The organism is Streptomyces sparsogenes (assembly GCF_001704635.1).
GTDB lineage: Bacteria > Actinomycetota > Actinomycetes > Streptomycetales > Streptomycetaceae > Streptomyces > Streptomyces sparsogenes.
The window spans coordinates 1-56,980 of the sequence record NZ_MAXF01000191.1 but is presented as its reverse complement, the minus strand read 5'-3'; the positions used below and the strand labels follow the sequence as shown (position 1 = coordinate 56,980).

Genomic DNA, 56,980 nt, shown 5'->3' with positions numbered 1-56,980 from the left:
TGGCGCGACCTGCTTCCCCACCGCCGGGCCCGCGTCCTCTACCGGATCGGCGACCTGATCGAGGAGCGCGCCGACGAGCTGGCCGCCCTCCAGACCGCCGACACCGGCAAGACGCTCACCGAGACCCGGGCGCTCGCGGCGAGCGCCGCCGGCACCTTCCGGTACACCGCCGCCGCGCTCGAGACCGCCGAGGACTCCCTCACCCCCGCCCGGGGGCCGTACGTCACGATGAGCGTGTACGAGCCGATCGGCGTGGTCGGCGCGATCAACCCGTGGAACTCACCGATCGCCTCCGACGCGCAGAAGGCCGCCCCGGCACTGGCCGGCGGAAACGCGGTGCTGCTCAAGCCCGCCGAATGGACACCCCTCGTCTCGCTCGCCTTCGGCCGCCTGGTCCACCGGGTGCTCGCCGAGGAGGGGCTGCCGACCGCCCTGCTGTCCGTGCTGCCCGGCCGGGGCGGCGTCGTCGGCGACGCGATCGTCACCCACCCGCTCGTCCGGCGCATCGGCTTCACCGGCGGCACGGCCACCGGCCGCGCCATCGCCAGGGCCGCCGCCGGCAGGCTCGTCCCCGTCTCGCTGGAACTCGGCGGCAAGTCGCCGACGATCGTGCGGGAGGACGCGGACCTCGAGCAGGCCCTGGCAGGCGTCATGTTCGGGATCTTCTCCTCCAGCGGCCAGTCCTGCGTCGCCGGGTCCCGGCTCTTCGTCCACCGCTCCCGGTACGACTCCTTCCTCGGCGAGCTCGTCGCGCGGGTGCGGGGCCTGCGCGTCGGGTCGGGCACCGACCCGGACACCCAGGTCGCCCCGCTCGTCCACCACCGCCACCGCGACGCGGTCGCCGGGTACGTGGACCTCGCCAGGGCCGAGGGCGGACGGGTCCTGTGCGGCGGCGCGGCCCCGCACGGTGAGGCGTACGCCGCCGGCGCGTACTACCTGCCGACCGTCATCGACGGGCTGCCGAACTCCGCCCGGGCCTGCCAGGAGGAGATCTTCGGCCCGGTCCTCGTCGCGCTGCCCTACGACGACGAGGACGACCTGGTGCGGCAGGCCGAGGACAGCGTCTACGGGCTCGCCTGCGGCATCTGGACCCGCGACGCCCGCGCCGCCTGGCGGCTCGCCCGGCGCATCGACGCGGGAACCGTATGGATCAACACCTACAAGCAGTTCTCCATCTCCACGCCCTTCGGCGGGATGAAGGACAGCGGCCTCGGCACCGAGAAGGGCCGCGACCTCATCCGCTCCTACCAGCGGCAGAAGTCCCTGTACTGGGGCACCGACACCACGCCCCTGCCCTGGGCCCACTGACGCACCACCGGGAGACCCACCATGACCCACCCCCCGATCGCCCGGCTGCGCGCACTGCGCTCGGTCGAGCTGCTCACCCCGGACTTCACCCAGGCCACCGACTTCTACGCGGAGGTGTGGGGGCTGGAGGTCGTCGAGACCGAACCCGGCGCGAGCTGGCTGCGCGGCACCGGCGAGGAACACCACGCCCTCCAGCTCACCCGCGCCGACCGCATCGGCCTGGGACGGCTCGCCTTCGCCGTGGCCACCCCCGCCGAGATCGACGAGGCCGCGCGGCGGCTCCAGGCCCGCGGCATCCCCCCGGCCACCGGGCCGGGACCGCTCGACCAGGTGGGCGGCGGCTACGGCCTGCGCTTCCACGACCTCGACGGGCGGCTGATCGAACTGTCCGCCGAGACCTGGGCCGTCGCGCCCCGCGGCCGCGACGCCGCCGTGCCGGTCGGCGTCACCCACGCCGTGCTCAACACCCCGGACCTCGACGCGTCCGTCGCCTTCTACCGGGACGTCCTGGGGATGCGCGTGTCGGACTGGTCCGAGCACCAGATGGCCTTCCTGCGCTGCAACGCCGACCACCACTGCGTCGCGTTCAACCAGGCGCCCTGGGTGTCGCTCAACCACGTGGCGTACGAGATGAGCTCGCTCGACCACTTCATGCGCGGCCTCGGCCGGCTCAGGCACCACGGCATCACCCCCGCCTGGGGCCCCGGGCGACACGGGCCGGGCGACAACACCTTCTCCTACTTCACCGACCCCACCGGCCTCGTGTGCGAGTACACCTCCGAGGTCGCCCAGGTCGTCGAGGACGCCTGGATCTGCAAGGTGTGGCAGCGCACCCCCGAACTGTCCGACCTGTGGGGCACGGCCGGCCCGCCGTCGAAGCTGATCCGCGCCCACATGGCGGGCACGCCCGACGGCAGCCCCGTCGTCCCGCCCCTCGACGCCGAAGGAGTCCCCGCATGAGCCGCGCCACCCCCCGCAAGGTCGGCCTGATCGGCTGGGGCGCCATCGGCCGCGTCGTCGGCGGCGCCCTCGCCGCCGGCCAGGTGCCGGGCGCCGAGCTGGTGTGCGTGGTCGACAACCGCCCCCTCGCCGGCACGGCCCCGGCCCCGCAGCGCACCGTCGAACAGGCCATGGAGACCTGTGACCTGATCGTCGAGGCCGCCGGCCAGGGCGTCGTACGGGAATGGGGCGCGGCGATCCTCGCCTCCGGCACCGACCTGCTCATCGCCTCCACCGGGGCGCTCACGGACGACACGCTGACCGACAAGCTCCTCCACACCACCCCGGGCCGGGTCTACTTCACCGGCGGCGCGGTCGGCGGGCTCGACCTGCTCCAGGCCGTACGCGCCATGGGCCCCCTCGACGAGGTGCGGCTGACCACCACCAAGCTGCCCGCCACCCTCGAACAGCCTTGGATGGACGCGGAGTTGCTCCGCCGGATGCGCTCCGCCACCGGGCCGGTGGAGGTGATGGCCGGCACCGCGCGCGACGTCCCCGTCAAGTTCCCCAAGTCGACCAACGTCGCCGCGTCCGTCGCCCTCGCCGTCGGAGACCCGGACGCGGTGCGGGTCAGCGTCGTCGCCGACCCCGCCGCCGCGCACACCTCCCACGTCATCGAGGCGAGCGGCGCGCACGGCGCCTACCGCTTCGAGGTGCGCCATCTGCCCGCCGCCGCCAACCCGGCGACCAGCCAGGTCGTTCCGTACGCGGTGCTGCGCTCCCTCGCGGCGCTCGCCGGGCGGACGGGACAGATCCTGTGACGGCGTACGACCCCGCGGGGCTCCACCTGGAGGAGGCGGGGGACGGCGGACCGCTGCTGCTGTGCCTGCACGGCATCGGATCGTCCTCGGCCGCCTTCGCCCCGCAGTTCGCGGCGCTCGGCGGGACGTACCGGATGGTCGCCTGGGACGCGCCCGGCTACGGCCGGTCGGCCGACCCCGAAGCGCCGCTGACCATGGACGACTTCGCCGACCTGGCCGCGGAGGTGATCCGCGCCCGCGGCGGCCGCGCCCATGTCCTCGGCGTCTCATGGGGCGGTGTGATCGCGCTGCGGCTCGGGGTGCGCCACCCCGGCCTCGTCGCGTCGCTGATGGTCGTCGGCTCGACGCCGGGCTCCGGCACCGACCCCGACAAGGCCGCCGCGATGCGGGCCCGGGCCGGCGAGCTGGCCCGGCTCGGCCCGGAGGCCTTCGCCGCCGCCCGGGGCCCCCGGCTGCTGACCGAGGGCGCGCCCGCCGAGCTCGTCGAGCGCGTCACCGCCACCATGGCCGCCTCCGTCCGCCTGCCCGGCTACGGCCACGCGGCGGAGGCCATGGCCACCACCGACCTGCGCGGCGAACTCCACCGCGTCACCGCGCCCACCCTCGTCCTGTGCGGCGACCAGGACCGGATCACCGGCCCCGACGCCTCCCAGGCCCTGGCCGGCGGCCTGCACAAGACCGCCTACGTGATCGTCAAGGACGCCGGTCACCTGGCCAACCAGGAACAGCCGGAGCACGTCAACGCCTGGCTCGCCTCCCATCTGCACATCGCCACCGACCCGATGCCCACCGACCCCGATCCCATGAACCACCTCCCCGCCGACCCCGTCCCCACCCGCCATCCGGAACCAAGCCGCAGGAAGGGCTGATCCTCATGCCTCTGACCACCACCGAGTACGACAACGGCGGCGACCTCGCCACGTACACCGACTCCCTCATCGCCACCAAGGACTCCCGCGAGCCCGACTGGGGCACCCTGTCCTTCCAGGAGAAGGCGGGCCCTCAGTACCGGCGCGCGCAGATCCGCTACGTCGGCTCCGGCGCCACCGGCGACCACGAGAACGACAACCGGATCCTCCCCTCCGGCGGCTTCACCTTCTCCAACATGCTGCTGCCGCCCGGCGCCGAGGGCCCGGCCCACACCCACCACGACGTCGAGGAGGCCTTCTTCGTCCTCGAGGGCCGGGTCCGCGTCGGCATCCACCGCGGCCCCGACGAGGTCGAGTACCGCACCCTCGGCTACCGCGACATGATCGTGGTGCCGGCCGGCGTCACCCGCTCGCTGAAGAACGAGGGCGACACCGACGCGCTGTTCTGCGTGATCATCGGCACCCGGAAGCCGCAGGTGCCCACCTACCCCGAGTACTCGCCGCTGTACGGCGTCTCCCGTGACTGAGCCGGCCACCCGGCGCACGGTCGTGGTGACCGGGGCGGGCCGTGGCCTGGGGGAGGCCATGGCCCGCCGGGCGGCGGCCGACGGGTACCGCGTGGTGGTCGCCGAGATCAACGCCGCCTGGGGCGAGCGCACCGCGGCGGCGATCCGCCGAGCGGGCGGCGCCGCCGAGTTCGCCCCGCTCGACGTCGCCGACCCGGCCTCCGCCGCCGCGCTCGCGGACCGGCTGGCCGCCTCGGGCCCCGTCTACGGCCTGGTGAACAACGCGGCGCTCGCCAACGGCGTGGGCGGCAGGGAGTTCCAGGACCTCGACATCGCGTCCTGGGACCTGATCATGACCGTCAACGCGCGGGGCCCCTGGCTCGTCGCCAAACACCTGCTGCCCCTGATGGCCCGGCCCGGCCGGATCGTCAACATCGCCTCGGACGCCGCCCTGTACGGCTCGGAGCGCCTCGCCCACTACATCGCCTCCAAGGGCGCCGTCATCTCCCTCACCCGCGCGATGGCCCGCGAACTGGGCGAGCGGGGCATCACCGTCAACGCCGTCGCCCCCGGCCTCACCGAGGTCGAGGCCACCGAGACCGTCCCGCCCGAGCGCCACGCGCTCTACGCCGACCGCCGCGCCATCTCCCGGCCGCAGCGGCCCGAGGACCTCACCGGCCTCGTCTCCTTCCTGCTCGGTGAGGAGTCCCGCTACCTCACCGGCCAGGTGATCGCCGTCAACGGCGGCTTCACCATGCACTGAACCTCCCCCGGCCGACCCCGGGGGAGGCCCCCGCAACAGCAACGATCCGCAACGATCCGCAAGGAGTACGCCATGGATCTCGGCCTCGCCGACCGCACCGTACTGGTCACCGGCGGCAGTTCGGGCGTCGGCCTGGCCACGGTCCGCGCCCTGCTCGACGAGGGCGCTCGCGTCGCCACCTGCGGCCGCGACCCCCAGCGGCTCGCCCGGGCCGCCGCCCGTCTCGGCGCGGAGCCCGACCGGCTGTTCACCGGCGCCTGCGACGTCCGCGACGCCGACGCCGTACGACGGTTCACCGAGGAAGCCGCGCGACGGCTCGGCGGCCGGCTCGACGGGCTGGTCAACAACGCGGGCCAGTCCCGCATGAAGCGACTCGACGAGACGACCGCCGAGGACTGGCGCGACGAACTGGAGCTGAAGTTCGCCGGCGTCCTCAACCCGCTGACCGCCGCGCGCCACCACCTCCGGGCCTCGGACACCGCCGCCGTCGTCAACGTCAACGCCGTCCTCGCCAAACAGCCCGAGACCCGCCTGATCACCACCAGCGCCGCCCGCGCCGGCATCCTCAACCTCTCCAAGTCCCTCGCCACCGAACTCGCCGCCGAGGGCATCCGGGTCAACTCCGTGTGCCTCGGCCTGGTCGACACCGGCCAGTGGACCCGCCGGCACGCCGCCGCCGACAGCGGCCTCACCTACGAGGAATGGCAGGCCGAACTCGCCGCCGACCGCGGCATCGCGCTCGGCCGCCTCGGCCGCCCCGAGGAGGTCGCCTACGCGATCCTGGCGCTGCTCTCCCCGCGCGCCTCCTACATCACCGGAACCAGCATCGACGTCTGCGGCGGAGTCGGCCGCGGCATCCTGTGAGGAGCCTGCCCATGCGGTACACCAACGGCGGCGAACTCCTCGTCGCCCACCTGAAGTCCCTCGGCATCGACACCGTCTTCGGCATCGTGTCCGTGCACAACCTGCCCCTCGTCGAGGCCGTCGACCGCCACCTGCGCTTCGTACCGGTCCGGCACGAGGCCACCGCCGTCAACGCGGCCGACGGCTACGGACGGGCCCGCGGTTCGATCGGCTGCGCCCTCACCTCCACCGGCACCGGAGCGGGAAACGCGGCCGGCTCCCTCATCGAGGCGCTGTCCTCCGGGACGGCCGTCCTGCACATCACCGGGCAGATCGAATCGGCCTACCTGGGCGGCGGCCGTGGCTTCATCCACGAGACCAGGGACCAGCTCGGCATGCTCCGCGCGGTGTCCGCCTACGCCGCCACCGTCCCCTCGCCCCGGGACGCCGGGCGGATCCTGCGCGAGGCGACCGCGGCGGCGCTCGCCGCCCCCGGCGGGCCCGCCAGCGTGGAGTGGCCGATCGACCTCCAGTACGCGGCACAACAGGACACCGGCGAGGCCGCCCCCGCCCCGGACACCCCCCGTCCGGACGCCGCCGGACTCGCCGCCGCCCGCGAGCTGCTGGCCTCGGCCCGGCGCCCGCTGATCTGGGCCGGCGGCGGCGCCCGCCACGCCCGCCCGGAACTCCTCGCGCTGCTCGAGACCACCGGCGCCGGGCTGCTCAGCTCCAACTCCGGGCGCGGCGCCGTCCCCGAGGACCACCCCCTCGTCCTCGGCAACTTCGCCACCACCCCCGCCTGCCGCGCCCTGCTCGCCGACGCCGACGCGCTCGTCACCATCGGCACCCACTTCCGCTCCAACGAGACCGCCGACTACGGCCTGGAACTCCCCGGCGCGCACATCCAGATCGACGTGGACGAGGCCGCCCTCGGCCGCGTCTACCCCGCCCGCCACGCCCTGCACGGCGACGCCGCCACCGTCCTGCCCGCCCTCACCGAGGCCGCGGCCCGCGCCGACACCGCCTGGACGGCCCGGGTCACCGCCGTACGCGAGGACGTACGCGCCGCCCTCCACGAGGACATCGGCCCCCAGGCCGCCCTCTGCGACGCCCTCGCCGCCGCCCTGCCGCGCGGCGCGGTGGTCGCCCGCGACGTCACCATCCCGTCGTCTTCCTGGGGCAACCGGCTGCTGCCGGTCCACGACCCGCGCGCCAACATCTTCCCCCGCGGCGGCGGCATCGGGCAGGGCCTCGGCATGGGCATCGGCGCCGCGCTCGCCCGGCCCGACCAGCCCACCGTCGTGATCGCCGGAGACGGCGGACTCGCCGTGCACCTCGGCGAACTCCTCACCACCGCGCAGGAGCGCCCCCGCCTCACGCTGCTCGTCTTCAACGACGGCGGATACGGGGTGCTGCGCAACATGCAGGACCGGTACGGCGAACGCCGCGCGGGCGTGGACCTGTGCACCCCCGACTTCGCCCGGCTCGCCACCGCCTGCTCCCTGCCGTACGCCCGCGTCGCCGCGCCGGCCGACGCCGCGCCCGTCCTGGAAGCGGCCCTCGCCGCCGACGGCCCCACCCTCGTCGAGGTCGACCTCGCCGCCCTCGGCCCGATGAAGCGCCCGTTCACCCCGCCCGTCAAGGTCCCCACCGCGTAAGGAGGCCACCGTCGTGACCACCCCCGAAGAACCCCGACTCGACCTCCTCGTCCGCCGGATGACCTGGGAGGCGGAGGGCGTCCTCTCCGTCGAACTGGTCCGGCCCGACGGCAAGCCCCTCCCCGCCTGGACCCCCGGCGCCCACCTGGACCTGCACGTCGGCGGGCACGTCCGCCAGTACAGCCTGTGCGGCGACCCCGACGACCCCACCACCTACCGCCTCGGCGTCCTCCACGAGCCGGCCTCGCGCGGCGGCTCCCGCCATGTGCACACCACCCTGCGCCCCGGCCACACCGTCCGGGCCACCGGCCCGCGCAACCACTTCGCCCTGGAGCCCGCCGCCTCGTACGTCTTCCTCGCCGGCGGCATCGGCATCACCCCCGTCCTGGCGATGGCCCGGCAGGCGGACCGCGACGGCATCCCCTACCGCCTGGTCCACGGCGGCCGGTCGCGCGCCACCATGGCCTTCGGCGCCGAACTGGCCCAGCTCACCGGTGAGGTGTCCCGCGTCCCGCAGGACGAGCACGGCCACCCCGACCTGGCGGCCGCCCTGCGCGACCTGCCGGCCGACGCCCTGGTCTATGCCTGCGGACCCGAACCGCTGCTCAAGGCGGTCGAAGAGGCCTGCCCCGCGGGCCGGCTGAGGATCGAGCGGTTCGCCGCCCCCGCCGCCCCGCGCACCGGCGACGACACCGCCTTCGAGGTCGAATGCCGCGCCTCGGGCGTGACCCTCACCGTGGACGCCGACACCTCCGTCCTGGAGGCGGCCGAGCGCGCCGGACTGCCCGTCACCTCCTCCTGCCGCGACGGCATCTGCGGCTCCTGTGAGACCCGCGTGCTCGCCGGCACCCCCGACCACCGCGACTTCCTGCTCAGCGAGGCCGAGCGCGCCAGCGGCGAGACGATGATGCTCTGCGTCTCCCGCTGCGCCTCGGGCCGCCTCGTCCTGGATCTGTGACCCGTACGGAGGGCCCCATGACCACCGACCCCACCACCTGGCCGTATCTCGCCCCGCACCAGACCCGCGACCACGAACCCACCCCCTACGAGCTGAAGCTCGCCCGCACCCTCGAAGAGATCTTCACCCACGACGGCCACGGCCTGGCCGATGCCGTCGCCGGGCTCAACGCCCGCCAGGTCCGCACACCGTCCGGCGAGCCCTGGACCGAGGACACCTTCCGCGCCGAGATGCACCGCCTGGGAGCCTGACATGACCCTCTCCACCCACGACACCGCCGGCCACATCTACGCCAACGGCCTGCGCAACCAGTGGCACCCCGTCGTCCCCTCCCGCTTCGTGCACCCCGGCGGCCTGCGCAAGGTCACCGCCCTCGGCGAGGACTGGCTCCTGATGCGCAAGGCCGACGGCACGCTGTCCATGCTCGCCGACCGCTGCCCCCACCGCGGCGCCCCCCTCTCACTGGGCAAACACCTGGGCGACCGGGTGGCCTGCTGGTACCACGGCGTCGAGGTCGACGGCTCCGGCACGGTCACCTCCGTGCCCGGCCTGCCCGGCTGCAACCTGGAGGGCAAGACCCTCGTCCGGTCCCTGCCGGTCCGCGAGGTGGGCGGCGCGATCCTCGCGTACTTCGGCGACGAGGAGCACCCGGAGCCGGTGGAGCTGACCCTCCCCGAACCGCTCACCGACCCCGGCGTGTCCTCCTTCCTGTGCTACGCCGAGTGGAACGTGCCGTGGCGCTACGCCATGGAGAACCTCCTCGACCCGATGCACGGGGCCTTCCTGCACCACGAGTCGCACACCATGTTCGACGGCGACACCACGGCGAAGTTCCGCATCCGCGAGACGGCGCGCGGCTACTTCTTCGAGAAGACCGACCAGCGCGGGGTCAACTTCGACTGGGTGGAGCTGTGCCGGACCGGTGTCGACTGGGTGGACCTGTCCATCCCGTACCCGCCGTCGGCCGGGCCGGGCGGCGTGTTCGGCATCGTCGGCATGGTCTGCCCGGTGGACGCCGGGCGCACCGGTGTCTTCTTCTGGCGCTACCGCGAGGTCGCCGGATGGCAGCGCGACACCTGGCGCTTCCTCTACAAGACGCTCATCGAGGAACGCCACTGGCAGGTCCTCGAACAGGACCGCGTCATCCTGGAGGCCATGCCCGCCGACGCCGACCAGCGGGAGAACCTCTACCAGCACGACCTGGGCGTGGTCCGCCTGCGGCGGCTGTACCAGGCCGAGGCGGCGCGGCAGTCCACGGCGGCCGCCCCGGACCCGGCCGCCTGACGGGCGAGCCGCCCGAAGGCAGGACGGCGGGGCGGGCGGCGACACGCGGCGGTCGCCGGTGGCGCCTTCGGGAAGGTCCGCCCCCGTCCAGTGGATCTCCCCGTCGGGGGCGCGGCCCGCCCGTCAGCCCGCCGCGCCCTCCCGCCGGTCCTCGTCCGCCGCGTCGGAGTCGACGATCGAGCGCTCCAGCCCGGACAGCAGCCGGGCGAGCTGTCGGCGCTCGGCGAGCGAGAGCCCGCCGAGCATCCGCCGCTCGTTCTCGAGGTGCTCGGTGAACACCTCGTCCACCTTCCGCAACCCGGCGTCGGTGAGCCGCGAGTAGACGACACGGCGGTCGCCGGCGTCACGCTCACGGACGAGCAGCCCGTCCTTCTCCAGCCGGTCGAGGCGGAGTGTGACCCCGGCCGACGAGATCAGCCCCGAGGCCGCGAGCTGCCCGGCGGTGAGCCGGTACGGGGCGCCCGACCGGCGCAGCGCCGTCAGCACGTCGAAGCCGGCGACGGACAGACCGTGCCTCTCGATCTGCGCGGTCAGCCGCGACTGGTACTGGAGATAGGCGCGGTGCAGCCGGGCGAGGACCTCCAGCGGCGACGTGTCGAGACCGGGCCGTTCGCGCGCCCAGTCCTCCACGATCCGTGCCACGGCGTCCGCTCGATGCGCCCTGCGCTGAGCCATGTCATCCCTTCGCGGCTCGTCATGTCGCGGGACGCGGGGTGGGTGTCCCCGTGGTCCCCGCGCGTCCCGGAGAAATTTTAGCCCTGAGAGGCGTGGCCGCCGTCGCGCGGTCTCAGGTGTAGCCGAAGCCGGGCGGCAGCGGCCGGTCCAGGAAGAGGGAGCGCGGGAAGGCGTCGGCGAGCACCCGGTAGCCCTCGGGGTTGAAGTGCAGGTGGTCGCCCACGTCGAGGTCGGGGCGGAGCCGGCCGGGGCGGTCCGTGTCCCGCGCCGCCCGGTCCAGGTCCACGACCGCGTCGAACCGCCCGCTGGTGCGTATCCAGTCGTTGACCCGCTGCCGGGCCGCTTCCCGGTGGCCGGCCGGGTCGTCGTAGTCGAGGTTGCCGCCGAACGGCGTGAGGGTGGCCCCGTAGACGCGGATCCCCTGGGCGTGGGCGCGCATGATGATCTGGTCGTAGGCGGCGATGAGCCGCTCCGCGACCTCCTGTTGTGCCTCGGGGGTGGCGGGGGCGGTCCCGATGTCGTTGACGCCTTCGAAGACGATCAGGGAGCGCACGCCGGGCTGCGCCAGCACGTCGCGGTCCACCCGGGAGAGGCCGCTGGGGCCCAGCCCGTCGTGGAGAAGCCGGTTGCCGCCGGCCGCCTGATTCAGCACCGCGGTGCCGGCCGTCCTGCGGTCGGCGCGCAGACGTGTCGCCAGCCGGTCGGTCCAGCGGTCGTTGTGGTTGGTGGTGGAGCCCCTGCCGTCGGTGAGCGAGTCGCCCAGCACGGCGGTGGCCCGGGTGCGCGCCGGCGACCACACCTCGACGCCGCTCAGGAAGTACCAGTGGTCGACCGGCGTCGCCCCCGCCAGGTCCGTGGCCTCGAGATGGTTGCCGCGCAGCAGGTAGGAGGTGGTGCGCGAACCGGGGTGGGAGGTGATGGCGGTGGACCGCTGGCCCGTGGCCAGGTACGTGGTCACGGTCAGATTCGAGCCCGCCGGCACGGGGAAGTCCAGGGGGTCGGAGACCACCTGAGCGCCCGTCGGCACCATCGCCCCGGCCCGGCCGTGGAAGGTGACCGGCCGGGACGTGCCCGGCCTGATCCCGCTCACACCGGCCCGGCCGTCCGCCGGAGCGGCCACGGAGACGCCGGTGATGGGCAGCGGCGCCCCGCCGAAGGCGTTGGAGAAGCGGAGCCGCAGGTGGCCGCCGCCCACCGTCACGTGCACGGTCTGCCGGAGGGTGCTGTCGGCGAGGACCGTGCCGTCCTGGGTGAAGGGCGCGGGCGGCATGTTGCCCGGTTCGGTCAGCTGGGGCATGGCGGTCCAGGTGCCCACCCAGTGGGTGCCCGTGGGCGGCGCGGACGTGGCCTCGTCGGCCGGGCCCTCGGCGCCCCGGGCGCCGGACACCAGCATCACCGCGGGCACGACGGTGGCGAGCACCGCCGCCGCCAGCGGCCGGAGTCCTCGGGTGTCCTCGCGTACGGACCATCCACGCACGGCAGTTTCCCTCCTGGCGTCATGGGAGCGCTCCCAAAGGCTGGACGCATGAACACCCTTCGGTCCGTCGGATGTCATGGATGATAAGCGTCTCCCGGGGCGCGTCAATGCCTCTGGTGCTTATGGGACTTCCCCGCCTGCTCTTGGGGTTTCCCCGTCGCGGCCGGCCACCGGCCGGGAACGCGCTCCGGCCCGGTGCGCGGTCGGGGTGCGCACCGGGCCGGTCGGCCACGGCTCATCGCGTGTCGACGATGCCGCCGGTGACGGCGATCACCTCACCGACCGTGTAGCTGGAGTCGGCGTCGGAAGCCAGGTAGACGTACGTCGGCGCGATCTCCTCCGGCTGGGCCGCGCGGGACAGCGGCGCCTCGCTGCCGATGTGGGCCAGGCCGTCCGGCGGCATGTGCTGGTCCGCCTCGTTGAGCGGTGTCCACGTCGGACCGGGCGCCACCACGTTGGCGCGCACGCCCCGTTGGGCCAGATGGATGGCCACGGACTTGGTCAACGTGATCAACGCCGCCTTGGACGCCGCGTAGTCGATCATCGTCGTGCTGCCCTTGAGGGCTTCCTCGGCGGCCGTGGCGATGACCGCGTCGCCGGGCCCCAGATGGGGCAGCGCCGCCATCAGCAGATGGAAGTACGCGTAGACGTTCGTCTTGAACGTGCGGTCGAAGTCCTCGGCGGTGAGCTGCTCCAGCTCCAGCTTGCTGTTGAGGTAGGCGGCGTTGTTCACCAGGATGTTCAGTCCGCCGAGTTCGGCCACGGTCCTCTCGACCGCGTCGCGGCAGAACTCCGGGTCCTTGAGGTCGCCGGCCACCAGCAGACAGCGCCGGCCGTGCTCCTCCACCTCGCGCCGTACCTGCTCCGCGTCCACCCGCTCGTCGGGCAGATGGACGACGGCCACGTCGGCGCCCTCCCGCGCGTACAGCAGGGCCACCGCCCGTCCGATACCGGAATCGCCACCAGTGATCAGCGCGACCTTGTCCCGCAGCTTGCCACTGGCGCGATACCGACTCGCCCGGTAGCGCGGCGCGGTGCGCATATCGGCCTCCAGGCCGGGCCGCTGCTGCTTGTCGGAGTCGTAGGGCGGGGCCGGCTCGGAGACGACCTGCGGTGCGGACTGTCCGTGCTCGGGCTGCAAGGCTCCTCCTTCCGCCAGGGTTTCCGTTCACGGCGGGGCCGGGGCGGCCGCCGCCGTGCTTGCGCGGGCCGAGTGCCCGGTTCGGTGTCCCGCAACCGGTTTTCGGCCGATCTTTCTTGTCGCCCCTTCTCGTCGCCCCTCCACGATCACGCGCCGTGTGTGCCGCGCCGACAGGGGGTACGCGGACCCCGTCCCCACGGAACGAGGGAGGTCGGGGTGCGTCTCTACCACAGCCGTCCTACCGAGCCCGGGTACCGCCGACTGCGCCATGGGCGCGGCTTCCGCTATCTCGACGCACAGGGCGAGCCCCTGCGCGATCGCGCGGAACTGGACCGGATCCGGGGCCTGGTGATACCGCCGGCCTGGCGGGACGTGTGGATCTGCGCCCGGCCCAACGGACATCTGCAGGCCGTGGGCACCGACGCCGCCGGGCGCCGCCAGTATCTGTACCACCCGCGGTTCCGCGCCGAGCAGGAACAGGCCAAGCACGAGCACGTCCTGGACGTCGCGGAGGCCCTGCCCGCGATGCGGGAGGCCGTCGAGGGGCATCTGCGCGACCGCGGGCTGACCCGGCGAAGGGTCCTCGCCACCGCCGTACGCCTGCTGGACCTCGGCTTCTTCCGCATCGGCAGCGACCGCTACGCCGAACTCAACAACAGCTACGGCCTCACCACGCTGCTGCGCGAACACTCCCGCTGCCGGAGGGGCGCGGTGCTGTTCAGCTACACCGGCAAGCACGGCAAGGAGATCGTGCGGACCGTCGTGGACCCCGCCGCCTGCCGCAGTCTCACCGCCCTGCGGCGCCGCCGGGGCGGCGGTAGCCGGTTGCTGGCCTACTGGGAGCGACGCGCCTGGCACGACGTGAGCGGCGCGGACGTCAACGCGTACCTCAAGGAACTGGTCGGCCTGGACATCACCGCCAAGGACTTCCGCACCTGGCACGCCACCGTCATGGCCGCCGTGGCGCTGGCCGTCTCCGAGCCCGTCGCCCGCAGCGAGACCGCCCGGCGCCGCGCCATCGCCCGGGCGGCGCGCGAGGTGTCCGGATACCTCGGCAACACCCCCGCCGTCTGCCGGGCCTCCTACATCAACCCGCGGGTGATCGAGCTGTACGAGGAGGGCGTCACCGTCGCCGCCGCGCTGCCGCACCTGGGCGACGAAGGCACATACGGCGTCCCCGCCACCCAGGGCCCGGCCGAACGGGCCGTACTGCGCATGCTCCGGGACGGGCGCCCACCCCGGGAGCCGTGAGGAGGGCGGGCACGGGCGGCCGGTCGGCGCTAGGGGGTGTCTCCTCGATCTCTGTGACGGTGACATCAGCGGCTGCCGCCGCGGGGCCCGCGGCGTCAGGGGGCACCGCCCAGCGGTAGCTGGGGGCGCGTGCGATCGCAAGGCGGAGGGTCGCCCTCGCGGGGGCGCCCCCAGCCTTCGGCCGGGAGGTACCCCCGCCCAGCGGTAGCTGGGGGCGGGCCTACTCGGGCGGGCCCGACAACGCAGCGAGAGGGGGCTCCTCCCAGCGGTAGCTGGGGGAGCGTGCCAGGCGTCGCGGGCCCACAGAGATCGGGGAGACACCCCCTACGGCCTCGCCGATGGCGCCGTGGCGTGTTGTGTGACGAGTTCGTACGACCGCAGGCGGGCGGCCAACGCGTAGACCGGTGTGGACAGCATGAGTTCGTCCGCGCCGGTCGCCTCCGCCACCTCCGCCAGGCGCCGTACGACGGTGTCGGGGGTGCCGTGCGCCTGTTGGGCCCGGAACGCCGTCAGCGCCCGCCGCTCGTCCGCGGTGAACGGGTGCGCGGCCGCCTCCTCGGGCGAGGGGAAGGGTATGTCGCTCCGCCCCTTGAGAAGCCCGGCCTTGACGACGTCCATCGGGCCGGCCAGCCGTACCGCTTCCTCCTCGGTCTCGGCGCACACCGTCTCCACGCACACCAGCACGCGCGGGCGCGCGCACCACGGGGAGGGGGAGAAGCGCGCGCGGTAGTGGTCCAGCGCCGCGAGGGTGTAGTCGGGACGGATGTGATGGGCGAAGGCGATGGGCAGGCCGAGTTCGGCGGCGAGCGCCGCGCCGGCGGTGCTGGAGGCCAGCAGCCATGGCTCCGGGAGCGGGCCGAGCGCCACCTCGTCGACCAGGAAGCGCAGCGTGGCCGCCACGTCCTCCCGGTACTCGTCGTCCGTCGTCGGTCCGGCCCCGCGCCGCAGGGCCCGGGCGGTGGACTCGTCGAAGGTGCCGGGCCCGCGGCCGATGCCCAGGTCGATGCGGTCGGGGTGCAGCGCGGCGAGGGTGCCGAACTGCTCCGCCAGCATGATGGGGGCGTGGTTGGGGGCGAGCACGCCCCCCGAGCCCAGGCGGATGGCCGAGGTGGACGCCGCGGCGTGGGCGGTCAGGACGACGGGTGGGAAGGCGCCGATGGCGGGGGAGTGGTGGTGCTCGGCGTACCAGAGCCGGAGGTAGCCGAGGGCGTCGAGACGCCGGGCGAACGCGGTGGTGTCCCGCAGGGTGTCCACGGCGCGGGTGCCGGTCTGGACCATGGCGACTTCCAGCGCGGAGAGCGGTGTCTCGATCATGCGCCGAGCATAGGAGGGCCGGACTGCGCCACGCGCCTGTTCGCTCAAGTCCGGCCCGCGTGCCCCGCCCTCACGCCCCGTCATCGGCCGCGCTCCGAGTCCGGCCCGCACGCCCGGCCGCACGCCCCGTCATCGGCGACCGGACACCCGCCGCGACACGGCGGGCAGGCGGGCCAGCAGCGGGTCGAGGACCAGGAAGGCCGCCAGCGGGATGCCGAGGAGCGGCAGATAGTAGCCGGCCACGGCGACGGTGGCGGCCAGGGGGACCAGGGCGTACGGCGGCACCCGCCGCCACGCGCCGGGCGGGACGGGGCGGCCGAAGGCGGAGGCGCGGCCGCGCTGCCACCACATGCGGTAGCCCCACACGATCAGGAGGATCAGCCCGAGCGCGAGGGCGGCCAGGGCGATCTGGTTGACCGGGCCGAAGAGGACTCCGGTGTGGAGGTCGATGCCCCAGCGGCTCAGCTTGGCGAGCACGGGGTAGTCGGCGAACCGCTGGACGTCGGTGACCTCGCCGGTCGCCGGGTCGATGGCCACCGAGTCCTGCTTCTCGGGCCAGCTGCGCTGGATCTGGCTGACCACGTATCCGCTGCCCGGCTCGGCGGGCGGGACGATCTCCACGGGGTTGTCCAGGCCCTCGGCGCGGGCGGCCTTCAGGACGGCGTCCAGGCCGACGTCCGCGCTGTGCCGGGCCCCGCCCTCCGTACCGCCCATGTCCATGCCCGGCATGGACCCGGAGCCCATGTGGTGTCCCGCGTGTTCGCCACCGGCACCGACGGTGGCCGAGACGGCCGGGGTGGTCTGGCCCAGCGCGGCGCGCAGGTCCGTGATGTTGGCCCCGGCGTACGTGGACCAGGTCAGCCCGGTGGCGGACAGGAACAGCAGCCCCAGCGCGGCCCACAGCCCGACCGCCCCGTGCAGGGACATGGTCCGCCTGCGGCCGGTGGCGGTGCGGTCGGGCCGGGCGACGGATCGGAGGGTGCGCCGCCCGCGGCGGTGGCCGAGCCACAGCAGCACACCGCCGAGGGTGATCAACCACAGCCAGCTGGCGGCGAGTTCGCTGTAGAGGCGGCCGACCTCCCCCAGGTGCAGATCGCGGTGGAGTTCGTCGATCCAGGTCCGCAGCGGCAGGGCGCCCGTCGAGCCGTACTGCTCCAGCGCCCCGCGCACCTCGCCGGTGTACGGGTCGACGAACACCGCCAGGGTGTGGTCGGGGTCGACTCCCTTGACACCGGAGAGCAGCACCCGGGTGGTCGCGCCGTCCTCGGGCGACGGCCGCACGGCGCTGATCTCGCCCTCGGGGTGTGCCTTCCGGGCGGCGGCCACCTGCTGGGAGATCGGCAGCTCGCGGTCCCCGGCGGGCACGCTCAGCTCATGGCGGTAGACGATCTTCTCGGCCTGGAGGGATCCGGCGTACAGCAGCCCGGTGACGGCGGCGACCAGCAGGAACGGCGCGACGAGCACGCCCGCGTAGAAGTGCAGCCGCAGGACCAGCGGCCGCAGGCCCGACCACAGGGACCCGCCGGTCCCGGCCGGAGACCCTTCGTCCGACGAGCGGCCCGTGGCGGGGGCGAGGGGCGTGGGGGACATGGACGACTCCTGGCTCGGGGCGAGGTGGGCGGGCGGGCTCTGAGCCGCGCCATGTGAGTCGTCGGCCGCGCCGGCGGGTGAGTTCCGGGCGGCCTGTGTGAACTGTGCCACAGCGCACCGCGAGTCAACGCCGCCCTCGCCGGCGCGGGGTTCCCCCCGGTGGCCCGGGCCCTGCGGACGAGACCCGACGACGTGTCCAAGGGCGCCACCGGAAAGGTCCTCAAACGAGTGATGCGCGACAGGTTCGCAGGAGCTGCGCAACGCCTCCACCGAGGTGGCGGGCGAGGATCTGATCGTGCTCACGCTGCGGCGGAACTTCGCCATCACCATGGTGCGGATGGCCGGTTCGCTGGAGGGCTACCGGTGCCCGCGCACCGACGTCCACGCGGGCTGGTCCGAAGGGCTCGGCGTGACCCTGGCGGAGAACCGGGCCACGAGCTGTCTGCGCGAGGGCGACAAGGAGTGCCGCCTGCTGATGCGGGTGCGCACCCCCGCCTCTGCCGGTGGGGAGGGCTGAGCCGTGCGGGTACTCGTCGCCGGGGCCACCGGAGTGGTCGGACACCCGCTGGTGGGCGCGCTGCGGGCGCGGGGCCACCAGGTGAGCGCGCTGGTGCGGGAGGAGTCCCGGGCGAAGGCCCCGGACGCCGACGCGGTCGTGGTCGCCGACGCCCTGGACCGCCAGGGCCTGCTGTCCGCGGTGGCGGCCGTCCGGCCCGAGGCGGTCGTCCACCAGATGACGGCGCTGCGGCTGCTGCGCGACGACCCCGCGGCGGCCTTCGCGCGGACCGCCCGGCTGCGCACCGAGGGCACCGCCAACCTGGTCGAGGCGGCCCGGGAGGCCGGGGCGCGGCGGCTGGTCGCGCAGAGCATCGCCTTCGCGGCGGCCCCGGTCGGTGGGCCGGTCCTCGACGAGGACGCGCCGCTGTACGTGGACGCCCCGGACCCCGGCTGGGCCGCCACCGTACGGGCCGTCGCCGAGCTGGAGCGGCTGGTGCTGGACGGCCCGGGACCGGCGGGCGCGGGACCGGCGGGGGTGGTGCCGGCGGGGGTGGTGCCGGCGGGGGTGGTGCCGGCGGGGCCAGGGTCCGCGGGCCCGGGGCCGGCGGGGGTGGTGCTGCGGTACGGCACGCTGTACGGCCCCGGCACCGCGTACGCCCGTACCGGCGCGACCGGGCAGGCGGTGCTGGCCGGGCGGCTCCCGCTGCCCGAGGGCGCGGCCGGAATCACCTCGTTCCTGCACGTGGAGGACGCCGTGGGCGCGGCGGTGGCGGCCGTCGAGTCGGAGGCCACCGGCGTCTTCCAGGTGACGGACGACGAGCCCGCCCCGGCCGCCCAGTGGCTTCCGCACTACGCCCGGACGCTGGGCGGCCCGGCTCCGCGCACGGTCCCCGCCGCGCTCGCGCCCCGGCTGCTCGGCTGGTTCGTCGCCCATCAGCTCACCGCGGCGCGCGGGGCGGCGAACGGCCGGGCCCGTACGGCGCTGGGCTGGAGGCCGGGGCGGCCGAGCTGGCGCGACGGGCTGGGCGCGGAATGACCGGCTCCGGCACCGTGAGGAGCGCCCCGCCCCCGGGCGTGACCCGCCGCTATTTCGACGAGGGTCGTACGATGGCGCTGTCCGCCGGAAAGCCGCCCCGGAAAGCCGCCCCGGAAAGCCGCCCCGGAAGCCGGTCCGGAAAGCCGCCCCAAGGAGTCTGTCGTGGCCCGCCCCCGAACCTCTCCCAGGACCGTGGAGCACCCCTCCGTGGAGGAGGTCTCGCTGCAGCAGCTCCTGGAGGCCCTGGTCGACCCCGTGCGGCGGGCGGTGGTGTCCCAGCTCGCCAGGGCCCGGGGCGAGATGAGCTGCGGCACGTTCGACGTGCAGGTCTCCCGGTCGACCCTGACCCACCACTTCAACGTGCTGCGGGAAGCGGGCGTGATCCGGCAGTACTACGTGGGGACGACCAAGATGAACGCGCTGCGCGTCGACGAGATGGAAGAACGCTTCCCCGGTCTGCTGTCGGCGCTGGTCGCCGCCGGCCGCCTGGAGGCGGACGCGTGAACCGCCGGCCGCGGAAGCATGAACAAGTCGCCCACACAGACCTACTTCATGTCGTATGTTGAACGGGTGAGTTCACACGACCATGAGCACCGCCCTCCGATCACGCCGACCGGCAAGATAGACAGCGCGCTGGCGGTGCTGATCATCATCGGCATCGGCTACGGGGCGTTCTGGCTGGTCTCAAGCCTCGCCTCGTCCTACATAGGGCTTTTCAGGGGGCGATGACGGGGTTCCGCCGCCGGCCCGGGCCGGCGATCCCGATGACGTCGACGTGGGACGAGCCTCGCCGCACGCCGTGGTGAGCTGCTCGAACAGGGCGGCCGTGGCCGGGTGCGGGTCCTGCCGCGGGGTGAGGGTGTAGAGGCCGCGGGTCGGGGGATCGACGAGGGGCACGGTGGCCACATCGGCCCGCAGCGCGCGCCTCAGCACCCCGGGGACCAGCGCGATGGCGTGGCCCGCCGCCACCAGGGCCAGTTTGCCGTGCAGATCGGCGGCGGCGAGATCGATGCGGGCGGTGACCTCGGCGCGGGCCGCCTGCCGGCGCAGCAGCGCCGCCGAGCCGTCGTTGTCCTCGACCCAGGTCTCGTCGGCCAGCGCCCGCATGGCCACCGGGCCCTGCCCTGCCCGCGGGTGGCCGAGGGGCAACACGACGACCATCTCGTCCGTCCCCAGGAACCGCCGTTCGAGACGCGGATCATGGGGGAGCCCCGGTGGCGCGTCGGTGACCACGGCGACATCGAGATCACCGGCGATCACCCGGTCGTGGAGGTGCGCGCTCAGGCCCGGCAGCAGGCTCCACCGGACGGGGCCGGACCGCTCCAGCAGACCCCGGATCGCCTGCGGAACGATCCCCGCGGCCAGCGACGGCGTCGCGCCCACGGCCAGCGGTCGTACGGGCGCCCCGTCGCGGAAGTCCCGTACCGCGCGAACGGCGCGATCGGCCTCCCTCAGCGTCGCCAGGGCGTGGCGCTGGAAGATCTCGCCGGCCGGTGTCGGCCGTACGCCGCGCGCGTGGCGCCGCACCAGCGCCACGCCGAGCTGCCGCTCCAGCCCGGAGATCTGCCGGGAGACGGCCGACTGGGTGTGGTTGAGCTCGGCGGCCGCCGCCGACAGCGACCCGAGGCGGCAGACGGTCACAAAGGTCCGCCACACAGTCAGTTCCATGGGCCCGGCAGTCTAGTCCCGGTATGCGCACGGCGCAGAGCCGGCCTGCGAAATCCGCGCTTGTCGCAGCGCTCGCCGTGCGCCACTGTGCATGCATGACCACACCGCACACCAACCCCGCCGACACCCCCGCCCACACCTCCGCCGACACCGCCGCCGGCTCGGGGGTGGCGGACGCCGTGCTGGAGCCGCTGCGCGCGTACATCCGCGGACACGCCACGGGCGACCCCGGACACTTCCGCGACGCGTTCCTGCCCACCGCCCACATCGAGGGGATCCGGGACGGCGCCTCCGTCTCCTGGCCCCTGGACGAGTACTGCGCCCTCTTCCACGGCCGGCCGGCCCCCGACGAGCCGACCCGCTCCCGCCGCATCGACTCCGTCGAGGTCCATCACACCGTGGCCACCGCGACCATGACGCTCCGGCACGGCGCGGACACCTTCACCGACGTCTTCCTCCTGGCGCGGGTCGACGGCGCCTGGCGCATAGCCAACAAGGCCTACCACAAGCACGGCTAGAGGCCGCTCACCGCCAGGCTCGTCCGGACACTCCGTGGACGTTCCAGAAGCCCGGGGAGCGCATGAGCTCCGGCGCGGGTGCGCAGGGGGTGGCTCCCGTCGTGCGGATCATCAGGTTCGGCAGGTAGAGGTCCTCGGTGAAGCGGTGGGTGGGTTCCTGGAGGCGGGCGCCGAGGGAGCGCAGGATGCCGACCCGTTCGGGGCCGAGGTCGCGGGTCCACATGAGCAGTTCCCTGCCGGGCAGGTGTTCCAGGGCGAAGGCGACGAGGTCGGCGAAGACGTCGTCGGTGGCGGCCTCGCAGTCGACGACGGTGGTCGGGGTGTGGGCGTCGTCCGGGTCGACGGCGGACCGGTGGCCGATGAGAAAGCCCCGCATGGTGTCGTCGCCCGCCTCCAGGTGGAAGTAGCGGGCCAGCGGGTTGGCCGCCCTCCACCGGAAGTACTCCGCGTCCCGCACCGCGCGGATCCCGGAGCCGTGCGGCAGCCGGCGGACGAGGTCCGCCATCGCCTCCGCGTCCGGCGTGGACACCGCCCGCACCACCGCCCCCGAGCGGGCGCCGCGCACGGCGGGCAGCTCGGGCCAGGGACGCCGTTCGAACAGGGCCTCCTCGCGCTCGACGACCGCCTGGCCCCAGGGGCCGATCTGCGTCCACCCGGCCATGAGCATCGCCGGCGCGGCGCCCTGGTCGCCGAAGTCCAGCAGCCAGGGCACCCCGTCGGCCGCCAGCCGCTTCACCACCTCGTCGATCATCGCCAGGAAGAGCGGCCCCCCGCGGTGTTCCGGCGCGACGATGGTGTCGGTGAGGCACGGCAGCGCGTAGGTGCGGCCCTCGTGTTCCCAGAGGGACCCGAACACACCGACCATGCCGACGACGCGGCCACCTTCGCGGGCGACCACGACATAACGGTGGTCCAGATGCGGATTGTCGCGGTACTTCCAGTGGAAGTACCGGGTGCCCCCCTCCGTGCCGCCACGCCACAGCGAGTCCTGGAACGCCACCGCGTCCGCCAGGTCCTCGGCCCGGTAGGAGTCGATGGTGATGCCGGGCACCCCGGCGACCTGCTCAACCGTCATGGCTGACCGCCCCTTCCCGCGCGGCGAAACGCCCCTGAAGGGCTCGTATGTCGATCTTTCCGTTCGGGCTGACGGGCATCGGATCCACCTCCGCCCAGGCGGCCGGGAGCATGTAGGACGGCAGCGCGCGGGACAGCGCCTCCTGGAGCTCGACCGGGGTCAGGGCGGTGCCGGGGGTGAGGGAGTACGCGGCGCAGATGCGCGGCCGGCCGGTCTCGTCCGGCACGGCGACGGTCACCCCCGCGGCCACCCCCGGGAGCGCGTTGAGCGCGGTCATGATCTCGTCGAGTTCGATCCGGTAGCCGTTGACCTTGACCTGCCGGTCGGCGCGGCCGTGGAAGTGGAAGACGCCGTGCTCGTCCTGGGAGCCGAGGTCGCCGGTCCGGTAGGCCCGGTGTCCCGACCCGGGCGGGAATTCCACGAAGGCGGACGCGGTCCGCTCGGGGTCGTTCCAGTACCCGGGGCCCACCCCGGCCCCGCCGATGACGATCTCACCGACGGCCCCCTGGGGCAGCGGGGTGAGGTCCTTGTCGACGATGGTGACCGACTCCCCGGGGATGACCACCCCGATGGGCAGGGGCTCGTCCTCGGACGGCGCGGCGTCGAGCGTGTGGTAGGTGCTCGCGATCGCCGTCTCCGTGGTGCCGTACACCCCGGTGAGCCGCGCCTGCGGCAGCCGCCGCCTCCAGTGCAGGGCGTCGTGGGGCGGGAACACCTCCCCGCCCCACACCACGCGCCGCAGGTCGGGCAGGGGCCGCGCCGCCAGTACGTCGTACCGCGCCATGGCCGACAGCACCGACGGCACGGTGTTCCAGTGCGTGATCCGGGAGTCCCGCAGGAAGTCGGCCAGGGTCGAGGGGAGGAGCCCGGCCGCCGGGGGCACCAGGTGGAGCCCGGCCCCGCAGCTCAGCGCGCCGTAGACGTCCCACAGGGTGAAGTCGAAGTGCAGTTGCAGATGGCAGGCCACCCTGTCGTCGGAGGACATGCCGAAGTGTCCGTTCGCCCACCGCACGAAGTGGGCGATCGACCGGTGGGTGAGCGACACCCCTTTCGGCTCTCCCGAGGACCCCGAGGTGAACAGGATGTAGGCGAGCGCGGAGTCGTCCGCCCCGGGGTCCAGGGGAGCGGGGGAGGCGGAGGCCACCGCCGCCGCGTCCACCACCGGGCGGTGCGCCGGGCCCGCGGACTCGCCCCCGGGGAGACACAGCCCCGTCACGACCTCGGAGGCCACCTTGTCCAGCAGGCCCGGGAGCAGGTCCGTCCCCACGTCGTCGGCCAGCAGCCAGCAGGGGCCGATGCGCCGGACGATCATGAGCAGCCGTTCGACCGGCGACGCCGTGTCCATGGGGACACACACGCCACCGGCCTTGAGCACACCGAGCACATAGGTGATGGTGCGGGCGCTCTTCGGCGACAGCAGCGCGACCCGCTCTCCCGGGCGGAAGCCGTGGGCGCGCAGCGCCTGGGCCAGCCGGTTGGACCGCTCCTCGAGCTCGAGATAGGTGAGGCGCTCGTCCGAGGAGACGACGGCCACCGACCCCGGGGTCTCGGCGGCCTGGGAACTGACCATGCGCTCCAGGCGACTCATGGGGCTTCCTTCCTGCTCACGAGGTGTGGGGACGCGCCGGCAGGAGCCACAACCTAACGACGTTCCGGGAATTCCCGGGTAACTGACCGGGCATCGCCGCCGATTCGGCCGGGACCACCGCGATTCCCCGGCGATTCCGCGGGTGTCGCTAGCGTCGTTCCCCGTGCTGAGCCGAATTCCTCCCTGACCCACCGACCCAAGGAGTGAGGCATGGAACAGCCGGCCCACGCCCGCCCGGAAACCCGGAGCGCGCCACCGCCACCCGGAGCCGGCCCCACGGCGCGCGAGACCGTGGTCCACGGGAGCTTCCGCGCGACACCGTCCGACCCCCACGTCGCCGCCCGGGAGGTGCTGCTGGGCAACGGACTGCGGCTGCCCGGCACGGACACCACCCCGGCCCCGGACACCACCCCGGCCCCGGGAAACGGCCCCGCCGGGAGCGACGGCCTGCACCGGGAGGTCACCGAGCAGCTGTGGCACCGGGGCCTGGCCGCCATCCAGCTGGACGAGCCACTGCCGCAGGACCGGTTCCTCGCCCTCGGCGCCTTCCTGGGCACGGCCACCCCGGAGACCGACCCGGCGGTGCGGCCGTACGTGGAGGACGGCGTCGTGCTCAACCTCCGCAGCGAACACGCGCCCACCCGGGACGTGTCGCTACAGCCCTTCGCCAGGAACTCCCTCTCCCTCCACTCGGAGAGCAGCGGCGCCGCCCCCGCCAGACAACCCCGCTACATCGTGCTGATGTGCGTCGACCCCGGGGACGACGCACACCACGCGAACACGGTGCTCGTCCCCATGCGGGACGTGGCGCGCCGGCTGTCCCCGGACACCCTCGACCTGCTCTCGCGCACCCGCTACCGCGACAGCTCCGAGGCCCCGCCGGTCGCGCGCCGCGTCGACGGCCACTGGGTGTTCTCCTTCCGGGACTTCCTCGACCAGGAGCTCCGGTGGACGCACACCGGGCCCGCCCGCGACGCCGAGACGGTCAACGGGGCGCTGCGCGAGCTGCTGACCGCCATGTACGAGCCCGGGCCCGCCACGGGCGTGCGGTGGCGCCGGGGACTGCTCGTCGTCATCGACAACACGTACTACTTCCACGGCAGGACCGCGGGCTCCGCGACACCCCCGCGCCGGCAGCGGCACCTCAAGCGGCTCCGCATCCGCTAGCCACGCCCCGTACAGCGCCGCCCGTCCACCGCCCCCCTCCACACGGGAAGCCGATGACCCTCTTCGACCCCGCCCCGGCCCCCCGGCCCCGGCACATGTCACGGGACGCCCTCGAGACAGCCGGGCGCGCCCCGCGTCCCGGTGGCGTCAGCGACAGCTTCGTGCCCCGCGTCGACGAACGCGTCCTCGACGTCTTCGCCCGGGCCCGCGAACCCGACAACCCGCTGGAACTGCGCGACCTGTGGCTGGGCCGCGTCGAGGACGAACTGCGCGGCCACGCCCGGCACCCGCACCTCGCCGAGCGATGGCGGGCCAGCCGCCCGCTGCGCCCGGTCCAGCCGGACGACGTGCTGCGCTCCCGGGCCACCGTCCGCTTCGTCAAGGAGCTGTTCAACTGGTACTTCCGCGACGACCTCTACGGCGAACTCAGGGACAGCGCCCGCTACATCCTCTCCAGCGGAGCGGTGGACGAGGAACGGTGGGGGCTGCCGCAGAGCCTCAAGGAATGCATCCGCTACGCCCTGGACCGCGACTGGTACGGCTACTCCGACTCGCGAGGGCGCCACCCCGCGCGGGAGGCGATCGCCGCGTACGAGAGCGCCCGCCTCGACGGCCTGCGGTACGGCCCGGAACACGTGGCCATGACCATGGGCGGGACCTTCGCGGTCAGCACCCTGGCGGACTTCGTGCTGCACGGCCGCCCGCCCTCGGGGTCCCCCGCGCTGTGCGCGACCCCCAACTACCCGCCGCTGGTCGAGACGGTGGCCCGGCGGCACGGCGTCAGGCTGGTCCCGCTGGCGAGCGAGCACGGCCGGACCTCCGTCGAGCCGCTCATCGACGCCCTCACCCCCGACACCCCGCTGGTGCTGCTGCAGACCGTGGGCAACCCCACCGGCGCGGCCGTCACGGAGGAGGGGCTCGCCCGGCTGATCCGGGCGGCCTCGCCGTCCACGGTCATCGTGCTCGACGAGTGCCACGAGTGGCTGGGCACCTACGAGGAGCGGTCCGCCGCCCGCGGCGCGCCCCATGTGGTGCGCGTCTCCAGCCTCTCCAAGACCTGGTCGGCCCCGGGGCTGAAGGCCGGCTGGTTCCTCGCCGACCCGGCCTTCATCGCCGAGTACTACGAGTACGCGTCCTCGTCCTTCGGCGGGCCACCCTCGTTCTTCTACACCGTCGTGGAAGTGCTGGCCCGCATGGAGCGGTGGCTCATCACCGGCGTGGAGGACCCCGGGCCGGCCGAGCTCAAGGAGTTCGAGGCGTCCTACGGACTCGGCCTCGACCGCCTGCGACAGGCCTACCGGGCCTACCGCACGGACCGGCTGCGCCGGATCGAGGACCTCACGGCGCTGCGCGACGCGGCCACCGTCCGCCTCGCGGACATCTCCGCGCGCGTGCTGCCGCCGCGGTTCTCCATCAACACGGCCGTGGAGTTCCCCGACTGGGACGACTCCTACCGCTGCTTCCGCGACATCCTGCGGGAGACCGGGGTCTCCCTCTTCCCCGGCATCCTCACCTTCTGTTTCTCCGGCGCGGTGATGCGGGTGACCACCGCACGCCCGTGGGAGGAGCTGTCGCCCGCCATCGACAGGCTGGGCGCCCACCTCACCGCCACCGCGAGCCGCTGACGACGTCCCCGACGGAGGCCGAGACGCATGAGTACGTGGACGACACCGGGCGACGGACACAAACTGGTCCTCGGCATGGTGCACCTGGCACCCCTGCCCGGCACCCCCTTCCACGAGACCGGCACGTTCCCCCGCACCCTCGACACCGCGGTGGCCTCCGCGCGCGCCCTGTACGAGGGCGGCGCGGACGGATGCCTCATCCAGACCGTGGACCGGGTCTACAGCGTCGCCGACGAGTCCGACCCGGCCCGCACCGTGGCCATGGGCCTGATCGCGCGGGCCGTGGCGGAGGCCACGGGGGAGGGGTTCCGCGTCGGAGTGCAGCTGATGCGCAACGCCAACAAGGCCTCCCTCGCGGTGGCGCGGGTGGCCGGCGGCGACTTCATCCGGGCGGGCGCCCTGGTGGGACAGACCCTCACCGCCCACGGCATGGTGCGGGCCGACCCGCTGGAGGTGATGGCCTACCGCCGCTCCATCGGCGCCGAGGGCATCGGCATCGTCGCGGAGGTCGACTCCATGCACTTCACGTGGTTCGGCGGGGGGAAGACCACCGCGGAGGTGGCGCGCGCCGCCCGGGGCGTCGGGGCCGACGCGGTGTCGCTGTGCCACCCGGACGAGCGCACGGCCCTGGAGATGATCGCGTCCGTCCGCGACGCGGCCCCCGGACTGCCGGTCATCCTGGCCGGCCACACCCATCACGACAACGCCGCGCGGCTGCTCGCCGCCGCGGACGGGGCGTTCGTGGGCACGTGTCTGGAGCGCGGCGGCTGGGGCGGCGCGATCGACGTCGACCGCGTCCGCGCCTACGTCGACATCGTCCGGGGAGTCGAGCGATGACCGTCCCCGCACCGGGCCCCGAGGTGATGCTGCGCCAGGCGGAGGCCCTCGCCGACGACCTCCGTACGCACGCCGGCGCGTTCGACGAGCAGGCGCGGGCGCTGCTGTCCGGGGCGCGCCCGGCGGAGATCGAGTCGGTGGTCATCGTGGGCGACGGGGACTCCTACCACGCTGCCCGCGCCGTCGAGATGGCCTTCGAGTCCCTGGCCGGGGTGGACTGCCGGCCGGTGAGCGCGCTGCCCTTCACCCACTACGCGCGCCCCGACGCGCCCCGCCCGCCCCGCACCGTCCTCACCATCGCCGTCTCCGCCTCCGGCCGCACCCCGCTCGTCGTACGGTCGGCCGAGCGGGCCCGCCGCGCGGGGGCGACCGTCGTCGCCCTCACCGGCACCCCCGCGAGCCCGCTCACCGAGTCCGCCGACGCCGCCCTCCTGGTCGGCCTGCCCGGGCAGGAGCCGTCGCCGGGCGTGCGCACCTACCAGGCCAGCGTGCTCGGCGCCCTGCTGATCGCGATCCGGCTGGGACAGGCGCGGGGACGGCTCGACCGGGACCGGGCCGACGCCCTGCGGGACGAACTCGTCGCACTCGCCGGGGCGGTGGAGGAGACCGTCCGCACCGTCGGCGGGCCGTGCCGTGAGGTCGCCGAGCGCGTCGCCGACGCCCCGGTGCTGACCGTGCTCGGCAGCGGGCCCTCCCACGGAACGGCCCTCTACAGCGCCGCCAAGGTGATCGAGACCTCGGGGGTGTTCGCCGCCGGCCAGGATCTGGAGGAGTGGTGTCACGTCGAGCGGTTCGCCCGCCCGACGGACATGCCGACCTTCGTGGTGGCGCCCCCCGGACACGCCCGCGACCACGCCCACCAGGTCATCCGACGGGCCGCCGGCCTGGGGCGGCGGGTCGTGGCCATCACCCCAGCGGACGACGACCGCGGCGCCGCCGAGGCCTGGGCCCGGCTCCCCGTACGGGGGAGTGTGCGCGAGGAGTTCTCCCCGCTGCTCTACCACCTGTACGCCGCCCCCCTCGCCTGCCATCTCGCCCACCGCCTCGGGCGGACGCCGTTCGCGGCGGGCAGGCCCGCGCCCGGTAACCCCCACTGACCTCGCACCACCGCCAACACCCCGCACCGCCAACACCCCGTACCGCCAACACCCCACACCGCCAATACCCCGCACCGACACCGATCGTGACCCGGAGGACGCCTTGAGCGACACGATGCACGGCCTGCCCACCCAGCAGGTCATCGAGGTTCTGACCGAGGAGCTGCACAGCCTCGCCCCCGCCGAACGCGAGGCCAAGGCGGTGGAACTGCTGGCGGTCCTCGGTCTCGCGAAGGCCGCCGGCGCCCCGCGCCCCGAGGAACCCGCCACCCGCCCCGCGCCCCTGCTGATCTGCGACTGGGCCGCCGACCTCGGCCTGGACGGCACCACCCAGCAACTCGGCATCGACGTCGCACCCGGGCCCACCCGGGTGTCCAAGACCGCCGCCGCCACCGGACGCTCCCTGCTGTCGAGCGGTCAGATGGGCGCCGACATCCTGCACGTGCCCGCCGGGAGCGGCTTCGCCCCGCACACCCACCCCGGCGACCACCTGCTGTTCGTCCTGGCCGGCACCGGCACCATCGCCGTCGCCGGGGAGATCGTGGAGACCCGCCCCGGCCAGGTCTACATGGTCGAGGGCGCCATCACCCACGCGGTCGGCGCGGTCACCGACCACATGATCCTCGCCGTGGGCGCCCCTCACCGGCACCTGGACAGCCCCGAACGGCAGAACCTCACCGCGTACACCGCGCTCCTGAGCGAACTGGGCCACATCACCTGTCGGCTCTGCGACATCCGGGCCTCCAGCGGCGAGGAGCTGGCGGCGAAGGGCTGCCCGCACTCTCCGCACCGGTTCGGGTGAGCCATGGCGCCGGACACCCCCACCGACTTCGACCGGGCCCACACCTACCAGGGCAGGCCCCTCACCGAGAGGCTGACGCCCTGGACGACGGTGCTCTCCCGTCTCGACCACCACGCCCGGGAGCGGCCGGACGCCCCGTTCCTCACCACCCCGACGCCCGCGGGCGACACCGTCACCCTCTCCTACGGTCAGGCGGACGCGCTCAGCCGACGGCTGGCCGGATGGCTGCGCCGCGACCCGGCCGCCCCGCCCGGCCGCGCGGTGGCCCTGGCACCGGTCAACGACGCGGCATCCGTCCTGGCCGTCCTCGCGGTGCTGCGGGCCGGCCGCCCGCTGCTCATGCTCAACCCGCTCGACCCGGCCGGCCGCCGCCGGGAGCAGGCCGCGGCGGCCGGGGCCGGCCTGGTCCTGCGGCCCGGCGCCGTCGAGGCGGACGCCCTCCCGGAGGCCGTCGCCCTGCCCGACCCGCACACCCTCCCCGACCCCACCGCGCCCGGCGCGCACACCCTGCCCGGCCCGGGCGACGACGCCTTCTTCTTCGCCACCTCCGGATCGACCGCGGCCGGCAAACTGGTCGCCCAGTCCCACTACGCCGCCGCGGTCAACGCGGAGGCGCTGCGCCGCCACCACGGGCTGCGCCCCGGGGACCGGGTGCTCGGCTGCCTGCCCATCCAGCACGTCAACGGCCTGCACTTCACCGTGCTCGGCGTCCTCGCCGCCGGCGCGCACGTCCTCCTCGCCCCCGGTTTCGACCCGCTGCGGTACCCGCGGCTGGTCGAGCGCTTCCGGCCGCGGATCGCGAGCGTCGTCCCCAGCATCCTGGAAGCCCTCGCCGAGACCTGGCGGCGGCCCGAACCGCCCGCCGGCCTCGACTACTTCGTCTCCGCGGCGGCCCCCCTGACCGCGCGCACCGCCCGAGCCGTACGGGAGCGCACGGGCGTCCGGGTGCTCCAGGGCTACGGGCTCACCGAGACGGTGAACTTCTCCACGACCCTCCCCGCCGACCTGTCCGAGGACTCCTACCGCCGGCTGATGACGGACGCCGACATCCCGTCCATCGGCACCGCCCTGTACGGCAACGAGGTCGCGGTGCTGACCGCGGGCGGTGAGCGGGCGCGGCCGGGGGAGGAGGGCGAGATCTGTATGCGCGGGCACAATGTGATGACCCGCTACCAGGGCAACGAGCGGGCCACGGCCGAGGCCTTCGCCGGCGGCTGGTTCCACTCGCAGGACCTGGGCACGGAGGTCCTCGACCCCGACTCGCGACGGCGGTTCGTGGTCGTCACCGGCAGGGTCAAGAACATCGCCAAGGTGGGTGGCGAGGCCGTGTCCCTGGACGAGGTGGACCGCGTGCTCAGGGCGGTGCCCCAGCTCCGGGACGCCGCGTCCGTGGCGCTGCCGCACCGCTTCCTCGGCGAGGAGGTGGTGGCGGCCGTCGTACCGGTGCCCGGCGCCGACCCGCTGCCGCCGGCGCACACCGCGCTGTCCCAGGCCTTCCGGCCCGCCTGTCGGCCCGCCCGGATCCTCGTCCTCGACGCGATCCCGAGAACCGCCACGGGAAAGGTGCTCCGCCGCGAACTCGCCGCGCGGATCACCGGCCTGTCCCAGCCTCCCGAAGCCGTCCCACCCACCAGGAGCGCCCAGTGAACGAGACGCCATCCGTCGCCGCCCGTGTCGTGCAGCTGTTCAGGGAGGACCTGCACATCGACGTGACCGACCGGGACACGGCGCTGATCGACGCCGGCCTGCTCGACTCCGTGGGCTTCCTGCGCCTGTTCGGGGCCCTGGAGAAGACGTTCGGCATCGCCGTCACGGCCGAGGACCTCGCCCGGGACCGCTTCCGGTCGGTGAACGCCATCGCGGAGTTCGTACGCGCCAAGCAGTCCGGCGACGACACCCACCCCACCGCGGCCCTGACCGACCCCCGCACCGGCGCGGAGCGGCTGACCGTCGCCGTCGGCCGCGAAGGGGAGACCGGAGCGGCCGTGGCGGCGGCCCGCGCGGCCCAGCCCGGCTGGGCCGGCCTCACCCCCCGCGACCGGGCGAGGCGGCTGCTCCGGTTCGCGGACCTGATCGAGGAGAGGTCCGCCGAGTACGCGCGGGCCGAGCGGGCCGGCACCGGCAAGCCCGAGGCGGAGGCACACGGCGAGGTCGAGCACTGCGCCGACCTGCTGCGGTTCTACGCCGGGGCGCTGCGGGCCGACACCGCGCCGGCCGCCGGCCGGCGCATGGGCGGCCGGGAGAGCTGGGTGCGGTGGGAGCCCCTGGGCGTCGTCGCGGCGATCGTGCCCTGGAACTACCCCCTGATGATGGCGGCGTGGCGGATCGGCCCGGCGCTCGCCGCCGGCAACACCGTCGTCCTCAAGCCCGCGCTGACCACCCCGGACACCGCTCTGCTGCTGGCCCGGGACGCGGCCGGGACGCTGGGCCCCGACGTGTTGCTGACCGTGCCGGGCGACCGGGACACGGGCCGCCTGCTGGTCACCGAGGGCGTGGACGCGGTGGCGTTCACCGGCAGCGTGGCGGGCGGCCAGGACGTCGCCGCCCGGGCGGGACTGCGCCGGCTCAGCCTGGAACTCGGCGGCAACTGCCCGGCTCTGGTGCTGCCGGACGCCCCCGACGACACCTGCGAGGCGCTGGTGCGGGCCGTCACCTACAACGCCGGCCAGAGCTGCGCCGCCCCGGCCCGGGTGATCACCCTGCGGGAGAACCACGACCGGGTCGTCGAAGGGCTGGCCAAGTCGATGAGCGACCGGCGCGCCGGGGCCGACTTCGGACCGCTCAACAACGCCGACCAGGCGGCCCGCTACGACCGACTCCTCGCCAGCAGCTCCGCGGGCGTGGACCACGTGGCGGACCTCGCCCCGGCCCCGGGGGAGGAGGGCGGCTACTGGCGGCCCGGCCGCGTCCTGGCCGATCTCCCGCCCGACGACCCGGCGGTGGTCGACGAGGTGTTCGGGCCCGTGCTCACGGTGCAGCGGGCGGACGGCGTCGAGGAGGCCGTGGCGCTCGCCAACTCGGTGCCGCAGGCCCTCGCCGCGAGCGTCTGGGGCTCCCACACGGCCACCGTGCTCGGCGTGGCCGGAGAGCTGAACGCCGGCGAGGTCTGGGTCAACTGCCATCTGGACCAGACCGCGGAGCTGCCCCACGGCGGCCGCGGCACCTCGGGACACGGCACGGACATGAGCGTGCTGGCGCTCACCGAGTACCAGCGCCCCAAGACCGTCACCGTACGCGTCGGCGAGCGCTGAGGGAGGGGCCGCGATGTCCCGGGCCGAGGCACCGCCCACCGATCCGCACCCCACCGGTACCGACCCCGCCGGACCGCCCCCCTGGCGGTGGCTCACGGCCACCGACCCGGACCTGGTCCACGCGCTGCTGACCTCGTGCGACGCCCATCAAGCGGCCATGTCCGGCACGCCCGCCCCGGCGCGGCGGCCGGAGACCACCCGGCGCCTGGTGGAGTCCGGCGCGGTGCACCTGCTGCACCATGCCACCGGCCCGGCCGGCATGTTCACCCTGACCGAGCGCCCGCCCACCGGCACGGACGAGACGGTGTTCCCGCCCGCCGAGCGGCCCCGGTACCTGCAGCGGCTGGCCGTCGCCCCCGCGTGGCTGACCTCCGGGGCGCTGGTCGGGGTGCGGTGCGTGCGCCGGGCCGTGGAGGTGGCGGCCGACACGGGCGGCGACGTGCTGCGCGCCCAGGTCAACCCCGACCTGCGCGACACCTGCGCCCTGCTCGCCCTGCTGGGCTTCACCCCCTGCGGCCCCACCTTCGACGACGGGGCGGGCAGGCGCCACGCCCACCTCCACCGGCCCCTGCGCCCGGCCGCGGCCGACCCGGAAAAGGACTGACCGGCATGGCGGCGACCATACGACGCGAGACGGTCGGGACCACGGCCGGACACGCGGGCCAGGGACCGACCCGGGTGGACGCCTACACCCTGGACACCGGCGAGGGCCTGGCCATCACCGTGTGGACGTACGGTGCCGGCCTCGTCGAGGTGCTGGTGCCCGACCGCGAGGGACGCCCGGAGAACGTGGTGGTGAACCTCCCGGACCTGGCCGCCTATCAGGACCGGGCGCGCAACCCCTACGTCGGCTCCACCGTGGGCCGCTACTGCCGGTGCGTGGCGGGCGGTCGGCTGGTGCTCGACGGCGTCACGTACGAACTCGACCGCAACGACGGGCGGCACCACCTCCACGGCGGAGCCATCGGCTTCGACCGGTACGTGTGGCAGGCGCGCCCCGAGCCGCGCGGGGACGCGGCGGCGCTGCGGCTGCGCCTGGACAGCCCGGACGGCGACCAGGGCTACCCCGGGGCGCTGTCCGCCGAGGTGGTCTACGAAGTGGCGCCCGGCGGCCGCCTGACCTTCGCGTACGAGGCCACCACCACGGCGACCACCGTGGTGAGCCTGACCAACCACGCCTTCTGGAACCTGGCCGGGTCCGGCCCGATCGACGGCCACACACTGGCGGTCAACTCCACCCGGACGACCCTCTTCGACGACCAGCTGGTACCGCTGCCCGGCCCCCCGGCCGACATCGCGGGCGGCCCGCTCGACTACTCCGGGCCCAGAACCCTCGGCGACCACGCGCTGGACAACTGCTTCGTCCTGGACGATCCGGCCTGGGCCGCCGAGCTCCACGACCCGGTGTCCGGGCGCACCATGCGCGTGGTCACGGACCAGCCCGGGCTCGGGGTCTACACGGCCGACGGCTTCTCCGGGCGGCGCCGGTCGGGGATCTGCCTGGAGGCCGGGGCGCTGCCCGACGCGCCCAACCGCGCCGACTACCCGCCGGTCCGGCTCGACCCCGGCGAGGTCTACCGCCACCGGACCGTTCACCACTTCTCGGCCGGCTGACCTGGCGCGCGCCCGGCAGCGGCCTCCCAGCGGAAGGACCACCCATGGACCCCCTCATGACCTCCGTCGCCCAGGCGGTGCGGCGCCGAGCCGAGCCGGCGGTGCCGGAGGGCGAACTCGACCCGGACACCGAGCTGTCGGCCCTGGGAGTGACCTCGCTCGGCGTCGCCGGCCTCCTCGTCGACCTGGAGGAGACCTTCTCCCTGCGGTTCCCCGCGGACGCCGTCACCCCCGAAGTGTTCCGCACCGTCCGGACCCTCACCGAAGCCGTCCGCCCCCTCGTCACACCGCCGCACCGACAGGAACAGGAGCGAGCCGGAACCGATGCAGATTCATGACGACACCGTCCGGGTCGGCCTCCACTCGGGCCAGCAGTACCGCACCTTCCCCGAAGCCCTCCACCTGTGGCAGCGCGCGGAGGAACTCGGCTTCGACTGGGTCTCCCTCTTCGACCACTTCCGGCCACCCCTCGGCGGCCCCGCCGGACCGTGCTTCGAGGGGCTGACGCTGCTCTCCGCGCTGGCGGCACGGACCACCCGCATCCGCTGCGCCGTGCTCGTCTCGGCGGTGACCTGGCGCCATCCCGCGCTCGCCGCCGCCGCGGCGGCCACCGTCGACCACGTCTCCGGCGGCCGCCTGGAGTTCGGGATCGGCGCGGCCGGCCCCGACCTCGCCTACGAGCAGTACGGCATCCCCTTCCCGTCCGCCGGGACGCGGCTGGACATGCTGGACGAGGCCTGCCGCGTCATGCGCGGACTGTGGACCGGCGAGTCGAGCACCTTCGACGGCAAGCACTTCCGGCTCACGGACGCCCATCTGGAACCGAAGCCGCTCCAGCGCCGCCTGCCCCTGGTGATCGGCGGTGAGGGGAGGAAACGGACGCTGCGCGTCGTCGCCGAGCACGCCGACATCTGGAACACCCTCGCCGGCACCCCCGACGCCTACCGGGCCACGCTGAGCAGCCTCGAAGGCCACTGCGCCGCCGTGGGACGCGATCCGCGGGACATCCGCAAGTCGGTGACCTTCCGCGCGGTCCTCGGCGAGGACGCGCGGGAGGCCCGTGAGCGGGCCGAGGAACTGCGGCGGCGCATCGGGGCCGACTCACCCGACTGGTCCGAGTACGTGGTCGTGGGGACCCCCGAGCAGTGCGTCGAGCGCCTGCGGCCCTATCTCGCCCTCGGCGTCCGGGACTTCCTGCTCGGTGCCCGCCCGCCGGTCGACTGGCGCAGCTGCGAACTCTTCGCCCGGCACGTCGCGCCCGCCCTCCGGGCCGGCTGACCCCCCGCACATCCGCATCCCCCGCACAGGAAGGGCGAACATGGGCAGCTACTACTACAAGGACGGCTTCGCGCGCTTCTTCGACGGTCAGTACACGGGCTGGACGCACACCTTCTCGCCCCGGCTCGCCGACCACCTGGACCGGCGGCGGCTGCCGGAGCGCACGGCCCTCGACCTGTGCTGCGGCACGGGGGTGACCGTCTCCGTGCTGGCCGCCGCCGGATGGCGGGTCACCGGCGTCGACGGCTCCGCCGACATGCTCGACATCGCGCGCAAGAAACTCGCCCCCGACCTCGACAACGGGGCGGTGACCCTCCTGGAGGCGGACGCCCGCGACTTCCGTCTCCCGCGCCCCGTGGCCGCCTGCGTCAGCCTGGACGGAGCCCTCAACCACCTCGAGTCCCCGGCCGAGCTGACGCGCTGCTTCACGGCCGTGCGCGAGGCGCTCGTCGAGGGCGGGGAGTTCGTGTTCGACCTGTTCACCGCCTCGCACTTCCGCCACTGGAACCACGTCACCCTGACGGACGGCCCCGACGCGGTCGTCGTCAAGCGCGGGGTCTGGGACGACGAGGCCAGGACCGGCATGCTGCGCGTCTCGGGCGCCCTGGGGTCGGGCCCCGCGTGCGTACGCGTGGACCAGACCCTGCGGAGCTGGGAGTACGACCCGGAAGAGGTGGCGCGGGCGCTCGCCGCCGCCGGACTCGTGTCCGTCGACCACAACTTCGAGCCCGAGTACCTCAACTGCGAGTCGGGCTCCTGCTCCCTGACCAGCGTCCCCTGCCGCACCCTGCACCGCGCGGTGAAACCCGGCGCCGCGTGAGCCGTGCCGGGTGAGCCGTTCCCCTCGGGCCCGCCCGGACCCGAGGGGAAGCACCCGGCGGCGGCTCAGAGCGCGGCGCGCGCGGGCAGTTCGGCGTGCTCCGGAACCGGCCACTCCAGGGGCCCGGCCGCGGGGCCCCCGTCGGCGCAACACCCGTGCCCGCGGACCCGGACCGCCTCCCATCCCTCGGGCGGCTCCGGGCCGACGCGGTAGGCGATGTCCGGTTCACTCGCCCGGCGGGTGACCTCGCAGACCCGTACCTGCCCCTGGGGGGCGAGCGCCAGTAACCTCAGACATCGGTCCGCCACCTCGCCCATCACCCGGGGGGCGTCCGTCTCCCCGGGGCGGAGCAGCAGGTAGGCGTCCCCGGTGGCCACGGCCACATGGAGGCCCGCCGGCGCGGCGGGAGCCGCCGCTCCGGAGCCCCGGGCGGCGAGCCGGTCGCGTACGGCGAACGCCGCCCGCACCGCCCGGGCGGCGTCGTCCGGACCCGCCTCGGGGTGGCCGAACAGCAGTGAGAAGACGGACCCGGCCGCGTGTCCCATCGTCCCGCCGAACCGCTCGCCCTCCTCGCGGACGGCCCGCTCGGCCTCCCGCAGACCGTCCTGGATGCTCGACGGGTCGTGCCCCGGCCCCTCCAGGGCGTAACGCACCCATACCAGGCTGATCCGGTTGCGCGTGGCCCGTCCCCGCACGGCGGTGAGCCCGGCACCGCCCGGGGCGGAGGCCCGCCGCGCCCCGTGGGCTCCGGGCAGGGTCGCCACCTCGATCAGCGCGGGACCGCACGGCGGGTCGAGCTCCGGCGCCTGTTCGAGGATCGCCCGCTCCAGCTTCCGCATCCCGGGGGTGGGTTCCAGGCCGTACCGTTCGAGCAACTCGGCCCGGATGCGGCGGTAGGCGGCGAGGGCGTCGGTCTGCCGGCCGCAGCGGTACAGGGCCAGCATGAGCTGACAGCTCAGCCGCTCCCGCGTGGGCTCGGCGGCGGCGACCGCCTGCAGTTCGCCGAGGACCGCCTGGTGGCGGCCGCGGGCCAGCTCGGCCTCGAAGAGGTCCTCCAGGGCGTTCAGCCGGGCGTTCTCCCAGGCGGTCGGCTCGGGCCAGGAGAGGCCGCACTCCACCAGATCGGCCAGCGCGGACCCCCGCCACAGCCCCAGCGCCTCCCGCAGCACGCGGGCCGCCGAGTCGTATGAGCCCGCCGCCACCTCGGCGTGGCCGCGCTCCACCGCCTGCTGGAAGCGGAACAGGTCGATCGCCTCGGGGTCGACCCGCAGCCGGTAGCCGGGGGCGTCGGTCACCAGCGCCACCCGCCCGCCCGGGCCGCGGTCGCGCACCGGGCCCGAGGACAGCAGCCGGCGCAGGTCCCGCACGGCGTTCTGCAGCATCTTTCTCGCGGTCAGCGGGGTGTCGCCGGGCCACAGGGCGGCCAGCAGCCTGCTCGCGGACACCACGCTGTTGGCGTGGATGAGGAGATGGGCGAGCGCGCCCCGCTTGATCACTCCGCCCAGGGGCACCGCCGCCCCGTCCTCGGACACCTCCAGGGGCCCGAGCAAGTGGAACTCCACGGAACCTCACCTTCTGTCTGGATGCGCGTGTCCCCGTGTTAGCCCCGTGTCCCCCGTGCCCTCACCGAGAGCGTCGATCATCGCGAGCCGCAGGAGTTGCATGCGATTGCTGACCCCCGCCTTGGCCCGGACGCGACGCATGTACGTGTCGACGGTGTGCGGGCTCAGGCCCAGCAGCCGCGCCGCGGAGGAGTAGGTGTGTCCCTCCAGGACGCAGTCCAGCACCTCGCGTTCGCGGTCGCTGAGCGTCTCCAGCACACGACGGTCGAGTGGTCCCATGGTGGTGAGCGGCCTCTCTCCTGGCCTCGCGGTACGACGGGTCGAGGCGGTGACGCCGCCGGACGGCGTCACCGTCCCCCCTCGCGCACCGCCCCCGTGGCCGGTGATGACTTACCCGCGGCGTCCCCAGCCGGTGTCGTCGTCGCCAGGAGAGCGGAAGCCGGCCATCCCCCGTGCGTCGTCGGCCAGGGAGACGGCCGGGGAGGACGCGGGCCGCGAGTCGGCGCCGGCCGTCCGCGCGGCCGCGCTCGGGAGGAGGAAGGCGAAGGCGAGGGCGAGAGCGGCGAGCGCGGTCACGGCGGCGGAAAGAACCGGCTTTTTCATGTCATGGCCTCCGGTGGATGCGATCGGATGCGGATGATGGGGGCGATCCGCCCTGGGCTGACGCCTCGATCATGGCTCGGGGCGCGGAGCGCGCACCACGCGCGCCGCCGCTCACCAACGTGCCGGACAGCAAGGCGAGGGGTGGCCATAACGGGATGAGGGATATTCATCCGGGAGTTTCCGCCCTCCCGGCCGCCCGTCCGGCGGGTCACGGGACCGCGCGGAGCACGAGCAGCAGCAGCGGGCAGGGGGCGCGGGCGCCGGAAAGCGTGCAGCTGTGGCCCGCCGGGGTGTAGAAGACCTCGCCGGCGCACAGCCGCAGATCGATCCCCCAGCCCTCGCCGCCCGGCCGGCCCGGGCCCTCGACGTGGCAGCGCGCCCCGCCCTGGAGGAGACAGACCAGGGTGTCGGCGCCGGGGTGTCGGAGGGCGAGTGCCCGCTCGGCGGGGAGCGTGTGCTGGAAGGCCTCGACGGCGTAGCCCATGCGGTGGCCCAGATCGGCGGCCAGCCGGCCGGCGCCGGTGCCGCGGGGCGCGGGGCGCGGGCCGGCGTCGGCCCGGCCGCCGTACGCGCCACGGGGGCCGCGGAGGCCACCGGGGCCACGGGGGCCACGGAGGTCGCGGGGTTCGCGGCGGGCATGGCGGCCATGGGGGTCCCGGAGGCGGGGGAGGACGGCGTGGGCGCGGTCGGGCCAGACCACGGCCGGCCCCCGGCCCTGGTACGTCGCCAGGCACAGCGCTATGTCGCGGAGGAAGAGTTCCCAGTCCGTCGCGGACACCGCTGCCCTCCGCTGTCGGGGTCGCTTCTCGCGGCCGACGCGGAAGCGCACCGCATCATCACCGGCCCGCCGCCCGGTCCGCCAGTCCCGTGTCCCCGGTCCCGCGTGCCCGGTCCCGTGTCCCCGGTCCCGCGAAGGCGTGACACCCGTGCCCGCTACCGGCCGGCCTCCCGCTCATCGGCGCCCGGCTCCTCGTCCTCCTGGTCCAGCAGACCGGCCCGGGCCGCGAGGACCCCCGCCTGGAACCGGCTCACCGCGCCGAGGGAGTCCATGATGTCGGCCACGTGCTTGCGGGTGGTGCGCAGCGACATCCCCAGCCTGCGGCCGATCGCCTCGTCCTTGTAGCCCGCCGCCAGCAGGCGCAGGATCGTCCCGTCCAACTCCTTGGCCACCGCCTCCAGGCCGTCGGCGGCGGCGTCCGAGAAGGGCCTGGCGTGGGCCCAGGCGTTCTCGAAGACCGAGCGGAGGTAGCCCACGATGGACGGCTCCCGCACCACCACCGCCCCCAGGCCGTCCTCCTCCTCCGGGATGAACGCCAGGTCACGGTCGAAGACGATCAGCCGGCCGAACGGATCGTGGACGGTCCGGTACTCGGCGCCCAGCCCGGACAGCACGGCCACGTACGCCTGGCTCGGCGCGTTGAACCGGGCCGTGTGGTGGTAGAGGGTGCGCATCCGCACCCCCCGGGCGAGCAGCGCCGTGTCCCGGCTCATCGCCTCCTGCAGCACCTCCGGCGCCCGCCCGCCGCCGGGCTGGCTGCTCAGGACCTCCCCCCGGCACTCGTCGGAGGCACGGTTCAAGGCGGCGCGGACCTCGTCCAGATGCGGGATGATCTCGATGCTGTCGGAGGGCCGGCGCCGGCCGTCGAGGAAGTGCGCGCGCAGCCGGCCGAATTCGACACTGATCTGGTTCAGATGGCGCCGCTGTTCCTGAAGGGAGGCCCGGATCGGGGCGGCGAGGGCGGCGGCGGCCAGATCGGGGTCCACGGGCACCAGCAGCGCCGGATCCTTCGTATGGGCCCGCAGCAGGCCCAGCTCCAGCAGTCCGCCGACCGCCGAGTCGAGTTGTTCCTCCGATAACTCCAGGTCGGGGACGGTACTCAGACGCTCTCTGGTGACCTGCTGGTACCTCAGGACGCAGTCGTAGACCGCCACTTCGTCCTCGCTGAGGTACGAGGGGCCGCGGGAGGCCGAGCGGAGGGGGAGGGTCACCGCAGCTCTCCTCTCACGCGTGCCGGGAGGTGGGCGGAGGGCCCCGGGAGGCGGGCCGCCGACAGAAGTGTGGCCAGGGCCGCGGTGTGAGTGTCGAACGCCAGCTCGCTCGGCGTGTCGATCACCTGCCACCCCATGGTCTCGGGCATCGCCACCGCCGCGGGCAGCGTCCCGGCCTCGCGCACCGGCAGCAGGGCGAACAGCTGGAGGGTGTCCCCCGTGGAGCGCACATCGAAAAGGGTGACCCCGTCCACCGCGGCCACCAGCCCCGTCTCCTCCCGCAGCTCCCGTACGGCGCCCTCCTGCCAGGTCTCGCCGACCTCCACATACCCCCCGGGCAGCGCCAGCAGCCCCCGGCCGGGCTCTATCCCCCTGCGCACCACGACCACACCGAGCCGGCCCGAGGCGGAGGCCACCGGTTGCAGGGCGACGGCCACGGGCAGCGGGTTTCGCCACTGGGTCTCGCCGCAGCCGGAGCAGTCCCTCGGCCAGCCGACCCCGTCGGCATAGGCGCTTCCACAGTACGGGCAGTGTGTGACGCGACGTCCGCGCGTATACCCCATTGCGGCTTTCACCTCTCGTTGGCGGCAGCACGCAAAGATACCGGACGGGCCTGAGAGCCGTTCTTCCCGGGGAGATTCAGTTCTTGTCGCCGATAGGCCGCTCGCGCATCATGTCTATCCTTCAAGTATGTGGCACCAGTAGCCTGTTGTTCCTGCCGTTAACAGTCGTGCTGGGAGGCTGAGAGCCTGTGATCGTGCTCGGTTACAACGGATTCAGCAGGGGCGCGGAGCTTTTCGGGCGTCTTTACGGGGCGACCGGTGTGGGCCGTAATCTTCTGGTGGGGCACGACGCCGCGGCGGCCCTGGTCGTCGATGGCGAGTTGGTCGCGGCGGTCGAGGAGGAGCGGCTGAGCCGGGTCAAGAAGACCTCCGACTTTCCGGTGAACGCGATCGAGTGGTGCCTGGAATCCGCAGGTGTGGGCCTTGACCAGGTGGACGTTTTCGCTTTCCCCTGGCGGTTTTCCCCGGCCGTGGCCGAGGAGATGATCACGCGGATATGCGACTCCGATCTGCCGGTCACCGCGAAGTTCGACGCTCTGCGCAGCACGGGTGAGCTCTATACCGATATGCTCAGCCGCGACGCGGTGTACGGCGATTTCGTCCAGCGCACCGGTTATGAGCCGGACCCCAACAAGCTGGTCCTGGTGCCCCACCATCTGGCCCATCTCATGTGCGGCGCCTATCTGGCCGGCGGGGGCGACGCGGCCTTCCTGGTGAGCGACGGCCGGGCCGAGACCCTGTCCTCGGTGATGGGCGAGGTGCGCGACGGCGTGGTCCGCCTGTTCGAGGACAGCGCCGTGCCCATGACCAGCTCGCTCGGCGTGGCCTACGGCAGGATCACCCGCTATCTGGGGTTCGTGCCCAACAACGACGAGTACAAGGTCATGGGCCTGGCCGCGTACGGCCCGCCGCCGCGCCACAACCCCCTGCTCGAACACGTGGTGCGGCTGCACGAGAACGGCACCTACACCATCTCCATCCCGCGCGACAGGGACGCCTACTACGCGCTGTTCGACAGCCTCTTCGACGGCGACGGGGTCAAGCGCGAGGAGTTCGACTTCCGGGTCAAGGTGGCCGGAATGGCCCAGCACATGGTCGAGGCCATCACGGCCCATCAGCTGCGGACCCTGACCGCGGCCTCCAGCCTGGACACCCTGCTCTTCGAGGGCGGCCTGGCGCTCAACTGCGTGGCCAACACCAAGATGCTGGAGCGGTCGTCGTTCACCGGCATGGAGGTCAGCTTCGGGGCCAGCGACCCGGGTGTCGCCATCGGCGCGGCCGTGTACACCGCCGGCCTCAGGAACCGCCCCGCCACCGCGGCCACCACCCCGTACCTGGGGCCCTCGTACGACGAGCGGCAGGTCCTGGACGCGCTGAAGGAGTACGCGGACCGCGTCGAGTGGCGGGAGGAGCCCGACGCCGCCTCGGTCGCCGACCGGACGGCGGAGCTGCTGGCGGGGAAGAACGTGGTGGGCTGGTTCCAGGGCCGCGCCGAGTTCGGGCCGCGCGCCCTGGGGAACCGCAGCATCCTCGCCAACCCGTCCTTCCCCGACATCAAGGACATCATCAATCTGAGGGTGAAACACCGGGAGCCCTTCCGGCCGTTCGCGCCGGTCGTCCTCGAGTCCGAGGCGCCGCGCGTCTTCGAGATGGGCAAGAAGACCTCGTCGCCCTATATGACGTTCGTCTTCCCGGTGCGGAAGGAGTACCGGGAGCGGATCCCCGGCGCCTGCCACGTGGACGGTACGGCGCGGGTCCAGACGGTCGACGAGCGGCAGAACCCCGCGCTCGCGGAGCTGCTGCGGGTCTTCACGGCGCGGACGGAGGTGCCCTGCCTCCTCAACACCTCTTTCAACGTGGCCGGGGAGCCCATCGTCTGCTCCCCGCGGGACGCGCTGGACTGCTTCCTCGCCACCGAGATCGACTACCTCGTCATCGACCGGTACGTGGTCACCAAGAAGGGCCGCTGAGCCTCCGGCCCGCGGGTCGCGCCCGCCCCGCGCGCGACCAGCGGGCCGGTTTCGCTAGCGGAGCCCGAGGGGTTCGTTCGGCCCGCCTTTCGCCTCGATCGTCAGATACGACAGCACCTCGTCGCCGATGTTCTTCAGGTCGTGGAGGTGGTAGCGGTCCGCGGCGGCGTCGAAGTGCCGGGCCTGCCCGCGGACGAAGGAGATCTCCCGGGTGCTGCCGTCGCTGTTGTGCTGGCGGGCCCGGCCGTCGGTGAGCGCGATCCAGTGGTATTCCAGCACATGCCGGTGGACGGGGAGGCGCTCTCCCGGCTGGAGGCGGGTCTCCCAGATGCGCAGCGCGTCGGTCTCCTTCAGCAGGGTCACACCGACGCGCCCGTTGTGCTCGTTGGTGGCGAATTCCTCCTTCAGAGGAGGGCTCCAGCGGTCGAATCCCTCGGCGACGACGGTGGCGGCCAGAGGGAGATCGGAGCGAGAACCATTGCCCACGAACCGGATCCTTTCCGTTGGGGTCTTTTCGCTGGGGTCTTCGCGTCGGGGTCTTTCCGCCCGGGTCACAGGGCGGCGGAGAGTGCTTCGAGCAGCGCGGTGTTGGCGCGCCGGTCGCCGATGGTGATGCGGCAGGTGTCGGGGATGAGGCGCCCGACGTCGGCGACGAGAATCCCCGCGGCGGCCAGCTGCTCCGTCACGCGCTCGTGCTTGTGCAGCCGGACCAGCAGGAAGTTGGTCTCCGAGGGAAACACCCGGGCCACCGCCGGGTGGTCGGCCAGGAGGCGCGCCATGCGATCGCGCTCGGCGCGGATGCGCCGGATGGCGGCGAGCACCCGCCGGGAGTGGGTCAGCCGGTCCCGTACGGCGCGCTGTGACGCGTTGGTGAACCCGAAGGGCACCTGCACCCGCCGCAGCGCGTCGGTGATCCCCGGTTGGGCGAGGACGATCCCGCAGCGCGCGCCCGCGAGCCCCCACGCCTTCGAGAGCGTCCTGAGCACGATGAGGTTGTCGTGGTGTGCGACCCACCCGGCGTACGAGGGCTTCTCGCTGAACTCGACATAGGCCTCGTCGATCACCACAAGACCGCGGCTCTCGGCCACCAGGGTCCGCACCTGGGCCGGATCGAGCCTCGTGCCCACGGGGTTGTTCGGGTCGCACAGGAAGGTCACCCGCGGATCGGCCGCCAGGATCGCCTCCGTGTCCAGCCGGGACAGGTCGTCGCCGTGCAGCGGCACCTCGGTGACGGGCAGCCGCAGCACCCGGGCGAAGTGGTCGTACAGCGGAAAGGTGGGGGGTGTGACGCAGACCCCCTCGCCCGGCGAGGCCAGCGCCGCCAGCAGGAGCAGGACGCCGTCGACCGCCCCGCTGGTGAACAGCAGGTGGTCCGCGTCCAGCGCGCCGACGCCGTCGTGGCCGGGCAGCTTCGCGAGGGTGGCCAGATAGATCCGGGCCAGCTCCGCCGTGTCCAGCTCGGGATAGTGACCGTCGGCGCCCAGGAACGGATTGGTGTTGCTCGACAGGTCGATCTGGTCGAACCGCGGCACATGGCGGAACCGGGCCGGGCCCGGGACCGGCACCGTCGTGACGGGGGGCGCCGCGAACTCCGACAGCGCCGGCTCCCGTTCCTCCTCCCGGGAGGGTGTGCGGCCGGGGGCCCGCAGCCAGTGGTCGAGGGGGACGAACAGGTCGGCGCCGAGGCGCCGCATGCGGGAGGCGTCCCCCCGGCCGAGGTGGACCCAGTCCAGGCCGGAGCGCCGGGCGTGGAGGTACAGCCGGTACAGGGACGCCACGAAGAGGTTGTGCCGCGCGGCGGGGTCGCCGTGGTCGACGGCCTGCGTGAGGACGTACACCCCCCGCCCGTTGTGCGAGGTGGTGAGGAGCCCGGCCTGGACCACGGCCTTCCCTCTGCGGCGCACGAACATCTCGGTGCGGTCCGCCAACGGGCCGTGTGCCAGGGTGTCGAGGGCGTCGGCGTTGTACAGGCTGTGCCGGCCGCCGTGGCGCTCGGCCTGGCGCCGGTGCAGCTCCACGAAGGCGTCCCGTGCCCACGGCGCCCCGTCGAGCCCGCCCAGCGGGATCCGCTCCCAGCCGACTTCACGGGAGACCGCGCGGTGGCGGCGGCGCAGATCGGAGAGTTGCCCGGCACCGACGCGGTCGCGCAGCACCTCGTCCACCTCGCCGGTCAGCCGGACGACACACTCGCTCCCGGCCGCGACGGGCACCAGCCCGGCCGCCCGCAGCGCGGTGGTGTCCTCGCCGCGGCGCACCTGGGGCACGAGGATCTGGGGCACGTCCAGCGCCGCCGCCCGGCGGACCAGCTCCTCGACGGCGTGGGCGGTGGGCGCGGGGCTGCTCGGGTGGTACGGGGACCCGCCGCCGACCAGGGTGGGGCGCTCGAGCACCGCGGCGTCGGCACCGGTGAACGCCTCGGCGGTCTCGCCCAGCCGCGTCAGGGAGCACACCGGCGCACGGGACCCGAGGGCGGCGCACAGCACGTCCTGAAGCGCGTCGATGTCGGCGGACCTGCGCATGCTCGATCTCCACTCTCTCGGGTCACTTCTCTCGGGTCACTGGGAAGGGCCGGCCGGGTGGGCGTCGGCGTACGCCCCGATCCGCTCGCGGTACTCCTCGAACAGCTCGGCCAGGGTGCGGGCGATCCCGGGCTTCCAGTCCACCGAGCAGTCGCCGATCAGGGCGCGCCGGGCGGTGTGGTCGAAGATCGCCGTCTCCCGGCTGAAGTCGCCGCGGTCCAGGCGGACCGGCACCCCGGTGAGCGCCGACATGTACTCCAGCAGGTCGGTCATGCCGACCTCCTCGTCGCCGCCCCAGTTCACGACCCGCGCGGGCACCCCCGCCCCGTCCCACAGCAGCGGCACCTGGCGCACGACGTCGTCGGTGTGCAGCAGGTTGCAGTAGTTCTGCCCCTCGCGGGGCACCGCGCAGGCCTGTCCGTCGCGCATCTGCCGGAACAGGATCATGGGCACGCCGCCGTGACCGTACGGGCCGTAGGCGATGTTGAGGCGGGCGATCACGGTGGGCAGCGCGAGCGTCTCGGCCAGGCCGCGCGCCACCCCCTCGGCGGTGATCTTGGCGATGGGATACGTCGGCAGCCACGGCGCCGCCCCGCCCAGGGGGTCGCTCTCCCGGTACCGATGGTTCCGGTCGGCCCGGTCGTAGACCACCCCGGACGACACGTACAGAAACGCCTCGGCGGCGGAGCAGTGGGTCATCAGCCGCGCGGTGGAGACCGCGTTGACGCGCGCGGTCTCCTGGAAGTCCTTTCCGTCGCCCCGGTGCACCGCCGAGTGCAGCACATGGGTGAAGTCGCGCGGCAGGCCCGCCAGATCGTCGGTGGCCATGTCCCACCGGGCCGTGCGGGCGCCCGCCTCCTCCAGGGCCTCGCGGGCGGCCGGGTCGCCGAACCGGCCCAGGCACCACACCTCGTTGTCCGCGGCGAGCGCCTCGGCGACGGGCCTCGCGACCTGCCCGGTGCCACCCGTGACGAGAATCTTCTTCCCCCGCATGGTCAGCGGCCTCCGGTGGTGTCGGCGGTCGTCCCGGCGGTCGCGTCGGTCCGTTCCCGTTCCCCGTCGAGCGAGCGGGCCAGCTCCCGCCGCAGGGTCGCCTGGAAGGTCCGCACGTGCTGCGGGCTCATCAGGGTGTAGTGCTCCCCGTCGACCTCGATATAGGTGTTGGGTTCGCGGGTGAAGGTGTCCCAGTGGCGCAGCTGGTCGTTCAGCCACTCCTCCTTGGTGCCGCGCAGCGGGGTGCAGTAGAAGACCTTCACCCGCTCGACCGACCCCGACGGTTCGTAGTCGCGGCCCAGGTGCACCATGCTCTGGGCCAGGTCGACCCAGGCGGTGAACTGCTCCAGGGTGAGGTCCAGTTCGGTCAGCCGCCGCTTCGGCGCGTGATCGATCAGATAGGCCAGCTGGTCGGCCTCGGGCAGCGGGCGGAGGGTGGAGGTCAGCTCCCCGATGTCGGCGGCGTCGATCAGCTCGAGGAACAGCGCCAGGTTGATCGCGCCGTCGGTGAAGGTGATCTCGTTCATGCGGCCGGAGATCCGCGGAGGCAGATTGAAGACCCCCACGAACTCGACCGCCTCGCCGTCGGCCTCCAGCCGCTTGGCGATCTCGAACGCCACCGCCGCGCCGTAGGAGTACCCGGCGACGGCGTAGGGGCCGCTGGGCTGTGTCCGCCGGATCGCGTCCACATAGGTGGAGACCATCTCGGCGAACGACCCGAAGTGGGTCTCGCCCCGCCCGAAGCCGCGCGCCCGCAGCGCGTAGAACGGCCGCTCGCCGGTGAAGTACTGGGCGAGGTTGACGAACACCAGCACCTCGCCCAGGCCGGGGTGGACGCAGAACAGCGGCGTCCCGTCCCCGGTGACCTGGAGCGGCACCAGCGGGTCGTAGGCCAAGTCCCCTCCGGCGCCCCGCCCGGCCCGCAGCCGGTGGGCGAGCGCGCGCACGCTGGGGGCCTGGAGGAGCGTCGACATCGGCACGTCGTCGATGCCGAACTCGGTCTGGATCTCCAGCTTGAGCCGCAGCACGTCCAGCGAGGTGCCGCCCAGATCGAAGAAGCTGGCGGTCGCCGGCACCCTCTCGGTGTTCAGCACGCGGGCGTACAGGCCGGCCAGCGCGGTCTCGTCGTCGCCCTCCGGCGCCACGTAGCCGCCGAGGAAGCGGGTGCTCACCTCCTCCGCCCGGCGGGCCGCCCCGTCGAGGGCCCCGGCCTCGACGGCCGAGCGCAGCCTCGACCGCTGCACCTTCCCGAGGTTGCCGCGGGGGATCTCGGCCTCGGTGACGGGAAGGATCAGCTGGGGCCGGAACCCCCAGTGCATCACCGTGGAGCTGCGGATCGCCACCAGGGTCCGGTAGACGGCCGTGTCGTCGGCGGGATCGCCCGCCGGGACGAAGGCCACGGCGAGCTGTTCGGAGTCGGCCCCCTCCGGCCGGATGGGGAAGGCCGCGACCTGCCCGCGCCTGACCCCGTCCAGCTCGTCCAGGACCGCTTCCAGGTCATGGCTGTAGTAGTTGACGCCGTTGACGATGATGGAGTCCTTGGTGCGGCCGACCAGCGTCAGCCGGCCCCCGGAGTCGAGACGGCCCAGGTCGCCGGTGCGGAACCAGCCGTCGGGGGTGAACGCCTCCGCGGTGGCCCGCTCATTGGCGAAGTAGCCGCCGGTGACCATCGGGCCGCGCAGCTGCACCTCGCCCGACTCGGCCGACCCCGGCCGGTCCGTGGAGGCCAGCACCGTGCCGTCGCCTCCGGTGATACGGATCCGCAGCCCTTCCACCGGGTGGCCCAGCGGAGGGAACTCCGTGTCCAGGTCACGGGCCGCGAAGTCACGGTTGAAGATCGAGCCCGCGCAGGTCTCGGTCATCCCGAACGCCGGCACGACCACGTCGTCCCGCAGTCCGTAGGGGGAGAGGGCCTCCAGGAACGCCCGTACGGTGGCGGTCACGGTGGCCTCGCCGCCGGAGATGATGTGCCGCACCCGCGACAGATCCACCTCCTCGCGCGGGAGGGGGCGCTGCGCGAGCGCCTGATTGATCTGCCCGAACAGGAAGTTGGGGGTGAAGGTCACGCGCACCCGGTGCGCCGCGACCAGCCTGAGGAACTCCACGGGATCCGCCAGCACCGTGGCCGGAACCGTCATGACCTGGTCGGCGCCGTTGAACATGGGCAGCAGATGCGCCTCGATCGCGGCGATGTGATCGACCGAGATCCAGTTCAGCGAGGTGTCCTCGGGCCCCAGGCCCAGCGCCCCCGCCTTCCCGGCCTGCGCCGCCAGCAGGTTGGCATGGGTGAGCCTGACCGCCTTGCTCGATCCGGTGGACCCGGAGGTGAGCATCAGCAGGGCGAGATCGTCCGGGGCGGGCGCGTGGAGCCGCCCGTCCTCGGGCGAGGCGTGCCCCAGCTCCTCGACCGTCACGGTCCGCAGCCCGACGTCGGGCAGGTCTCCGTGAGCCGCCTTGGAGACCACCACCAGCGTTTCTCCCAGCAGCACCCGCAGGTGCTCCAGCTGCGCACGCCCCTGCGAGGCGTCGGCCGGCGGTGCGATCGGGCACGGCACGACACCGGCGAGCACACACCCCCAGAAGGCGCGGAAGAAGTTCTCCGGATCGTTGACCGCGATCAGCACGCGGTCGCCGGGGGCGGCGCCGTTGCCGCGCAGCCCCTGGGAAATCCGGCGGGCGCACTCCCTTAACTCCGCGTAGGACAGGTACGAGCCGCCGATGAATGTGATTCCTCGCGAGGTGTCGCGAGCCGCGCGCTCCAGCAGCTGCGGGAGCGTCGAGGCACGAAGTGGATCCGGCATCGGATGAAGTCCTCCGAGAGAAACGGGCGGAAAACAGTGATGAGCGGACGCTTGACGGGAAGGGGAGGTGGGCTGGAGAAAGCGCACCGGGGCCGGCCCGTATGACGGAGGTGAGTACGTCGGGGCTCTCGACGGCGGGCGCGCGATTTCGTCGATCGATTGCCGGGGCTTCAGCCCATCCCGATCGGCGGCAACACGGAAGTCGCGCTCGAAATCCTTGCGGCGGGGCAAAACGCCCGCTTTGTTCCGGTCACAATCATCGTCGGCATTCTTGCTTCCCCCGATTACGGCTAACCAAAACCTTGAAGAAGTGATTGCCATACCGCTGCCCGCGGGCAACACCGGGCATCATTTCACAGGGGTGCTCGGATGTAGCGCGTGATGTAAATCACAACTTGCTCGTCATAAAGGGAGGCCGGCGCCGCCCAAATCCATTTCCGCTCTTCAGGGTGTATGTGTCAGGCATATGGGGTGGTCTGGAAAAGGCGCCGCGCGAGGCGGACGATGGGTACCTGACGGCGGCCGGAGCGGGGCCGTCGGCACGGGGGGTGCGGGATGGACGGGGAGCGGCGGCGGAGCGACGGCGAGGGCCGGGCGCTGGGGCTGCGGCTCTGGGCCGCCGTCGCCACCCGTCAGGCCCATGAGGCGATGCGCCGGGCGGCGGACGACCCGGCGCGGGCCGCCGCGCTGTCCCAGACGATCCAGCACCTCGCCACCATCGAGCGCCTGTTGCCCGGGACCGATCCGCTCCGGGGCGACCTCCTCCCCCTGCTGACCGCGCTGAGGCGCCTGCGGCTCGCCCGGCCCCCGGCTGACGCCTCGCCAACTGACGCTCCGCCGGCCCCTGCCTCGCCGGCCCCCGCCTCGCCGGCTGACGCTCCGCCGGCCGACGACCCCCTGTCCGGGGCCATCCGGGGCGTGCTGGCCTGGGCCGTGGAGGACGTCCCGCGGTTGACGGGGCTCGTGGTGTGGCTGTGCGACATCGTGAACTACCCGCCGATCTCCGCCGAGGCGGCCGGCGAGGAGGTGGCGGCCCTGGGCCTGGACCGACCGGTCCTCGCCCCGCTGCGCGAGCTGCTGGCCGGCATCCGGTCGGGCGAGGGCGACCCCCGGGAGCTGGCCGAGCGCGTCCGGCGCGGCGCGGAGGCCACCCGGCGCGCCCTGGGGACGCTGCCGCCGCACGCGCCCGAACGGGCCCGCGTCGCCAGGCTGCACGCCGCTCTGCTGCTCCAGGCCAACCTCCTGGTGCCCGGCACGATGGACTTCGACGACCTCGACGACGCCGTCTCGGAGCCGGAACCGGAACCGGAACCGGAACCGGAGCCGGAGCCGGAGCCGGAGCCCACCGCCCGTCCCGCCCGGCCGGGGCAGGCCGGTCCGGAACAGAGGCTCATCTGGCTGCTCGACAGCCTACGGGTGGCCCAGACCGGCGACCTGGCCCGCCTGGAGCAGAGCACCGCCCGGCTCCGGGAGGAGATCGAGGCGTTGCCCGGGGACGACGAGGGGGCCACGGCCACCCGCCTCGCCCTGGCCGGCGGCCTCGCCGGCCGCCTCCACTCGGCGTTGACGCTCGGCGGCAGCCTCCAGGCCGCCGACGCCGCCCTGGAGATAGCCAGGGAACTGCGCGCCGCCTGGCACCGCGAGGGCGCGCCGCCGTCCACGAGCACCCTCAACGCGATGGTGTTCGCGTCCCACCACGAGCTGGCCCGGGCGCGCCGCAGCGGGGACTTCACCGTACTGCCGCGCCTCGTCGGGGAACTGACCGCCCTGTACGCCACCCTGCCGCCCGACCAGGAGAACCGCTTCGCCGTCGCCGCCACCCTGGCCGAGCTCCACCGCGAGCAGGCGGCCCGCGGCCAGGACCCGGCCGGGCTCGGCGCCGCGGCCCGTTACCTCCGGGAGGTGGTGGAGACCGACCCACGGCGGGTCGCCCCCTTGCTCGCCCCCTACTTCCCGGCCCTGCGGGCCTCCGCGCTCACCCAGCTGATGATGATCGAGCCCGGCCGGGAGGCCGCCGACCACGCCGTCGCGGAGGTCCACCGCACGCTCCGGGGCCCGCAGCCCAGCCCCTACCAGGAACTCCAGCTGCGCTACCAGCTCGGCCGGGCCCTGCTGCACACGGCCCGCCACCTCGACGACCCCGACCTGCTCGACCTGTGCGTGACCGAGCTGGCCCGGGTCCGCGAGCTGATCCGCGGCGGGCAGGGCCTCCCGCACAGCGCCGACGCCCTGGCCCAGCTGTCCGATGCCCACTGGCTGCGCCGCCGGCGCGGGGGCCCGGGCGCCGCCGGGGACCGGGAGGCCGCCCTGGCCACCCGGGGCGAGGCGCTGACCGAGCTGTCCGCGGACGTCCTGCTCCAACTCGGCTCCGAACACGGCCTGGCCGTGGCCCGCACCGGGTCGGCACAGGCACTCTGGCTGGCCTACTGGACCACCGTGTGCGACCGCCCGGCCGAGGCGGTGGACGCGCTGGAGCTGGGCCGGGCCCTGGTGCTGCGGGCCGCCGCCGCGTCGCGCGGCATTCCCGAACTCCTCGAAGCCCGCGGCCACCCGGACCTGGCCCGGCAGTGGCGCGCCCAGGCCGCCACCGACCCGCTGCCGCCCGACACCGCCGTGCCGCCGGCCCCGCCCACCGGGCCGGCGATCCCGGGCGGTCTGCGCCGCAGGGCACTCCAAGCGCTGGGCGCGGTCGCCGGCGCGGACGCCCGGAAGCTGCTCGACCCCGCCGACCTGCCCGGGCTGCGGGCCGGCCTCACCGCCGCCGGCGCCGACGCGCTCGTCTACCTCGTCCCCGGGCCGGAACCCGGCATGCCGGGCCTCGCCCTGATCCTGCGCCCCGACACCGACCCCGCGGGGCCGGCCGTCCTGAAGCTGCCGCTGCTGACCCCCGGAAGCCCCCCGCTGGAGCGCTACCTCGACGCCACGGTCAAGCGCTCCCGGGTCCTCGCCGACGACACGGCCCACTCGAGCTGGAAAGCGGCGTGGGACGCGCACTGGGAAGCGGCGCTGCGCGCACTGTGCGACTGGGCCTGGCCCGCCGCGATGGGCCCCGTCCTGGCCGCCGTGGGGCCGCTCCACCAGCCCCCGCGGATCGTGCTGGTGCCCTGCGGGCCGCTCGGCGCGGTCGCCTGGCACGCCGCCCGCACCCCGTACGGGAGCGACGGGCGCGAACACCGCTACGCCTGCGAGGAAGCGGTGCTCAGCTACGCCCCCTCCGGCGCCGAGTTCCTGCGGGCCGCGGCCCGGGACCGGATGCCCGCCTCCGCCGGGCAGGTCCTGGTCGCCGACCCCGACCTCACCCTCCTGTGGGCCGGGATCGAGGCGGAGGCGCTGCACGCGACCTGCTACCCCGACGGCCTGCGCTACGGCGAGTTCCCCACCCCCGGCGCCGGCGACGCGCCGGGCACCCCCGAGGACATCCTCGCCGTCCTCCCCGGCGGCACCTCCCCGGCCGCCGTCCTGCACATCTCCTGCCACGCCCTGGCCGGCCCCGACCCCACGCGCTCGGCGCTCCGGCTCGCCGCCCCGCCGGACGGCCCCGAGGACGCCGGACGCCTGACCGTGGCCCGCATCCTGGACGGCGCCGCCACCCCGCGGCCGGCGGCCGCCGGGCCGCTGGTGGTCCTCAGCGCCTGCGAGACCGACCTGAGCACCCGCGACCACGACGAGGCCCTGACCCTGTCCACCGCCCTGGTCGCCCGCGGCGCGACCGACGTCATCGGCTCCCGCTGGGCCGTCCGCGACGCCGCGACGGCCCTGCTGATGGCCGTCTTCCACGACTTCGTCACCAGGCACGGACTCGCCCCCGCGGACGCCCTGCGCGCCGCCCAGATGTGGATGCTCGACCCGCGTCGCGAGCCGCCGCCCCACCTCCACGGCGAACTCGGCCGCGAAGCCGACCGCGGCGACCTCGACCGGATCCACCTGTGGGCCGCCTTCACCCACCAGGGCAACCCGGCGGCGGCCCGCCCCCGGTGAGGGGGTTCCGCGCGACACGTCCGCCGTCCTGCGCCCGGCCCGGCCGCGCGTGGGGGAAGGTGAGCGTGCGGGCGGCGCGCGCCCGCACCGGGCCGAGGACGAAGGAGCCGCCGTGCGCGACGAGGACGTGCTCATCGTGGGGGCGGGCGCGGCCGGGCTCTCGCTCGCCTACCGGCTGTGCGCCCCCCCGCCGCCCGGCGCGCGCACCCCCCGGGTGACCCTGGTCGACGCGCCCCCCGGCCCGCTGCGCCCGCCGGAGCGTACCTGGTGCTACTGGGAGCCGCCGGGCGGCGAGTTCGACGAGGCGCTGACCGCGTCCTGGGGGCGGCTGCGGGTACGGGGGCCCGGCGGGGAGCCGGTCGTCGGCCGCCCGGCCCATCTGCGGTACAAGATGCTCCGCTCCGGTGACTTCGAGGCGTTCGTGGGGCGGCGGCTCGACGGGTGCCCCGGGTTCCGCCGGGTGGCGGCCGCCGTGCACACCGTGGCCGACGGGCCGGGCGGGGCCGAGGCGCGGGGCGCCGACGCCGCCGGGGCACCCGTGGTGCTGCGGGCCCGCTGGGCGTTCGACTCCCGCCCGCCACCGCCGTCGCCGCCCGCCCGGACCAGGCTGGCGCAGCACTTCCGCGGCTGGTTCCTGCGCACCGACCGGCCCCGGTTCGACCCGGCCGTCGTGGACCTCATGGACTTCCGCACCCCCCAGCCCCCGCGCGGCACCTCCTTCGGCTACGTGCTGCCGCTCGGCCCCCGGGAAGCGCTCGTCGAATACACCGAGTTCTCCCCGGCGCCGCTCGACGACGCGGCGTACGACCGGGCGCTGGCCCACTACGCGCGGCAGCTGCTGGGGCCGGCGCGGTGGGAGGTCGTCGCCGTCGAGCAGGGGGTGATCCCGATGACCGACGCCCGCTTCCCGCGGCGGGCCGGCGCCTCGGTGTTCCGGATCGGCACGGCCGGCGGCGCCACCCGCCCCGCCACGGGATACACCTTCGCCGCCGTCCAGCGGCAGGCCCGGGCCGTCGCGGCCGCCTGGCGGCGCGGGCGCCCCCCGGTGCCCCCGCGCCCGTACCCGGCCCCGCACCGGGCCATGGACGCGGTGCTGCTGCGGGCGCTGGCGGCCGGCCGGGTGGACGGCGCGGCGTTCTTCACCGGCCTGTTCCGGCACGTGCCGATCGAGCGGCTGCTGCGCTTCCTCGACGGGCGGACCCGGCTCGCCGAGAACCTCGCCATCGGCCTGCGCACCCCCGTCCCCGCGATGCTGCGCACCGCCCTCGAACTGCCATGGCTGCGCAGGCGGCCATGACCGTGCTGCGCGACGACGACCTCACGGCGGCGTTCGACCGCGCCGCGCCCGGCTACGACCGGCTGGTGGCCGTCAACCCCGGCTACCACGCCCAGCTTCGGCGCTCCGCCCGGCGGCTGGGCCTGCCGGGGCGGGGAGCCGGGCTGCGGCTGCTCGACCTCGGCTGCGGAACGGGGGCGTCCACCGCCGCGCTGCTCACCGTGGCGCCCGAGGCGGAGATCGTCGCCGTGGACCGCTCGGCCGGCATGCTGGCGCGGGCGGCCGCCAAGCCCTGGCCGGCCGGGGTGCGGTTCGTCCGGGCCCCGGCGGAGGGCCTCGCCGCCGCCGGGGTCGCGGGGCCGTTCGACGCGGTGTTCGCCGCCTACCTCGTCCGCAACGTCACCGATTCGGACCGGCTGCTCGCCACGGTGTACGGGCTGCTCGCCCCGGGCGGGCGGCTGGCCGTCCACGACTACCTCCTCGGCGGCGGCCGCCGGCACCGGGCGCTGTGGACCGCGGTGTGCCGCGCGATCATCCAGCCCGCCGGGGCGCTCACCGGCTACCTCCGGCTCGGTTCGCCTCCAGGGCGCCTGAGCCCCTGCCGACGGTCGACCGTGCTCGCCCCCTCGTTCCTCGGGGCCTGTGCGCGCTCTCCCTTACGACAGTGGCGCGCCCCTTCGGCTCACGGCGACCTCTACCGCCATCTGCGGCGCAGCGTCCTGGAGTTCGACACCGCCCCCGCCTTCCGCGACCGGCTCCGGCGGGCGGGCTTCATCCGGGTGCGGGTGCTGCCCGTGCCCGGCTGGCAGACGGGCATCGTCCACACCGTCGTCGGCAGCGTGCCGGACGGGCCGGACGGGCCAAGCGACGGGGGCGCGGCGTGCGGCCGGTGAGCGGTGGCGCGGTGGACGGCGCCGCGCCGTACCGGGCCCGCGACCGCCGGGCCCGGGTGCTGCCGCCGTCGCCCGGCCGGCCCCGGATCGCCGGGGCGCCGCCGCGGGTGGCGGTGGCCGGGGGCGGTATCGCCGGCCTCGCGGCCGCCCTCTGCCTGGCGGAACGCGGGGTGCGGGTCACGCTGTACGAGCGCGAGGAGCGGCTCGGCGGGCGGCTCGCGGGCTGGCCGGTGCGGCTGGACGACGGCTCCCGGGCGACCATGAGCCGGGGCTTCCACGCCTTCTTCCGGCAGTACTACAACCTGCGCGGCCTGCTGCGGCGCGCCGACCCGCGGCTGGGCATGCTCACCGCGCTGCCGGACTACCCGCTGCGGCACAGCTCCGGCCGGTACGAGAGCTTCGCCCGGGTGCCGCGCACCCCGCCGCTCAACGCCCTGGGCTTCGTCGCGCTCAGCCCCAGCTTCGGCCTGCGCGACCTGGCGCGGATGCGGCCCGCCGCCGCGCTGCCGCTGCTGGACGTGCGCGTGCCGGAGGTGTACGAACGGCTGGACGGCGTCAGCGCGTGGGACTTCCTGGCGCGCGTCCGCTTCCCCGAGGCCGCGCGTCACCTGGCGTTCACGGTGTTCTCCCGGAGCTTCTTCGCCGACCCGCGCGAACTGTCCGCCGCCGAGCTGGCGCTGATGTTCCACATCTACTTCCTCGGCTCCGCCGAGGGGCTGCTGTTCGACGTGGTCCGCGAGCCCTTCCCGCAGGCCCTTTGGGAGCCGCTCGGCCGCCGCCTCGCGGACCTGGGGGCACAGCTGAGCTGCGCCACGCCGGTGGAGAGCGTGGAGCCCGCGCCCGGCGGCGGGCTGCGGGTCACCGCCGGCGGCGTGACCCGCCCCTACGACGCGGCCGTCCTGGCGCTGGACACCGGCGGGCTGCGGCAGGTGGTGGCCGGCTCGCCCCGGCTGGGCACCGGCCGGTGGCGGGCGGGCGTCGAACGGCTGCGCACCGCACCGCCGTTCCTGGTGTCCCGGCTGTGGCTGGACCGGCCGGTGGCGCGCGGCCGCCCCGGGTTCCTCGGCACCGCCGGCTACGGCCCGCTGGACAACGTCAGCGTCCTGGAGCGCTGGGAGGGCGAGGCCGCCCGCTGGGCCGCCCGCAGCGGCGGCTCGGTGGTCGAACTGCACGCGTACGCCCTCGACCCGGGCGCCGACCGGGAGGCCGAGCAGGACCGGCTCCTCGCCCAACTGCACCGCGTCTACCCGGAGACCCGGGGTGCGCGGATCGTCGGCTCGTGCCACGAGTGGCGGGCGGACTGCCCGCTGTTCCCGGTGGGCGGCCACGCCGGCCGGCCCACGGTCCGCACCCCGGACCCGGCCGTGGTCCTGGCCGGCGACCTGGTCCGCACCGACCTTCCGGTGGCGCTGATGGAGCGCGCGGCCACCACCGGATTCCTCGCCGCCAACGCCCTGCTCGAGCGTTGGGGCGTGAGGGGCGCGACCCTGTGGACCGTCCCCGCCAGGGGGCGCTGCGGACCGCTGCGCGCCTGGGCCGGGCTCGCCGCGCGCGCCCGCCCG

51 protein-coding genes and 1 pseudogene (1 of these 52 cut by a window edge) are annotated in these 56,980 nt (G+C 74.4%); 34 read left to right on the top strand and 18 right to left on the bottom strand.

Features of this window, described 5'->3' with window-relative positions; genetic code table 11:
• From BBH68_RS34995 to BBH68_RS34945, 11 genes are all read left to right on the top strand, one after another.
• On the top strand, positions 1–1,308 hold the 3' portion of the coding sequence (locus tag BBH68_RS34995) for an aldehyde dehydrogenase family protein (protein WP_065967807.1). The gene continues 180 nt to the left of window position 1, outside the view; 1,308 of the gene's 1,488 nt are visible here — the last part of the coding sequence; its start codon lies beyond the left edge, outside the window; it ends in the stop codon at positions 1,306–1,308.
• Between the two features lie 21 nt (positions 1,309–1,329).
• Positions 1,330–2,268 (top strand): VOC family protein, encoded by a 939-nt coding sequence (locus tag BBH68_RS34990; protein WP_065967806.1) that lies wholly within the window; start codon positions 1,330–1,332, stop codon positions 2,266–2,268.
• Entirely contained in the window at positions 2,265–3,068 is an 804-nt protein-coding gene (locus tag BBH68_RS34985; RefSeq protein WP_065967805.1) for an aspartate dehydrogenase domain-containing protein, read from the top strand. Before BBH68_RS34990 ends, BBH68_RS34985 begins: the two co-directional genes overlap by 4 nt.
• Positions 3,065–3,937, top strand: a complete 873-nt coding sequence (locus BBH68_RS34980) for an alpha/beta fold hydrolase (RefSeq protein ID WP_079151403.1) — start codon at positions 3,065–3,067, stop codon at positions 3,935–3,937. Before BBH68_RS34985 ends, BBH68_RS34980 begins: the two co-directional genes overlap by 4 nt.
• Before the next feature lie 5 nt (positions 3,938–3,942).
• Positions 3,943–4,464 carry a cupin domain-containing protein gene (locus BBH68_RS34975; RefSeq protein ID WP_065967804.1) on the top strand — a complete coding sequence of 174 codons (522 nt, stop codon included), beginning with the start codon at positions 3,943–3,945 and terminating at the stop codon, positions 4,462–4,464.
• Positions 4,457–5,206, top strand: coding sequence for an SDR family oxidoreductase (locus BBH68_RS34970; protein ID WP_076971238.1), 750 nt, complete (start codon positions 4,457–4,459; stop codon positions 5,204–5,206). The genes BBH68_RS34975 and BBH68_RS34970 overlap by 8 nt, the downstream gene beginning before the upstream one ends.
• Before the next feature lie 72 nt (positions 5,207–5,278).
• Positions 5,279–6,070 (top strand): SDR family oxidoreductase, encoded by a 792-nt coding sequence (locus BBH68_RS34965; protein WP_065967803.1) that lies wholly within the window; start codon positions 5,279–5,281, stop codon positions 6,068–6,070.
• A gap of 11 nt (positions 6,071–6,081) precedes the next feature.
• A complete protein-coding gene (locus tag BBH68_RS34960) occupies positions 6,082–7,707 on the top strand; it encodes a thiamine pyrophosphate-binding protein (RefSeq protein WP_065967802.1) in 1,626 nt (541 codons plus the stop codon).
• A gap of 13 nt (positions 7,708–7,720) precedes the next feature.
• Positions 7,721–8,665: a PDR/VanB family oxidoreductase gene (locus tag BBH68_RS34955; RefSeq protein ID WP_065967801.1), complete on the top strand. Its 945-nt coding sequence runs from the start codon at positions 7,721–7,723 to the stop codon at positions 8,663–8,665.
• A gap of 17 nt (positions 8,666–8,682) precedes the next feature.
• Positions 8,683–8,916, top strand: coding sequence for a recombinase-like helix-turn-helix domain-containing protein (locus tag BBH68_RS34950; RefSeq protein ID WP_065967800.1), 234 nt, complete (start codon positions 8,683–8,685; stop codon positions 8,914–8,916).
• A 1-nt stretch (position 8,917) separates the two neighbouring features.
• A complete protein-coding gene (locus tag BBH68_RS34945; RefSeq protein ID WP_065967799.1) occupies positions 8,918–9,949 on the top strand; it encodes an aromatic ring-hydroxylating oxygenase subunit alpha in 1,032 nt (343 codons plus the stop codon).
• Between the two features lie 123 nt (positions 9,950–10,072).
• Here BBH68_RS34945 and BBH68_RS34940 read toward each other — a convergent pair whose 3' ends face one another.
• The 3 genes from BBH68_RS34940 to BBH68_RS34930 all read right to left on the bottom strand — a co-directional run bounded on the left by BBH68_RS34940 (position 10,073) and on the right by BBH68_RS34930 (position 13,242).
• Positions 10,073–10,624 carry a MarR family winged helix-turn-helix transcriptional regulator gene (locus BBH68_RS34940; RefSeq protein WP_065967798.1) on the bottom strand — a complete coding sequence of 184 codons (552 nt, stop codon included), beginning with the start codon at positions 10,622–10,624 and terminating at the stop codon, positions 10,073–10,075.
• Positions 10,625–10,736: 112 nt separating this feature from the next.
• The gene (locus BBH68_RS34935; protein ID WP_065967861.1) at positions 10,737–12,017 is read right to left on the bottom strand and encodes an SGNH/GDSL hydrolase family protein; all 1,281 of its coding nucleotides are present in this window, start codon (positions 12,015–12,017) and stop codon (positions 10,737–10,739) included.
• A 319-nt stretch (positions 12,018–12,336) separates the two neighbouring features.
• Positions 12,337–13,242, bottom strand: a complete 906-nt coding sequence (locus BBH68_RS34930; protein ID WP_065967797.1) for an SDR family oxidoreductase — start codon at positions 13,240–13,242, stop codon at positions 12,337–12,339.
• Between the two features lie 216 nt (positions 13,243–13,458).
• Between BBH68_RS34930 and BBH68_RS34925 the strand changes: the two genes are divergently transcribed.
• Positions 13,459–14,493 (top strand): DNA topoisomerase IB, encoded by a 1,035-nt coding sequence (locus tag BBH68_RS34925; RefSeq protein ID WP_065967796.1) that lies wholly within the window; start codon positions 13,459–13,461, stop codon positions 14,491–14,493.
• Between the two features lie 324 nt (positions 14,494–14,817).
• On the opposite strand, the gene BBH68_RS34920 is transcribed toward BBH68_RS34925, so the two are convergent.
• Entirely contained in the window at positions 14,818–15,807 is a 990-nt protein-coding gene (locus tag BBH68_RS34920; RefSeq protein ID WP_065967795.1) for an LLM class flavin-dependent oxidoreductase, read from the bottom strand.
• A gap of 129 nt (positions 15,808–15,936) precedes the next feature.
• On the bottom strand, positions 15,937–17,397 hold the full coding sequence (locus BBH68_RS34915; protein ID WP_065967794.1) for a PepSY-associated TM helix domain-containing protein: 1,461 nt from the start codon (positions 17,395–17,397) through the stop codon (positions 15,937–15,939).
• Between the two features lie 295 nt (positions 17,398–17,692).
• Here BBH68_RS34915 and BBH68_RS34910 point away from each other — a divergent pair, with 295 nt between their 5' ends.
• The 4 genes from BBH68_RS34910 to BBH68_RS40065 all read left to right on the top strand — a co-directional run bounded on the left by BBH68_RS34910 (position 17,693) and on the right by BBH68_RS40065 (position 19,660).
• Positions 17,693–17,914 (top strand): hypothetical protein, encoded by a 222-nt coding sequence (locus BBH68_RS34910; RefSeq protein WP_245738451.1) that lies wholly within the window; start codon positions 17,693–17,695, stop codon positions 17,912–17,914.
• A gap of 3 nt (positions 17,915–17,917) precedes the next feature.
• Positions 17,918–18,931: an NAD-dependent epimerase/dehydratase family protein gene (locus BBH68_RS34905; RefSeq protein WP_065967793.1), complete on the top strand. Its 1,014-nt coding sequence runs from the start codon at positions 17,918–17,920 to the stop codon at positions 18,929–18,931.
• Positions 18,932–19,093: 162 nt separating this feature from the next.
• Positions 19,094–19,435 carry an ArsR/SmtB family transcription factor gene (locus tag BBH68_RS34900; protein ID WP_065967792.1) on the top strand — a complete coding sequence of 114 codons (342 nt, stop codon included), beginning with the start codon at positions 19,094–19,096 and terminating at the stop codon, positions 19,433–19,435.
• 18 nt (positions 19,436–19,453) lie between these two features.
• Positions 19,454–19,660: a hypothetical protein gene (locus BBH68_RS40065; protein ID WP_076971239.1), complete on the top strand. Its 207-nt coding sequence runs from the start codon at positions 19,454–19,456 to the stop codon at positions 19,658–19,660.
• On the opposite strand, the gene BBH68_RS34895 is transcribed toward BBH68_RS40065, so the two are convergent.
• On the bottom strand, positions 19,616–20,599 hold the full coding sequence (locus BBH68_RS34895; RefSeq protein ID WP_079151402.1) for a LysR family transcriptional regulator: 984 nt from the start codon (positions 20,597–20,599) through the stop codon (positions 19,616–19,618). The two genes, BBH68_RS40065 and BBH68_RS34895, sit on opposite strands and share 45 nt — an antisense overlap.
• A 167-nt stretch (positions 20,600–20,766) precedes the next feature.
• Between BBH68_RS34895 and BBH68_RS34890 the strand changes: the two are divergent.
• Positions 20,767–21,117: pseudogene (locus BBH68_RS34890) on the top strand (nuclear transport factor 2 family protein); the annotation flags it as partial.
• Positions 21,118–21,124: 7 nt separating this feature from the next.
• Here BBH68_RS34890 and BBH68_RS34885 read toward each other — a convergent pair.
• Positions 21,125–22,192 carry a GNAT family N-acetyltransferase gene (locus BBH68_RS34885; protein WP_065967791.1) on the bottom strand — a complete coding sequence of 356 codons (1,068 nt, stop codon included), beginning with the start codon at positions 22,190–22,192 and terminating at the stop codon, positions 21,125–21,127.
• Positions 22,182–23,780 carry an amino acid adenylation domain-containing protein gene (locus BBH68_RS34880; RefSeq protein WP_065967790.1) on the bottom strand — a complete coding sequence of 533 codons (1,599 nt, stop codon included), beginning with the start codon at positions 23,778–23,780 and terminating at the stop codon, positions 22,182–22,184. Before BBH68_RS34880 ends, BBH68_RS34885 begins: the two co-directional genes overlap by 11 nt.
• A 210-nt stretch (positions 23,781–23,990) precedes the next feature.
• On the opposite strand from BBH68_RS34880, the gene BBH68_RS34875 reads away from it, so the two are divergent.
• The 12 genes from BBH68_RS34875 (at position 23,991) to BBH68_RS34820 (ending at position 36,271) form a co-directional block, all read left to right on the top strand.
• Positions 23,991–24,947, top strand: coding sequence for a TauD/TfdA family dioxygenase (locus BBH68_RS34875; RefSeq protein ID WP_079151401.1), 957 nt, complete (start codon positions 23,991–23,993; stop codon positions 24,945–24,947).
• Between the two features lie 53 nt (positions 24,948–25,000).
• Positions 25,001–26,572, top strand: a complete 1,572-nt coding sequence (locus BBH68_RS34870; protein ID WP_065967789.1) for a pyridoxal phosphate-dependent aminotransferase — start codon at positions 25,001–25,003, stop codon at positions 26,570–26,572.
• Between the two features lie 27 nt (positions 26,573–26,599).
• Positions 26,600–27,409, top strand: coding sequence for a BtpA/SgcQ family protein (locus BBH68_RS34865; RefSeq protein ID WP_065967788.1), 810 nt, complete (start codon positions 26,600–26,602; stop codon positions 27,407–27,409).
• Positions 27,406–28,506, top strand: a complete 1,101-nt coding sequence (locus tag BBH68_RS34860) for an SIS domain-containing protein (protein ID WP_065967787.1) — start codon at positions 27,406–27,408, stop codon at positions 28,504–28,506. The genes BBH68_RS34865 and BBH68_RS34860 overlap by 4 nt, the downstream gene beginning before the upstream one ends.
• Positions 28,507–28,609: 103 nt before the next feature.
• Positions 28,610–29,308, top strand: coding sequence for a cupin domain-containing protein (locus BBH68_RS34855; RefSeq protein WP_079254513.1), 699 nt, complete (start codon positions 28,610–28,612; stop codon positions 29,306–29,308).
• Positions 29,309–29,311: 3 nt separating this feature from the next.
• Positions 29,312–30,955, top strand: a complete 1,644-nt coding sequence (locus tag BBH68_RS34850) for a class I adenylate-forming enzyme family protein (protein ID WP_065967786.1) — start codon at positions 29,312–29,314, stop codon at positions 30,953–30,955.
• On the top strand, positions 30,952–32,559 hold the full coding sequence (locus BBH68_RS34845) for an aldehyde dehydrogenase family protein (RefSeq protein ID WP_079151399.1): 1,608 nt from the start codon (positions 30,952–30,954) through the stop codon (positions 32,557–32,559). Before BBH68_RS34850 ends, BBH68_RS34845 begins: the two co-directional genes overlap by 4 nt.
• 13 nt (positions 32,560–32,572) lie before the next feature.
• Positions 32,573–33,163, top strand: a complete 591-nt coding sequence (locus BBH68_RS41120) for a GNAT family N-acetyltransferase (protein ID WP_065967785.1) — start codon at positions 32,573–32,575, stop codon at positions 33,161–33,163.
• Positions 33,164–33,168: 5 nt separating this feature from the next.
• On the top strand, positions 33,169–34,173 hold the full coding sequence (locus tag BBH68_RS34835) for an aldose epimerase family protein (RefSeq protein WP_079151398.1): 1,005 nt from the start codon (positions 33,169–33,171) through the stop codon (positions 34,171–34,173).
• A gap of 44 nt (positions 34,174–34,217) precedes the next feature.
• Positions 34,218–34,511, top strand: a complete 294-nt coding sequence (locus tag BBH68_RS34830; protein ID WP_065967784.1) for an acyl carrier protein — start codon at positions 34,218–34,220, stop codon at positions 34,509–34,511.
• A complete protein-coding gene (locus tag BBH68_RS34825) occupies positions 34,498–35,451 on the top strand; it encodes a TIGR03560 family F420-dependent LLM class oxidoreductase (protein WP_065967783.1) in 954 nt (317 codons plus the stop codon). The genes BBH68_RS34830 and BBH68_RS34825 overlap by 14 nt, the downstream gene beginning before the upstream one ends.
• 40 nt (positions 35,452–35,491) lie before the next feature.
• The gene (locus tag BBH68_RS34820; RefSeq protein ID WP_065967782.1) at positions 35,492–36,271 is read left to right on the top strand and encodes a class I SAM-dependent DNA methyltransferase; all 780 of its coding nucleotides are present in this window, start codon (positions 35,492–35,494) and stop codon (positions 36,269–36,271) included.
• A gap of 65 nt (positions 36,272–36,336) precedes the next feature.
• On the opposite strand, the gene BBH68_RS34815 is transcribed toward BBH68_RS34820, so the two are convergent.
• From BBH68_RS34815 to BBH68_RS34790, 6 genes are all read right to left on the bottom strand, one after another.
• The gene (locus BBH68_RS34815) at positions 36,337–37,833 is read right to left on the bottom strand and encodes an AfsR/SARP family transcriptional regulator (protein ID WP_065967781.1); all 1,497 of its coding nucleotides are present in this window, start codon (positions 37,831–37,833) and stop codon (positions 36,337–36,339) included.
• Between the two features lie 6 nt (positions 37,834–37,839).
• Entirely contained in the window at positions 37,840–38,112 is a 273-nt protein-coding gene (locus BBH68_RS34810; protein WP_065967780.1) for a helix-turn-helix domain-containing protein, read from the bottom strand.
• Between the two features lie 111 nt (positions 38,113–38,223).
• Positions 38,224–38,436: a hypothetical protein gene (locus BBH68_RS34805; RefSeq protein ID WP_065967779.1), complete on the bottom strand. Its 213-nt coding sequence runs from the start codon at positions 38,434–38,436 to the stop codon at positions 38,224–38,226.
• 208 nt (positions 38,437–38,644) lie between these two features.
• Entirely contained in the window at positions 38,645–39,214 is a 570-nt protein-coding gene (locus BBH68_RS42405; RefSeq protein ID WP_065967778.1) for a cupin domain-containing protein, read from the bottom strand.
• Positions 39,215–39,369: 155 nt separating this feature from the next.
• Positions 39,370–40,425 carry a helix-turn-helix transcriptional regulator gene (locus BBH68_RS34795; protein ID WP_065967777.1) on the bottom strand — a complete coding sequence of 352 codons (1,056 nt, stop codon included), beginning with the start codon at positions 40,423–40,425 and terminating at the stop codon, positions 39,370–39,372.
• Positions 40,422–40,862 carry an NUDIX domain-containing protein gene (locus tag BBH68_RS34790; protein WP_342673165.1) on the bottom strand — a complete coding sequence of 147 codons (441 nt, stop codon included), beginning with the start codon at positions 40,860–40,862 and terminating at the stop codon, positions 40,422–40,424. The genes BBH68_RS34795 and BBH68_RS34790 overlap by 4 nt, the downstream gene beginning before the upstream one ends.
• A gap of 314 nt (positions 40,863–41,176) precedes the next feature.
• On the opposite strand from BBH68_RS34790, the gene BBH68_RS34785 reads away from it, so the two are divergent.
• Positions 41,177–42,958, top strand: a complete 1,782-nt coding sequence (locus BBH68_RS34785) for a carbamoyltransferase family protein (RefSeq protein ID WP_065967775.1) — start codon at positions 41,177–41,179, stop codon at positions 42,956–42,958.
• A gap of 54 nt (positions 42,959–43,012) precedes the next feature.
• Here BBH68_RS34785 and BBH68_RS34780 read toward each other — a convergent pair whose 3' ends face one another.
• The 4 genes from BBH68_RS34780 to BBH68_RS34765 all read right to left on the bottom strand — a co-directional run bounded on the left by BBH68_RS34780 (position 43,013) and on the right by BBH68_RS34765 (position 49,271).
• Positions 43,013–43,444 (bottom strand): cupin domain-containing protein, encoded by a 432-nt coding sequence (locus BBH68_RS34780; RefSeq protein WP_065967774.1) that lies wholly within the window; start codon positions 43,442–43,444, stop codon positions 43,013–43,015.
• Positions 43,445–43,509: 65 nt separating this feature from the next.
• Entirely contained in the window at positions 43,510–45,477 is a 1,968-nt protein-coding gene (locus BBH68_RS34775) for an aminotransferase class I/II-fold pyridoxal phosphate-dependent enzyme (RefSeq protein ID WP_065967773.1), read from the bottom strand.
• A gap of 36 nt (positions 45,478–45,513) precedes the next feature.
• Positions 45,514–46,470, bottom strand: coding sequence for an NAD-dependent epimerase/dehydratase family protein (locus BBH68_RS34770; RefSeq protein ID WP_065967772.1), 957 nt, complete (start codon positions 46,468–46,470; stop codon positions 45,514–45,516).
• Between the two features lie 2 nt (positions 46,471–46,472).
• Positions 46,473–49,271: a non-ribosomal peptide synthetase gene (locus BBH68_RS34765; protein WP_065967771.1), complete on the bottom strand. Its 2,799-nt coding sequence runs from the start codon at positions 49,269–49,271 to the stop codon at positions 46,473–46,475.
• Positions 49,272–49,826: 555 nt separating this feature from the next.
• On the opposite strand from BBH68_RS34765, the gene BBH68_RS34760 reads away from it, so the two are divergent.
• The 4 genes from BBH68_RS34760 to BBH68_RS34745 all read left to right on the top strand — a co-directional run.
• The gene (locus BBH68_RS34760) at positions 49,827–53,249 is read left to right on the top strand and encodes a CHAT domain-containing protein (RefSeq protein ID WP_065967770.1); all 3,423 of its coding nucleotides are present in this window, start codon (positions 49,827–49,829) and stop codon (positions 53,247–53,249) included.
• Between the two features lie 112 nt (positions 53,250–53,361).
• Positions 53,362–54,546, top strand: a complete 1,185-nt coding sequence (locus BBH68_RS34755; protein ID WP_065967769.1) for a lycopene cyclase family protein — start codon at positions 53,362–53,364, stop codon at positions 54,544–54,546.
• Entirely contained in the window at positions 54,525–55,418 is an 894-nt protein-coding gene (locus BBH68_RS43660; RefSeq protein WP_245738450.1) for a methyltransferase domain-containing protein, read from the top strand. Before BBH68_RS34755 ends, BBH68_RS43660 begins: the two co-directional genes overlap by 22 nt.
• Positions 55,406–56,980: FAD-dependent oxidoreductase (locus tag BBH68_RS34745; protein WP_065967768.1), on the top strand; the 1,575-nt coding region annotated here is incomplete at its 3' end. The genes BBH68_RS43660 and BBH68_RS34745, both read left to right, overlap by 13 nt.

What these genes read in the sequence shown, in the direction of transcription:
- BBH68_RS34990 (WP_065967806.1), top strand. Translation starts at nt 1,330, where the DNA reads ATGACCCACCCCCCGATCGCCCGGCTGCGCGCACTGCGCTCGGTCGAG.
- BBH68_RS34985 (WP_065967805.1), top strand. Translation starts at nt 2,265, where the DNA reads ATGAGCCGCGCCACCCCCCGCAAGGTCGGCCTGATCGGCTGGGGCGCC.
- BBH68_RS34975 (WP_065967804.1), top strand. Translation starts at nt 3,943, where the DNA reads ATGCCTCTGACCACCACCGAGTACGACAACGGCGGCGACCTCGCCACG.
- BBH68_RS34965 (WP_065967803.1), top strand. Translation starts at nt 5,279, where the DNA reads ATGGATCTCGGCCTCGCCGACCGCACCGTACTGGTCACCGGCGGCAGT.
- BBH68_RS34960 (WP_065967802.1), top strand. Translation starts at nt 6,082, where the DNA reads ATGCGGTACACCAACGGCGGCGAACTCCTCGTCGCCCACCTGAAGTCC.
- BBH68_RS34950 (WP_065967800.1), top strand. Translation starts at nt 8,683, where the DNA reads ATGACCACCGACCCCACCACCTGGCCGTATCTCGCCCCGCACCAGACC.
- BBH68_RS34945 (WP_065967799.1), top strand. Translation starts at nt 8,918, where the DNA reads ATGACCCTCTCCACCCACGACACCGCCGGCCACATCTACGCCAACGGC.
- BBH68_RS34940 (WP_065967798.1), bottom strand. Translation starts at nt 10,624, where the DNA reads ATGGCTCAGCGCAGGGCGCATCGAGCGGACGCCGTGGCACGGATCGTG.
- BBH68_RS34935 (WP_065967861.1), bottom strand. Translation starts at nt 12,017, where the DNA reads ATGCTGGTGTCCGGCGCCCGGGGCGCCGAGGGCCCGGCCGACGAGGCC.
- BBH68_RS34920 (WP_065967795.1), bottom strand. Translation starts at nt 15,807, where the DNA reads ATGATCGAGACACCGCTCTCCGCGCTGGAAGTCGCCATGGTCCAGACC.
- BBH68_RS34915 (WP_065967794.1), bottom strand. Translation starts at nt 17,397, where the DNA reads ATGTCCCCCACGCCCCTCGCCCCCGCCACGGGCCGCTCGTCGGACGAA.
- BBH68_RS40065 (WP_076971239.1), top strand. Translation starts at nt 19,454, where the DNA reads ATGAACAAGTCGCCCACACAGACCTACTTCATGTCGTATGTTGAACGG.
- BBH68_RS34895 (WP_079151402.1), bottom strand. Translation starts at nt 20,599, where the DNA reads ATGGAACTGACTGTGTGGCGGACCTTTGTGACCGTCTGCCGCCTCGGG.
- BBH68_RS34885 (WP_065967791.1), bottom strand. Translation starts at nt 22,192, where the DNA reads ATGACGGTTGAGCAGGTCGCCGGGGTGCCCGGCATCACCATCGACTCC.
- BBH68_RS34880 (WP_065967790.1), bottom strand. Translation starts at nt 23,780, where the DNA reads ATGAGTCGCCTGGAGCGCATGGTCAGTTCCCAGGCCGCCGAGACCCCG.
- BBH68_RS34875 (WP_079151401.1), top strand. Translation starts at nt 23,991, where the DNA reads ATGGAACAGCCGGCCCACGCCCGCCCGGAAACCCGGAGCGCGCCACCG.
- BBH68_RS34870 (WP_065967789.1), top strand. Translation starts at nt 25,001, where the DNA reads ATGACCCTCTTCGACCCCGCCCCGGCCCCCCGGCCCCGGCACATGTCA.
- BBH68_RS34865 (WP_065967788.1), top strand. Translation starts at nt 26,600, where the DNA reads ATGAGTACGTGGACGACACCGGGCGACGGACACAAACTGGTCCTCGGC.
- BBH68_RS34860 (WP_065967787.1), top strand. Translation starts at nt 27,406, where the DNA reads ATGACCGTCCCCGCACCGGGCCCCGAGGTGATGCTGCGCCAGGCGGAG.
- BBH68_RS34850 (WP_065967786.1), top strand. Translation starts at nt 29,312, where the DNA reads ATGGCGCCGGACACCCCCACCGACTTCGACCGGGCCCACACCTACCAG.
- BBH68_RS41120 (WP_065967785.1), top strand. Translation starts at nt 32,573, where the DNA reads ATGTCCCGGGCCGAGGCACCGCCCACCGATCCGCACCCCACCGGTACC.
- BBH68_RS34835 (WP_079151398.1), top strand. Translation starts at nt 33,169, where the DNA reads ATGGCGGCGACCATACGACGCGAGACGGTCGGGACCACGGCCGGACAC.
- BBH68_RS34830 (WP_065967784.1), top strand. Translation starts at nt 34,218, where the DNA reads ATGGACCCCCTCATGACCTCCGTCGCCCAGGCGGTGCGGCGCCGAGCC.
- BBH68_RS34825 (WP_065967783.1), top strand. Translation starts at nt 34,498, where the DNA reads ATGCAGATTCATGACGACACCGTCCGGGTCGGCCTCCACTCGGGCCAG.
- BBH68_RS34820 (WP_065967782.1), top strand. Translation starts at nt 35,492, where the DNA reads ATGGGCAGCTACTACTACAAGGACGGCTTCGCGCGCTTCTTCGACGGT.
- BBH68_RS34810 (WP_065967780.1), bottom strand. Translation starts at nt 38,112, where the DNA reads ATGGGACCACTCGACCGTCGTGTGCTGGAGACGCTCAGCGACCGCGAA.
- BBH68_RS34805 (WP_065967779.1), bottom strand. Translation starts at nt 38,436, where the DNA reads ATGAAAAAGCCGGTTCTTTCCGCCGCCGTGACCGCGCTCGCCGCTCTC.
- BBH68_RS34775 (WP_065967773.1), bottom strand. Translation starts at nt 45,477, where the DNA reads ATGCGCAGGTCCGCCGACATCGACGCGCTTCAGGACGTGCTGTGCGCC.
- BBH68_RS34770 (WP_065967772.1), bottom strand. Translation starts at nt 46,470, where the DNA reads ATGCGGGGGAAGAAGATTCTCGTCACGGGTGGCACCGGGCAGGTCGCG.
- BBH68_RS34765 (WP_065967771.1), bottom strand. Translation starts at nt 49,271, where the DNA reads ATGCCGGATCCACTTCGTGCCTCGACGCTCCCGCAGCTGCTGGAGCGC.
- BBH68_RS34760 (WP_065967770.1), top strand. Translation starts at nt 49,827, where the DNA reads ATGGACGGGGAGCGGCGGCGGAGCGACGGCGAGGGCCGGGCGCTGGGG.
- BBH68_RS43660 (WP_245738450.1), top strand. Translation starts at nt 54,525, where the DNA reads ATGGCTGCGCAGGCGGCCATGACCGTGCTGCGCGACGACGACCTCACG.